At 44.0% G+C, this 57,671-nt stretch carries 51 protein-coding genes; 49 read left to right on the top strand and 2 right to left on the bottom strand.

What is annotated here, in order from left to right; translation table 11 throughout:
* Nucleotides 1-23 precede the first annotated feature (23 nt).
* The 41 genes from AC58VC_RS08945 (at nt 24) to AC58VC_RS08745 (ending at nt 47,804) form a co-directional block, all read left to right on the top strand.
* Nucleotides 24-956 carry a bifunctional riboflavin kinase/FAD synthetase gene (locus AC58VC_RS08945; protein ID WP_497368475.1) on the top strand — a complete coding sequence of 311 codons (933 nt, stop codon included), beginning with the start codon at nt 24-26 and terminating at the stop codon, nt 954-956.
* 169 nt (nt 957-1,125) lie between these two features.
* Nucleotides 1,126-1,395, top strand: coding sequence for a 30S ribosomal protein S15 (gene rpsO / locus AC58VC_RS08940; protein WP_145656385.1), 270 nt, complete (start codon nt 1,126-1,128; stop codon nt 1,393-1,395).
* A 264-nt stretch (nt 1,396-1,659) separates the two neighbouring features.
* On the top strand, nt 1,660-3,762 hold the full coding sequence (pnp, locus tag AC58VC_RS08935; RefSeq protein WP_497368474.1) for a polyribonucleotide nucleotidyltransferase: 2,103 nt from the start codon (nt 1,660-1,662) through the stop codon (nt 3,760-3,762).
* Nucleotides 3,763-3,925: 163 nt separating this feature from the next.
* Complete coding sequence (locus tag AC58VC_RS08930) at nt 3,926-4,978, top strand: polysaccharide deacetylase family protein (RefSeq protein WP_497368473.1); 1,053 nt, start codon at nt 3,926-3,928, stop codon at nt 4,976-4,978.
* 106 nt (nt 4,979-5,084) lie between these two features.
* Nucleotides 5,085-6,341, top strand: a complete 1,257-nt coding sequence (locus AC58VC_RS08925; RefSeq protein ID WP_497368472.1) for a M16 family metallopeptidase — start codon at nt 5,085-5,087, stop codon at nt 6,339-6,341.
* Complete coding sequence (dut, locus tag AC58VC_RS08920) at nt 6,328-6,783, top strand: dUTP diphosphatase (RefSeq protein ID WP_497368471.1); 456 nt, start codon at nt 6,328-6,330, stop codon at nt 6,781-6,783. The genes AC58VC_RS08925 and dut overlap by 14 nt, the downstream gene beginning before the upstream one ends.
* Before the next feature lie 125 nt (nt 6,784-6,908).
* Nucleotides 6,909-7,808: a dipicolinate synthase subunit DpsA gene (gene dpsA, locus AC58VC_RS08915; RefSeq protein WP_497368470.1), complete on the top strand. Its 900-nt coding sequence runs from the start codon at nt 6,909-6,911 to the stop codon at nt 7,806-7,808.
* On the top strand, nt 7,805-8,398 hold the full coding sequence (locus AC58VC_RS08910; protein WP_497368469.1) for a dipicolinate synthase subunit B: 594 nt from the start codon (nt 7,805-7,807) through the stop codon (nt 8,396-8,398). Before dpsA ends, AC58VC_RS08910 begins: the two co-directional genes overlap by 4 nt.
* Nucleotides 8,399-8,434: 36 nt before the next feature.
* A complete protein-coding gene (locus AC58VC_RS08905; RefSeq protein ID WP_497368468.1) occupies nt 8,435-9,472 on the top strand; it encodes an aspartate-semialdehyde dehydrogenase in 1,038 nt (345 codons plus the stop codon).
* 44 nt (nt 9,473-9,516) lie between these two features.
* Nucleotides 9,517-10,734 (top strand): aspartate kinase, encoded by a 1,218-nt coding sequence (dapG, locus tag AC58VC_RS08900; RefSeq protein ID WP_497368467.1) that lies wholly within the window; start codon nt 9,517-9,519, stop codon nt 10,732-10,734.
* A 25-nt stretch (nt 10,735-10,759) separates the two neighbouring features.
* Complete coding sequence (dapA, locus tag AC58VC_RS08895; protein WP_497368466.1) at nt 10,760-11,623, top strand: 4-hydroxy-tetrahydrodipicolinate synthase; 864 nt, start codon at nt 10,760-10,762, stop codon at nt 11,621-11,623.
* A gap of 168 nt (nt 11,624-11,791) precedes the next feature.
* Nucleotides 11,792-13,468: a ribonuclease J gene (locus AC58VC_RS08890; RefSeq protein WP_145656365.1), complete on the top strand. Its 1,677-nt coding sequence runs from the start codon at nt 11,792-11,794 to the stop codon at nt 13,466-13,468.
* Between the two features lie 178 nt (nt 13,469-13,646).
* Nucleotides 13,647-14,387 (top strand): ClpP family protease, encoded by a 741-nt coding sequence (locus tag AC58VC_RS08885; protein ID WP_497369002.1) that lies wholly within the window; start codon nt 13,647-13,649, stop codon nt 14,385-14,387.
* Nucleotides 14,384-14,620 (top strand): YlzJ-like family protein, encoded by a 237-nt coding sequence (locus tag AC58VC_RS08880; protein WP_497368465.1) that lies wholly within the window; start codon nt 14,384-14,386, stop codon nt 14,618-14,620. The genes AC58VC_RS08885 and AC58VC_RS08880 overlap by 4 nt, the downstream gene beginning before the upstream one ends.
* A 64-nt stretch (nt 14,621-14,684) precedes the next feature.
* A complete protein-coding gene (locus AC58VC_RS08875; RefSeq protein ID WP_497368464.1) occupies nt 14,685-17,255 on the top strand; it encodes an FtsK/SpoIIIE family DNA translocase in 2,571 nt (856 codons plus the stop codon).
* A gap of 139 nt (nt 17,256-17,394) precedes the next feature.
* Nucleotides 17,395-18,195 carry a spore cortex-lytic enzyme gene (gene sleB / locus AC58VC_RS08870; RefSeq protein WP_497368463.1) on the top strand — a complete coding sequence of 267 codons (801 nt, stop codon included), beginning with the start codon at nt 17,395-17,397 and terminating at the stop codon, nt 18,193-18,195.
* A gap of 99 nt (nt 18,196-18,294) precedes the next feature.
* Nucleotides 18,295-19,575: an EF-P 5-aminopentanol modification-associated protein YfmF gene (gene yfmF / locus AC58VC_RS08865; protein ID WP_497368462.1), complete on the top strand. Its 1,281-nt coding sequence runs from the start codon at nt 18,295-18,297 to the stop codon at nt 19,573-19,575.
* Between the two features lie 3 nt (nt 19,576-19,578).
* Entirely contained in the window at nt 19,579-20,868 is a 1,290-nt protein-coding gene (yfmH, locus tag AC58VC_RS08860) for an EF-P 5-aminopentanol modification-associated protein YfmH (protein WP_497368461.1), read from the top strand.
* A complete protein-coding gene (ymfI, locus tag AC58VC_RS08855) occupies nt 20,865-21,620 on the top strand; it encodes an elongation factor P 5-aminopentanone reductase (RefSeq protein ID WP_497368460.1) in 756 nt (251 codons plus the stop codon). Before yfmH ends, ymfI begins: the two co-directional genes overlap by 4 nt.
* Before the next feature lie 93 nt (nt 21,621-21,713).
* Complete coding sequence (locus AC58VC_RS08850) at nt 21,714-21,965, top strand: DUF3243 domain-containing protein (protein WP_497368459.1); 252 nt, start codon at nt 21,714-21,716, stop codon at nt 21,963-21,965.
* Nucleotides 21,966-22,056: 91 nt separating this feature from the next.
* A complete protein-coding gene (locus AC58VC_RS08845; protein ID WP_497368458.1) occupies nt 22,057-22,908 on the top strand; it encodes a hypothetical protein in 852 nt (283 codons plus the stop codon).
* A gap of 120 nt (nt 22,909-23,028) precedes the next feature.
* Nucleotides 23,029-23,772, top strand: a complete 744-nt coding sequence (locus tag AC58VC_RS08840) for a DUF3388 domain-containing protein (RefSeq protein ID WP_407945395.1) — start codon at nt 23,029-23,031, stop codon at nt 23,770-23,772.
* Between the two features lie 49 nt (nt 23,773-23,821).
* Complete coding sequence (locus AC58VC_RS08835; RefSeq protein ID WP_497368457.1) at nt 23,822-24,700, top strand: helix-turn-helix domain-containing protein; 879 nt, start codon at nt 23,822-23,824, stop codon at nt 24,698-24,700.
* A gap of 146 nt (nt 24,701-24,846) precedes the next feature.
* A complete protein-coding gene (locus AC58VC_RS08830; RefSeq protein ID WP_145656345.1) occupies nt 24,847-25,338 on the top strand; it encodes a YajQ family cyclic di-GMP-binding protein in 492 nt (163 codons plus the stop codon).
* Between the two features lie 128 nt (nt 25,339-25,466).
* Nucleotides 25,467-26,795: a 30S ribosomal protein S12 methylthiotransferase RimO gene (gene rimO / locus AC58VC_RS08825; RefSeq protein WP_497368456.1), complete on the top strand. Its 1,329-nt coding sequence runs from the start codon at nt 25,467-25,469 to the stop codon at nt 26,793-26,795.
* Nucleotides 26,792-27,379: a CDP-diacylglycerol--glycerol-3-phosphate 3-phosphatidyltransferase gene (pgsA, locus tag AC58VC_RS08820; protein ID WP_145656341.1), complete on the top strand. Its 588-nt coding sequence runs from the start codon at nt 26,792-26,794 to the stop codon at nt 27,377-27,379. The genes rimO and pgsA overlap by 4 nt, the downstream gene beginning before the upstream one ends.
* 41 nt (nt 27,380-27,420) lie before the next feature.
* Nucleotides 27,421-28,671, top strand: coding sequence for a competence/damage-inducible protein A (locus AC58VC_RS08815; protein ID WP_497368455.1), 1,251 nt, complete (start codon nt 27,421-27,423; stop codon nt 28,669-28,671).
* Between the two features lie 171 nt (nt 28,672-28,842).
* Nucleotides 28,843-29,889: a recombinase RecA gene (recA, locus tag AC58VC_RS08810; protein WP_497368454.1), complete on the top strand. Its 1,047-nt coding sequence runs from the start codon at nt 28,843-28,845 to the stop codon at nt 29,887-29,889.
* A 78-nt stretch (nt 29,890-29,967) separates the two neighbouring features.
* The gene (locus tag AC58VC_RS08805; protein WP_497368453.1) at nt 29,968-30,663 is read left to right on the top strand and encodes a regulatory protein RecX; all 696 of its coding nucleotides are present in this window, start codon (nt 29,968-29,970) and stop codon (nt 30,661-30,663) included.
* A 387-nt stretch (nt 30,664-31,050) separates the two neighbouring features.
* Nucleotides 31,051-32,589, top strand: a complete 1,539-nt coding sequence (gene rny, locus AC58VC_RS08800; RefSeq protein WP_161405788.1) for a ribonuclease Y — start codon at nt 31,051-31,053, stop codon at nt 32,587-32,589.
* A 118-nt stretch (nt 32,590-32,707) separates the two neighbouring features.
* A complete protein-coding gene (locus tag AC58VC_RS08795; protein ID WP_161405787.1) occupies nt 32,708-33,502 on the top strand; it encodes a TIGR00282 family metallophosphoesterase in 795 nt (264 codons plus the stop codon).
* Between the two features lie 113 nt (nt 33,503-33,615).
* Nucleotides 33,616-33,876: a stage V sporulation protein S gene (locus tag AC58VC_RS08790; protein WP_028558349.1), complete on the top strand. Its 261-nt coding sequence runs from the start codon at nt 33,616-33,618 to the stop codon at nt 33,874-33,876.
* A 125-nt stretch (nt 33,877-34,001) separates the two neighbouring features.
* Nucleotides 34,002-34,943 carry a dipeptidase gene (locus AC58VC_RS08785; RefSeq protein ID WP_497368452.1) on the top strand — a complete coding sequence of 314 codons (942 nt, stop codon included), beginning with the start codon at nt 34,002-34,004 and terminating at the stop codon, nt 34,941-34,943.
* A gap of 205 nt (nt 34,944-35,148) precedes the next feature.
* Nucleotides 35,149-36,897, top strand: a complete 1,749-nt coding sequence (locus tag AC58VC_RS08780) for a 2-oxoacid:acceptor oxidoreductase subunit alpha (RefSeq protein WP_497368451.1) — start codon at nt 35,149-35,151, stop codon at nt 36,895-36,897.
* Nucleotides 36,885-37,751 (top strand): 2-oxoacid:ferredoxin oxidoreductase subunit beta, encoded by an 867-nt coding sequence (locus tag AC58VC_RS08775; protein ID WP_161405784.1) that lies wholly within the window; start codon nt 36,885-36,887, stop codon nt 37,749-37,751. The genes AC58VC_RS08780 and AC58VC_RS08775 overlap by 13 nt, the downstream gene beginning before the upstream one ends.
* A gap of 94 nt (nt 37,752-37,845) precedes the next feature.
* Complete coding sequence (gene pduL, locus AC58VC_RS08770; RefSeq protein ID WP_497368450.1) at nt 37,846-38,415, top strand: phosphate propanoyltransferase; 570 nt, start codon at nt 37,846-37,848, stop codon at nt 38,413-38,415.
* A gap of 147 nt (nt 38,416-38,562) precedes the next feature.
* Entirely contained in the window at nt 38,563-40,032 is a 1,470-nt protein-coding gene (gene miaB / locus AC58VC_RS08765) for a tRNA (N6-isopentenyl adenosine(37)-C2)-methylthiotransferase MiaB (protein ID WP_497369001.1), read from the top strand.
* A gap of 29 nt (nt 40,033-40,061) precedes the next feature.
* On the top strand, nt 40,062-40,529 hold the full coding sequence (locus AC58VC_RS08760; protein ID WP_161405781.1) for a YlbF/YmcA family competence regulator: 468 nt from the start codon (nt 40,062-40,064) through the stop codon (nt 40,527-40,529).
* 116 nt (nt 40,530-40,645) lie between these two features.
* Nucleotides 40,646-41,380 carry a phosphonate ABC transporter ATP-binding protein gene (locus AC58VC_RS08755; RefSeq protein ID WP_497368449.1) on the top strand — a complete coding sequence of 245 codons (735 nt, stop codon included), beginning with the start codon at nt 40,646-40,648 and terminating at the stop codon, nt 41,378-41,380.
* The gene (locus AC58VC_RS08750) at nt 41,377-41,862 is read left to right on the top strand and encodes a low molecular weight protein-tyrosine-phosphatase (RefSeq protein ID WP_497368448.1); all 486 of its coding nucleotides are present in this window, start codon (nt 41,377-41,379) and stop codon (nt 41,860-41,862) included. Before AC58VC_RS08755 ends, AC58VC_RS08750 begins: the two co-directional genes overlap by 4 nt.
* A gap of 230 nt (nt 41,863-42,092) precedes the next feature.
* Nucleotides 42,093-47,804: a family 43 glycosylhydrolase gene (locus AC58VC_RS08745; RefSeq protein WP_497368447.1), complete on the top strand. Its 5,712-nt coding sequence runs from the start codon at nt 42,093-42,095 to the stop codon at nt 47,802-47,804.
* A gap of 53 nt (nt 47,805-47,857) precedes the next feature.
* Here AC58VC_RS08745 and AC58VC_RS08740 read toward each other — a convergent pair whose 3' ends face one another.
* Together AC58VC_RS08740 and AC58VC_RS08735 are read right to left on the bottom strand one after the other, a co-directional pair.
* Entirely contained in the window at nt 47,858-48,256 is a 399-nt protein-coding gene (locus tag AC58VC_RS08740) for a hypothetical protein (RefSeq protein ID WP_497368446.1), read from the bottom strand.
* A gap of 90 nt (nt 48,257-48,346) precedes the next feature.
* On the bottom strand, nt 48,347-49,546 hold the full coding sequence (locus AC58VC_RS08735) for an ATP-binding protein (protein WP_497368445.1): 1,200 nt from the start codon (nt 49,544-49,546) through the stop codon (nt 48,347-48,349).
* A gap of 273 nt (nt 49,547-49,819) precedes the next feature.
* On the opposite strand from AC58VC_RS08735, the gene AC58VC_RS08730 reads away from it, so the two are divergent.
* The 8 genes from AC58VC_RS08730 to AC58VC_RS08695 all read left to right on the top strand — a co-directional run bounded on the left by AC58VC_RS08730 (nt 49,820) and on the right by AC58VC_RS08695 (nt 57,376).
* On the top strand, nt 49,820-49,999 hold the full coding sequence (locus AC58VC_RS08730; protein ID WP_497368444.1) for a hypothetical protein: 180 nt from the start codon (nt 49,820-49,822) through the stop codon (nt 49,997-49,999).
* Between the two features lie 115 nt (nt 50,000-50,114).
* On the top strand, nt 50,115-51,125 hold the full coding sequence (locus AC58VC_RS08725) for a 2-oxoacid:acceptor oxidoreductase family protein (RefSeq protein ID WP_497368443.1): 1,011 nt from the start codon (nt 50,115-50,117) through the stop codon (nt 51,123-51,125).
* Between the two features lie 35 nt (nt 51,126-51,160).
* Nucleotides 51,161-53,464 (top strand): thiamine pyrophosphate-dependent enzyme, encoded by a 2,304-nt coding sequence (locus tag AC58VC_RS08720; protein ID WP_497368442.1) that lies wholly within the window; start codon nt 51,161-51,163, stop codon nt 53,462-53,464.
* Nucleotides 53,465-53,532: 68 nt separating this feature from the next.
* Nucleotides 53,533-53,826: a hypothetical protein gene (locus AC58VC_RS08715; RefSeq protein WP_497368441.1), complete on the top strand. Its 294-nt coding sequence runs from the start codon at nt 53,533-53,535 to the stop codon at nt 53,824-53,826.
* A gap of 149 nt (nt 53,827-53,975) precedes the next feature.
* Nucleotides 53,976-54,929, top strand: coding sequence for a C40 family peptidase (locus tag AC58VC_RS08710; protein ID WP_497368440.1), 954 nt, complete (start codon nt 53,976-53,978; stop codon nt 54,927-54,929).
* A gap of 108 nt (nt 54,930-55,037) precedes the next feature.
* The gene (locus AC58VC_RS08705; RefSeq protein ID WP_497368439.1) at nt 55,038-55,631 is read left to right on the top strand and encodes a ribonuclease H-like YkuK family protein; all 594 of its coding nucleotides are present in this window, start codon (nt 55,038-55,040) and stop codon (nt 55,629-55,631) included.
* A gap of 173 nt (nt 55,632-55,804) precedes the next feature.
* The gene (locus AC58VC_RS08700; protein ID WP_497368438.1) at nt 55,805-56,311 is read left to right on the top strand and encodes an ADP-heptose synthase; all 507 of its coding nucleotides are present in this window, start codon (nt 55,805-55,807) and stop codon (nt 56,309-56,311) included.
* Between the two features lie 24 nt (nt 56,312-56,335).
* Nucleotides 56,336-57,376 (top strand): phosphotransferase enzyme family protein, encoded by a 1,041-nt coding sequence (locus AC58VC_RS08695; protein WP_497368437.1) that lies wholly within the window; start codon nt 56,336-56,338, stop codon nt 57,374-57,376.
* The last annotated feature ends 295 nt before the right edge of the window (nt 57,377-57,671 follow it).

The following is a 57,671-nucleotide window of genomic DNA, read 5'->3' as shown; positions in this document are numbered from 1 at the left end:
ATGGATAGGTGAATTGAACTTATATGCAAATAATACCAATATCATATCCCATTGATTTTGATACTCCGCGTGTTTTTGTTGGAGAGCAGGTAGTGGCTATAGGTGATTTTGATGGTGTACACTTGGGACACCGAGAGGTCATTGGACGAGCCTTACTTACCGCCCAAAAGCTTGATCTTCCAACGGCTATCATGACCTTCCATCCGCATCCTAGAGCGGTAATGGGGCAGGATAAATATATTGATCTTTTGACACCAATGAGAGAGAAGATGGAGATATTTGCCTCGCTGGGTGTCAATCATACCTACATTGTTACCTTCGATGCTTCGCTAATGCGGCTGTCCCCGGAACTATTCGTGGATCAAGTATTGGATCGGCTTGGTGTGAACAGTGTCATTTGTGGTTTTGATTTTACTTTCGGCTATCAAGGCAAAGGCAACCCGGATTCGCTTTGTGAATTGAGTCACGGGAAATTTTCTGTAGAAGTGGTGAGACCCTTTCAAATGGACGGCGAAAAAGTTAGTTCAACACTCATTCGTGAATCATTGCAACAAGGGGATATTGACACAGTTACTAGACTGCTCGGTCGTCCCTACAGCATTAGCGGTATCGTGGTAGATGGAGAAAAACGGGGAAGACTGTTAGGGTTTCCAACGGCTAATCTTCAATTGGATGAGGCTTATGTCATCCCTACAAATGGCGTGTATGCGATTAAGGCTTCTATCAAAGGGGAAACCTATAAAGGTGTCATGAATATTGGCGTGAAGCCGACTTTCGCTACTGGGGAATTGAAGCCATCGTTTGAAGCTCATTTATTTGATTTCTCTGAGCAAATTTATGGCGAACACATGAAGGTTGAACTCATTGCTTTTCTTCGCCCAGAGCGTAAGTTCTCGTCCATTGACGAACTGGTCGCACAAATCAAGGTCGATGCGGAAGCTGCAAAAAATAAATGATAATTGCCACAGTAGAAACAAACATTTACTTCTACTATGCGATTATGTTATACTGATTAACGTTGCCCAGAGGACAATTCCTTTGGCATGAACCTAAGCTTGGATAGACGCTATCATCGGCGATTTCTAGGCTTACGGGGATACAATAGAATTTAGGAGATGAACAATCATGGCATTAACACAAGAGCGCAAAACACAACTGATTCAAACTCACAAGGTACACGATACCGATACGGGTTCACCTGAGGTACAAGTAGCAATCCTTACAGAGAACATTGTTAACCTTACGAACCACCTTCGTACACACAAGAAAGATCACCACTCCCGTCGTGGTTTGCTTAAAATGGTTGGACAACGCCGTAAGCTTCTAGCATACGTGAAGAACAAAGATGCAAGCCGTTATAGTGCTTTGATCGTGAAGCTTGGTTTGCGTCGATAAAACCGACAATGAGAAGCAACCTGTTGCTCCTTTGCTGGGCTTGATAAAGCTTGCGCAGAGAATGGCAACGAGGTTGCTTTTTCTTGTATTTTTAAAACGGAAAAAGAAGGAAATACTAGACACTACGCAGAAATAGAGGATGACTCAGGTGCTAGGCATTTTGCTCGATACATACGGCGTCTAAAGTTTGAGGTTATTGACCTCTTTTTCTGTGAATGCGCATCAAGACACATAATGAATAAGAAATTTCCTTAGGAGGATTTTATGGAGAAAAGGGTACAAATGGAACTTGGCGGTAAACCGTTCATTCTTGAAACGGGCAGACTTGCCAAACAAGCCAACGCAGCAGTTACCGTTCGCTATGGTGATACGGTTGTGCTAAGTACAGTTACAGCATCCAGCGGACCGAAAGATCTGGATTTTTTCCCGTTGACTGTGAATTATGAAGAAAGACTATATTCCGTAGGTAAGATTCCAGGCGGATTTATTAAGCGTGAAGGTCGCCCAAGTGAAAAGGCTATTCTTGCGAGCCGCTTGACGGATCGTCCGATTCGTCCGCTTTTCCCAGAAGGTTTCCGTAACGACGTCCAAATCGTGTCCATGGTAATGAGCGTGGATCAAGAGTGTCCACCCGAAATCGCGGCAATGATCGGAACTTCTGCAGCGCTTGCAATCTCTGACGTTCCTTTCAACGGTCCTGTTGGCGGTGTTATTGTCGGCCGCGTGGATGGTCAATTCGTTATCAACCCAACGGGTGAGACAGCAGAGAAAAGTGATCTTCATTTAACTGTTGCTGGAACGAAAGACGCAATCATGATGGTTGAAGCAGGCGCCAACGAAGTATCCGAGGACGTTGTGCTCGAAGCTATTATGTACGGACATGATGAAATTCGCAAAATTGTTGCTATTATTGAAGAATTGGTTGAAATCGCAGGCAAGCCAAAAATGGAAGTTAAACTCCATGCGGTTGACGCTGAAGTAAACAAAGCAGTTCGCGACTTCGCGCAGGCTAGACTTGTTGATGCCATCAAAATTTCCGAGAAACATGCGAGACAAGAAGCAATTGATGTTGTGAATGCTGATGCGGTGGAACATTTCACAGCGTTGTATGCTGAAACACCTGGATTGTTAGGCGATGTTAAAGAAACACTTTATGATATCGTTAAAGAAGAAGTTCGTCGTTTGATTACACATGACAAAGTAAGACCAGATGGACGTAAATTGGAAGAAATTCGTGCGATCGACTGCGATATTGACTTGTTGCCGCGTACACACGGTTCTGGTTTGTTCACACGTGGACAAACTCAGGCGCTAAGCATTTGTACATTAGGCGCATTAGGCGATGTTCAGATTCTGGACGGCTTGGATCTTACAGAAACGAAACGCTTCATGCATCACTATAATTTCCCACCATTCTCCGTAGGTGAAGCAAGACCGCTTCGTCCACCAGGTCGTCGTGAAATCGGACATGGTGCACTAGGAGAGAGAGCTTTAGAGCCGATCATTCCTAACGAAATTGACTTCCCTTACACGATTCGTCTTGTATCTGAAGTGTTGGAATCCAACGGATCTACATCCCAAGCAAGTATTTGTGCAAGTACATTAGCGCTTATGGACGCAGGGGTTCCAATTAAAGCACCAGTTGCTGGTATCGCGATGGGTCTGATTAAAGATGGCGATCATTTCTCCATTTTGTCTGATATTCAAGGGATGGAAGATCATCTTGGCGATATGGACTTCAAAGTTGCTGGTACAGCAGAAGGAATTACAGCGCTTCAAATGGATATCAAAATCGATGGTATCGATCGCAGCATTCTTCAACAATCTTTGCAACAAGCTAAAGAAGGTCGTTTGCACATTTTAGGCAAAATGGTTTCACGTATTTCGGAGCCGAAGAAAACTCTTTCCGAATACGCGCCGAAAATTTTGACAATGAACATCAACCCAGATAAAATCCGTGATGTTATCGGAGCTGGCGGTAAAATCATCAACAAAATTATCGAAGAAACTGGCGTGAAAATTGATATCGAGCAAGACGGCCGTGTCTTCATTGCTTCCTCTAATCAAGCAATGAACGAAAAAGCACGTTCCATTATTGAAGGTATTGTGCGTGAAGTTATCGTCGGTGAAACGTATCTTGGTACTGTAAAACGCGTAGAGAAGTTCGGAGCTTTCGTTGAGATTTTGCCAGGTAAAGAAGGACTGGTTCATATTTCTCAAATCTCCACAGAACGCGTAGCGAAAGTGGAAGATGTCGTTAACGTTGGCGATCAAATCACAGTGAAAGTAACAGAAATTGACCAACAAGGCAGAGTAAATCTTTCTCGCAAAGCTACATTAACTTCGCAAGTCCCGGCTCAAACTTAGGGCCGAGTGACTTGTGAAGTCCCTTTTTCATAGGTTGAGTTATGGATAAAGAGTCAGATCAATCTGTCTCTTTTTTGCTATTCAGTTAGACATGGACATGCTCTGTTCTACTCTTGTCCCTTTCTGCATACACTCAGGACATGAGGAGAAGGGGGATCAGTCTATGCGCTACAAGAAATGGCTTCTACTGGGAAGTTTTTTTGCTATGATCATGCTTGCCTTAGATACTATCCCTAATGTAGGTACTTATATTCAGTCCGTGCAAAATGGACAAAGTCCCTATGTATTCGGGACAGATTGGGAGGACGAAGAAGCGCTTCCAGTTTTCGCAATGGAGCCAGTTGGTTCCACCCCATCTAATCCGTCTAAAAGCAATAATTTATTAGATATAATTACACAAGAAGCGGAAAAACGTAAAATTGCTCCTATCAATGCGAAAATAGATTCTGTGTGGAAAGCAATTCCAGGCTATAACGGGCTTGAAGTCGATATTGCGGAAACACTTAAACTTGCTGAACATAAGTTGACACCTGGCAAAATCAATTACGTCATGAAAGAAGTTACTCCTAGTATCCAATTAGATGATCTGGGACCAAACCCAATCTATAAAGGCAATCCCAAAAAGCCCATGGTCTCTTTTATGATCAATGTTGCATGGGGCAATGAGTATTTGCCGAGCATTCTTGAGACACTTCGCAAAGAAAACGTGCACGCCACATTTTTCTTCGATGGCTCGTGGTTGAATAAAAATGTAGAGATGGCAAAAACAATCCAGAGTGCAGGTCATGAATTGTCTAATCATGCTTATTCCCATAAGGATATGAGAAACGTCAGTCGAAGTAAGGCCGTGGAGGAAATCTCCAAAACCGAGCAACTGCTCAAGCAGCAGTTAGGTGTGAACAACACGCTTTTTGCGCCGCCATCGGGTTATTTTAACCAAGAAACTGTGCAAGTAGCTGCTGAGTTTAAACTAAAGACGGTATTATGGACTTTTGATACGATTGATTGGAAAAATCCCGGGGCTGACCGCATTCTGCAGCGGCTATCCACCAGTGTCGAACCAGGCTCGCTCATTTTGATGCATCCTACACCTTCTTCCCGAGATGCACTGCCAGGGATGATCCGAATAATCAAAAATAAGGGGTTAACAATGGGTACGGTAACAGAGTTGCTTTCCTCAAAACGGGTTGCAGAAGCGAACCAAATAGTCAACTGATAGGCGGACAACCTGCAAAGTTGAGTCGCTCGCACATTTTTGTTAGACTGAGGAAGTATAATTTGGAAATGGGAATTTACGGGCTTCATTTTGAGGAGGAAACTTAGTGATCAAATATCGCTTACATAATGGCTTGAGAGTGGTTATGGAACAAATCCCTACTTTTCGATCAGTTACGTTCGGAATTTGGGTGAAGACTGGCTCACGTAATGAGTCTCAAGAACAAAACGGCATTTCGCACTTTATTGAACACATGCTGTTCAAGGGCACGGAACGTCATTCAGCTAAAGATATAGCCGAGATATTTGATGGAATTGGCGGAAATGTCAATGCATTTACCTCCAAAGAGTATACTTGTTATTATGCCAAAGTACTCGATGAGCATTTGCCGCTAGCTATGGATGTACTCTCCGATATGTTCTTTAATTCTTCCTTTGATGAAGGGGAGCTGGAGAAAGAAAAGGGAGTCATATATGAAGAAATTTCTATGTACGAAGATACACCTGATGATTTGGTCCATGACTTATTAGCGAAAGCTTCTTATGGAACTCATCCATTAGGTTATACGATTCTCGGAACAGCTGAGAATTTATCCAAAATGAAGTCCGATGATCTACGTAGTTATATGAAGAAACATTATAATACGGAGAATACGGTACTTAGTATTGCTGGCAATATTGATGACAGTGTTCGCGAGCTGATCGAGAAGCATTTTGGGGGATTCACACAAACAGGTGTGGAAACGAGCTATGATGCTCCGGACTTTGTTGGAGATTTGATTTTCCACGCTAAAAAAACGGAACAAAATCATATTTGTCTCTCACTGCCAGGTCTGTCCCTACAAGAGGAAAACCTGTACCCTATGGTGCTGCTCAATAATGCGATTGGCGGGGGCATGAGTTCCAGACTGTTTCAGGAAATCCGTGAGAAACGCGGCTTAGCTTACTCGGTATATTCGTATCATTCTTCCCATATTGATAGCGGAATGTTTACTATATACACAGGCACAGCTCCTAAACAAACAGAAGAAGTGTTGAAAGTAACGATGGAGCTGCTGCATGATATCGCGGTAAAAGGCATGTTGGAGTCCGAGTTGAAAAAGGGGAAAGAACAGCTGAAAGGCAGCTTAATTCTTAGCCTTGAGAGTACGAGCAGCCGCATGAACCGTTTTGGGAAAAATGAGTTGATGACCGGCAAGCATTACAGTCTGGATGAGATGCTCCAGCGCATTGACAGTGTACAAATGGAGCACATTCAAGCGTTAACCAAAACGCTATTCTCTTCGCCATTCGCTCTTTCTATGGTAGGGAATTCCGATGACGTTATTAGCAGCTTCAGGAGGGATCAGCTTGTCTCTCTCTAAGTTTGACGTCCAAATAAAACGAGTTTCCGGGCAGGAAGATATCCTCTTGCCACAGAAAATGTCTGCAGCCGCAAGTGGCTTTGACCTTCACGCTGCAGTAAGTGAACCTGTTGTTCTTGCTCCAGGAGAGCGTCGGCTTATACCTACTGGTTTTGCACTTAGTATGCCGCCAGAGCTTGAAGCTCAGATCCGGCCACGAAGTGGATTGGCTTTCAAATATGGTATTACGACGCTGAATTCACCAGGAACAATTGATGCTGATTATCGTGGGGAAGTGAAGGTGCTACTGATCAACCTTGGACAGGAAGCGTTCACGATTGGGCGAAATGAGCGCATTGCACAGATGGTGTTTCAGCTCGTACCACAGATTGAGTTAGTTGAAGTTGAAGAGTTGACGGAAACGGAGCGGGGCTCTGGCGGCTTCGGTCACACCGGAAGATAATAAGTAGAACGAAGAACCTCTGTATAGGGGTTCTTTTTTTGTTTCAAAAAGCAGTGGCACCCATCCTTAGGCGAACGCATACTATAACGTATCGAAACGGACCGAGAAAGGGGTGTAAGCAAAGAATGCTTACTGGGATTTCGGTTGCTTTCATGGGTGGAGACGCCCGGCAGCTAGAAGTAATTCAGAAATTTACCGAGCTTGATGCGTCAGTGACATTAATCGGTTTTGACAATCTCGGGAGGCAATTTAGCAGTGTTACGAATGCTAAGCTAGATCCCGTGCTGCTTCAAACGGTTGATGTTCTCATTTTGCCGGCTGTAGGTACGGATGATTCGGGACAAGTGGAATCTATTTTCTCAAGTGAAGAGATGCGATTGACGGACGTTCATATTTCTTCGCTGCCGAAACATGCCAAAGTGTACACGGGAATGGCCAAAAGTTACTTGAAAAATCTTTGTGCCGCACATGGGATCGGAGTTGTGGAGTTATTTGATCGGGACGATGTCGCGATATACAACTCCATTCCGACAGCTGAGGGCGCTCTGATGATGGCGATACAGAACACAGATATTACAATTCATGGTTCTGTATGTATGGTTTTAGGTTTTGGTCGCACGGGTTTCACTATGGCCAAAACACTGCAAGGTTTAGGGGCTACCGTTAAGGTAGGGGTAAGGAAACCAGAGCATTTCGCAAGGGCGTGGGAGATGGGTTTTCAGCCTTTTTATACGAAAGATCTGTATCCGGAAGTGGGGAATATTGACTTGCTTTTTAACACAATTCCGACTATGATAGTCACAGCGCAAGTTATTACCAATATCCCACATCGCGCGCTGATCATCGATTTGGCTTCTAAACCCGGCGGAACGGACTTCCGATTTGCCGAGAAAAGAGGCATCAAAGCGATGCTGGCGCCCGGATTACCTGGCATCGTCGCCCCCAAAACAGCTGGCCGCATCATGGCGAACACATTAAGTCAGCTGATCGAGGAAGACTTCAGAGACAGGAGCGATGTGGAATGAATTGGCAAGGGAAAACAGTCGGTTATGCGTTAACCGGTTCTCACTGTACGCTGGAAGAGGTAATGCCTCAAATTCAGAGATTTGTAGATGCAGGTGCACGCGTCATTCCGATTGTATCTAATACGATCATGACAACGGACACACGCTTCGGTAAATCAGCGGATTGGCAGCAGCAGTTAAAGGACATAACAGGCAACAACATCATTTCGACAATTGTAGATGCAGAACCACTAGGTCCATCCAAGTTGCTTGATGTGATGGTTATTGCGCCGTGCACAGGAAATACAACTAGTAAGCTAGCAAATGCGATGACAGAAAGTCCTGTACTTATGGCAGCCAAAGCGCAAATGCGGAACTTACGTCCGCTAGTTTTAGCTATTTCAACCAATGACGGACTGGGTTTGAATGCGATGAATATCGCTAAGCTTCTGATTACGAAGAACATTTATTTTGTTCCTTTTGGTCAAGATGCACCTGGAGCTAAGCCAAATTCGTTGGTGGCTCGAATGGACTTGATTATGGAAGCTTGTGAATCTGCGTTGGAAGGCAAGCAATTGCAACCCATGATTATTGAGAGATTTCAGTACTAATTTCATATATAAATCTTGAAGGGGAGAGACCAGCTCATGTCCAACCAGAAGCTTTTCAACATCGCCGTCGTCGGAGCAACAGGCGCAGTAGGTGAACAAATAATCCGTCTATTAGAACAACGGAATTTCCCCATCAAGGAATTAAAATTGCTTTCTTCCGCTCGCTCAGCGGGTGTAAAGATCCCTTTCAAAGGTGAAGAGGTAACCGTTCAAGAGGCTACCCCTGATAGCTTTGAGGGTGTGGATATTGCTTTGTTTAGCGCTGGCGGCGACGTTACTAAAGCGTTGGCTCCGCATGCAGTTAAAGCGGGTGCAATATGTATTGATAACACAAGTGCCTACCGGATGGATCCAGACACACCTCTGGTTGTTCCTGAAGTGAATGTTGACAAAATCAACGAGCACAAAGGTATCATTGCAAATCCGAACTGTTCCACGATCCAGATGGTGGCAACACTGAAGCCTTTATACGATCGTTATGGCATTTCTCGTATCATCGTATCGACGTATCAAGCTGTTTCTGGAGCAGGCGCGAAAGCTATTCATGAAATGTTGAGACAATCGAAAGAGGTACTTGCAGGAAACGATGCGAATCCGGATATTTTGCCAGTGGGCTCTTTGCCGGTGAAACACCAAATCGCATTTAATGCAATCCCCCAAATCGACAAATTTCTCGACAACGGATTTACCAATGAAGAAATGAAAATGATTCTTGAAACGAAAAAAATTATGGGTGACGAGTCCCTTGAAGTGACTGCCACTTGTGTGCGTATCCCTGTGGTATATGGACATTCAGAGTCCGTTTACGTGGAATTGAAGGAAGATTTCGACGTAGAAGAAGTGAAAACATTGCTGGCGAATGCTCCTGGTATCGTGTTAGTTGACAACCCTGCTGAGCAGCAATATCCATTAGCGACAGATGCAGCGGGCAAGCTGGAAACTTTTGTTGGACGCGTACGCCGCGATTTGAGCAACCCAAAAGCACTGAATATGTGGATTGTTTCTGACAACCTGCTCAAAGGCGCTGCTTGGAATGCTGTGCAAATTGCTGAATATATTGCTATAGAACAATAATCAGCATTACTGCAATCAAGTTGCAGTGAATATGGGGGAAACTCATGCGAATCCTTGTACAGAAATTCGGAGGTACCTCGCTTTCCACCGCACAAGCTAGAGAACACGTTATTGGACATATTCAAGATGCACTAATCGATGATTACAAACTAGTTGTTGTTGTTTCGGCGATGGGACGTAAAGGGGAACCCTATGCGACTGACACGCTCTTAGACCTTGTTCGTAAGAACGGGGAAGGGCTGCCGGCACGGGAACTCGATTTGCTAATGGGCTGCGGAGAATTAATTTCTGCGGTACATTTGTGCAGCTTATTGCAGTCTAGAGGCATACGCTCGACAGTTTTGACGGGTGGGCAAGCCGGCATTTTAACAAATGACGATCACGGTAATGCTAAGATCGTTGCTATGCAGCCTAACCGCATTTTAGAGTTACTTGAACAAGATATGGTTGTTATTGTTACTGGTTTTCAAGGTAAAACTAGCGAGGATGAGCTGACTACTCTGGGTCGTGGAGGTAGCGATACTTCAGCGACAGCATTAGGAGCGGCAGTGAAAGCCGAGATTGTTGATATTTTCACCGATGTAAATGGGATAATGACAGCGGATCCAAGAATTGTGGAGGACGCTAAACCGCTTATTCGCGTCAGCTTTGCCGAGATTTGCAATATGGCGCATAATGGCGCTAAAGTGATTCATCCGCGTGCCGTAGAAGTCGCTATGCACGCTAATATTCCTATCCGGGTGCGATCCACGTTCACGAAGGAATTAGGCACTTTGGTTACAGCTTCAGACAGCATCCCGCATGATTTGAATCAAGTGAAAGACCGCTTTGTCACGGGGATAGCCCATTTTACGAATATTACGCAAATCTATGTGGCCGCCGTTGAAGGGCAATTTGATCTGCAGCTTCGTGTTTTTAAAACGATGGCGCAGAACCAAATCAGTGTTGATTTTATCAGTGTGAATCCTTCGGCAGTTGTTTATACCGTATTCGACCATGAAGCAGAGCGTGCAGTCAAGCTGCTTAGAAGCCATGGTTATGAACCCCAAGCTTTAAGCGGTTGTGCTAAGGTATCCGTAATTGGCGGGGGCATGAACGGTGTGCCGGGAATTATGGCGCAGATTGTAGAAGCTTTAACGGTAGAAGACATACGGATCCTGCAATCAGCCGATTCGAATACGACGATTTGGGTGCTTGTTCAAGGTGAAGATATGATTAAATCCGTTAAGGCATTACATCATAAATTTGGTTTAAATAAATGAATATGAGATTCAGGAGGTGCAAACGGTGGATTTTGGAAGAGTAATCACAGCCATGGTCACTCCGTTTGACGAGCAATTACAAGTCAACTGGGACCAAGTAGAACCGCTAATCAATTATTTGATCGAAGAGCAGCAGTCTGATAGCCTCGTAATTTGTGGGACCACTGGTGAGGCGCCTACATTAAATGACGAGGAGAAGCTGAAGCTTATCGAGCTATCCGTTCGTTATGCAAGGGGGCGTTGCAAAATCATTGCAGGTACCGGAAGCAATGACACCGCACACACCATCCATTTCTCCAAAAGAGTTGAGAAACTCGGAGTCGATGCTTTGCTCATCGTTGCTCCTTACTATAACCGCCCATCGCAAGAAGGGCTGTACCAGCATTTTAAAGCAGTTGCTGAATCCGTTAAAGTTGGTATCATGCTTTATAATGTACCGGGACGTACTGGTGTCAATTTGGATGCAGAAACAACAATTCGTCTTTCTCACATTTCGAATATTGTGGCAACCAAGGATTGTGCGAACACGGATCAATTAACCCGTATTCTTAACGATGCAGCTCCTGGTTTCCTAGTATACAGCGGGGATGATAGTAATGCCCTTCCAGCAATATCCGTTGGTTGTCATGGAATTATTAGCGTTGCGAGCCATGTGATTGGAAAAGAAATGCAATCTATGGTAAAGTATTATTTAGAAGGTAACATTCAGCAAGCGGCAGAGCTTCATCGTAAGCTGCACCCTGTGTTTATTGGCATTTTCCGTGTTCCGAGTCCTGCACCGATTAAGCATGCTCTTGCACTGAAAGGCATTCAAACAGGGGGCGTGAGACTTCCGTTAGTTCGCGTATCCGAGCAAGAAGGACAATTCATCCAATCACTTTTTGTATGATAACGCCTAATGAATCGGTGCTCCGGCATCGGTTTTCTTTTTTTGGGGAAGCTATTGTAATCGGTATTAACTTGTATTTGTTGTTTTTTTTCATGTATAATGGTTGCAAGTGACTAGTTCGGTTTTTCATTTAAAATTCGTCGTCCAATCTTAGAAGGAGGTATATTCTTGTCCAAAAAAAATATTGATAAACTTTTGATCTTCGCTCTTGGCGGCGTGGGCGAAATCGGAAAAAATATGTATTGCGTTCAGTATGCGAACGATATCATCGTCATTGATAGTGGTTTGAAATTTCCTGAGCAGGACATGCTCGGAATTGATATTGTCATTCCAGATATCGGATACTTAACGGAGAATCGGGATAAAGTACGCGGCATTATCATTACTCACGGCCATGAAGATCATATCGGCGGCTTACCTTACGTGCTTAAGCACCTTAATGTTCCACTGTATGCTACAAAGCTTACAATGGGTCTCATTGAGGCGAAGCTGAAGGAAGCGAACTTGCTCGGTACGACGAACCGGATCCTCATTAACGCGGATACCGTGCTTTCTTTAGGCACTCTTACAGCAACATTCTTCAAAACCAATCATAGTATCCCTGATTCTGTCGGTGTCGCTCTGGATACGCCGGAAGGCGTCGTTGTTCATACAGGGGATTTCAAATTTGATCAAACTCCTGTGAATGATCAATATGCCGATTTGCACCGTATGGCAGAGATCGGGAAGAAAGGCGTTCTAGCCTTGCTTTCTGACAGTACCAACGCAGAACGACCTGGTTACACAGGTTCGGAGCGCAGTGTGGGCGTTGAGATTGAAGAAGTGTTCCGTAAAGCTAAACAGAGAGTTGTCATTGCAACTTTTGCATCCAACATTCATCGTGTACAACAGGTGTTTGATGCAGCGGCTGCTACGAATCGTAAAGTTACCGTTATTGGTCGAAGCATGGTAAATGTGGTATCGATTGCAAGCGAATTAGGTTACTTGAACATTCCGGATGGCATGTTGATTGAGCCAGAAGAAGTGAACAAGCTTGCTGCTGATCGGGTTGTCATTCTTTCCACTGGAAGCCAAGGCGAGCCGATGTCTGCACTTACAAGAATGGCGCGTTCCACCCATCGTAAAGTTGATATTTTACCAGGTGATACGGTCATTATTGCAGCTACGCCGATTCCAGGGAACGAACGTGACGTAGGTCGTACCGTAGATGAATTGTTCCGTATTGGTGCTAATGTTATTTACGGGCCAGGTTCAGTAACCGGTGTACACGTATCAGGTCACGGTAGTCAAGAAGAATTGAAGCTTATGCTCAATTTGATGAAGCCGAAATACTTTATTCCAATTCACGGTGAATATCGCATGCTACGTCAACATGGTCTCCTTGCTGAGTCTGTGGGTATGGCGAAAGAAGATATTTTTATGTGCGATATCGGTGACACGGTAGAAATTCAAAATGGGGTTGCACGCAAAGGATCTAAAGTTCAAAGCGGCAACATTCTGATTGATGGACTGGGCGTCGGGGATGTAGGCAACATTGTGTTGCGTGACCGTAAGTTACTGTCTCAGGACGGTATTCTTGTAGTTGTCGTTACTCTCAGTAAACAAGATGGCAAAATTTTATCCGGACCGGATATCATCTCTCGTGGATTCGTATATGTACGTGAGTCAGAGGGCCTCTTGGAAGAAGCCAATCGTATCGTTACCAACACATTAACGAAGTTAATGAACGAAAATGTAAATGAATGGGCATCTTTAAAAACTAATGTAAAAGATGTTCTCGGACGCTTTTTATATGAACAAACCAGAAGAAGACCAATGATCCTTCCAATTATCATGGAAGTCTAGGCTCGAACAGTCACTTGAACCTATGCAAATAGCAAAGCTCTCTCCATCACTGGAGGGAGCTTTTTTCAGTTGGTTCTTAAGTAGAAAATGATGCATGAAAGGAACCAAGATTATTCATACTATGGGAGATTGTGATCCATGCATGTAAGGATTGTTAGTCAAACATGAAGGGGGACTTATTGTGGCATCATCAACAGAACCGACGAAACAGCAAGAACCAGTAGCAGAGGAGGGGAAGAAAAATCCTGTCCTCGAAAATATTCAGCAACTAGGGCAAACCAATACGATTTCGGGTGAATCGAACATTTTTTGTCTTACCATTATCGGACAAGTGGAAGGCCACATCGTTCTTCCACCGCAGAATAAAACAACGAAATATGAGCATCTCATCCCACAATTGGTCGCAGCGGAGCAGAACCCAAAGATTGAAGGCGTTATGATCATTTTAAATACAGTGGGTGGAGATGTTGAGGCTGGCTTAGCGATAGCAGAGATGGTTGCGACCCTCTCGAAGCCTTCAATCGCGTTAGTTCTTGGGGGTGGGCACAGCATCGGTGTCCCTATAGCGGTTTCAGCAGATTATTCCATTATTGCAGAGACAGCAACGATGACGATTCACCCGATCCGATTAAATGGATTAATTATCGGTGTTCCACAAACTTTTGAGTATCTGGACAAAATGCAAGAACGTGTGGTGCGATTCGTAACGAAACATTCCAATATAACGGAACAAAAGTTTAAAGAGTTGATGTTTAAGACAGGCGAGCTGACAAGGGATATCGGGACAACGGTCATTGGTGAGGACGCTGTGAAATACGGCTTAATCAACCAAGTCGGCGGGATCGGTGATGCTATTCGAGAACTCAATATGCGCATTGAATCGAAGAAGGCAGCTATGGGTGGTGGCATGGTACAATGATTCATTACTCGGTTGTGCCAATGGATGTGATCTTTGAAGGGGCAGATACGTATGAGCCCAAATTCATGGATATTGATCAGGGTGGAATTAAGATGCAGATAGAGCCACTTAGCGGCTTTCAGGCACGCATTGTAAGGCTGTACAGCTGTAACCCACAGGATTATTTAAAAGAGCAATATGCCCCTGGAACGATAATTTCATACAGTCCAATTGTGGAGTCTTCACTCACTTAAAGCGTTGTTCCTGTATCATCCCTCAAGCCAAATATGGTATAATGTGGACTTGGGGGTGACAAGCGTGGCGAAACGCAAGAAGAAAGGTAAGGCTTTAAAAACTAGCTTGTTATTCGAATTGTACGGAATTCTCATTTTGATTTTTTCCGTCATTGCACTTGCTCATCAAGGACATGTCGGGAACTCATTGATTTACCTTTTCCGCTTTTTTGTTGGAACATGGTATTCGTTGGTGCCTCTCATTTTCATATATGTGGCCTTATATGCCATGATCAAACGTGCTTGGCCACAGATGGTGACGCCTAAGAAAGCAGGCATTTTGCTGTTTATTCTTGGACTGCTGATAAAAAATCATATTGATTTATTTGCTCAGTTGTACCCCGATGGTGGATTTACGTCAGGTAAAATCATTTCGTCGACATGGAGCGCCATGCTGGAAGGGCTGCATCCGACGGAAGCAGGAAAGGCTGCGCTTGAACATGGTATTGGCGGCGGGATGATCGGTGCCACGCTGTATAGTATCTTGTACTTTTTATTTGACTATTTGGGTGCAAGATTGATCCAGTACGCCTTATTTGTAATAGGATTTATTCTGGCTACTGGCATTTCTTATGTAGATATCGGGAATGTGATCCGCGGAAGGTTCAGCAATGTCGGACAGAATTTCAAAGACAGAATGAAAGAATGGCTGCAGGATCGAGAAGGGCGACAACCTGCGCAAGTAGCCACTGCTTCGGCCTTTGGCGCTAATGACAAGAAAGTAAAGAGACAGGCTTATGTCCCTGTTGACGATGAGTTCGATGAAGAAGTATTCCAGCCAGTGAAGCGCAAGAAATCACCGCTTATTATGGAGCTCTTGCGACCTATTAAAGAAGGTCGGAAGAAGGCAAATACAGCTGCAAGCGATGAGAATGAAGATGATCTTTTACATAATGCAGAAGCAGCGGAAGCTTCCGAACAAGTGGTTTATAAATCGAATGATGGGCGTACTGCCGGCGATATCTCTTCAGAGGATCAGCCTGTTACACCGATCATTCGCGATTTTCAGGAGCAAGTGTTCCAAGAAGCACAACAATCGGTTAAACCTGCTTCGGCTGCAGCTACAACTACAACTGTGTTGCCTAAGTCAAAACCATCTTCAGCTGGTGATGCAGCTGCTGAAGATGAGCCTGTGACTTTAGAGTTTCAAGATAATGTACCGGTCGTTCAAACTCGGCCTTACGAAATGCCTGCACTCGAACTATTGGCGAAGCCGGCAGTTGGCAAAGGCAGTGAGATGTCTGACTACAAAGCGAATGCCAGAAAGCTCGAAGCCACCTTGGAAAGTTTCGGTGTCCGTGCCAAGGTTCTCGAGGTCGTCAGAGGACCTGCGGTAACGCGGTATGAGATTCAGCCAGATGTCGGGGTGAAGGTGAGTCGAATTGTATCTTTAACCGACGATATTGCATTGGCACTCGCTGCCAAAGATATTCGGATGGAAGCTCCAATTCCGGGTAAATCGGCGATTGGGATTGAGGTTCCAAATCTAGAGGTTTCAATCGTAACGATGCGAGAAGTGATGGAAACGTCAGCTTTTCAAGAATCCAGCTCTCGCTTATCTGTTGTACTTGGGAGGGACATTTCTGGACAACCTATCGTCGGGAATTTGGCTAGAATGCCCCATTTACTAGTAGCTGGTGCCACGGGGTCAGGTAAATCCGTTTGTATCAACGGGATCATTACGAGTATCTTGTACAAAGCTAAGCCGAACGAAGTTAAGTTTTTGATGATCGACCCCAAAATGGTTGAGCTAAATGTTTACAATGGGATACCGCATCTTCTAGCGCCGGTTGTTACAGACCCACGTAGAGCTTCTCTAGCTCTTAAGAAGATCGTTGTCGAGATGGAGAAACGATACGAGCTGTTCTCGAAGAGCGGCACGCGAAATATTGAAGGTTACAATGCTATGCTAACCGAGAGCGGCACTGCAGCTCCACTGCCTTACTATGTTGTCATTGTAGACGAGTTGGCTGATTTGATGATGGTCGCGGCAAATGACGTGGAAGATTCGATCTGCCGATTAGCACAGATGGCTCGTGCAGCAGGTATTCACTTGATTATTGCTACACAACGGCCTTCCGTTGATGTTATCACGGGGGTAATCAAAGCAAATATCCCTTCACGTATTGCGTTCGGTGTTTCCTCACAAGTCGATTCACGGACGATTTTGGATATGGTTGGAGCGGAGAAGCTGTTAGGTCGAGGCGATATGCTTTATCTACCTGTTGGCGCATCCAAGCCGGTACGTATACAAGGAGCTTTTTTATCTGACCAAGAAGTTGAACATGTCGTAACTTTTGTACGCACGCAAGAACAAGCCAATTATCAAGAAGAATTGGTACCGCAAGTTGAAGAAATGCCTGAGCAGCAAAATGAATTCGAGGACGAGCTGTATGATCAAGCCGTTCAAATCGTGCTAGAAGCGAAACAAGCCTCCGTTTCCTTGCTTCAAAGACGCATGAGAGTTGGCTATACGCGCGCAGCAAGGCTTGTGGACGCCATGGAAGCCAAAGGAGTTGTCGGTCCTTATGAGGGAAGTAAACCCCGTGAGGTGCTGATGTCAATTGAACAATACCAGCACAATCGAATTAGTTGATACCGGTCGTAGGATGAATACTTGGACACTCTCTTTCTAGAGAGTGTTTTTGTTTGCATAAACAAAGACCCCCTTTCTCATAATAAGCTAAGAAAAGCAAGAAAAGGCTCTTATTTGAAAAGTGAGGTTGAGAAGGGGAATGAATAAACGATTAATTGTGCTAACCTTTTGTATTGTCTTCGTATTGGTTGTTGCATTCCAATTGAAAGGAAAGTTCAACCCGCCAGCAGAAGAAACGTTCAGCAAAAATGAGATACGTTATGGAGCTACGGGTACAGACGTCAATGAACTACAAGGGCGTTTGAAATTCATCGGTTTTTATGGCGGTAATATAGACGGTGACTATGGGTATAAGACATTAACGGCTGTGAAACGTTTCCAAGGCGAGTTTGGGATGACGGTAGATGGTATTGTAGGAGCAAAAACGAAGCTTAAGCTCTGGGAAGCCACGAAGAATTGGAAACCAACAGCGCCAGCAACAGGAGGAAACACAGGCGGTGGAGGAGGTGGAAGTACCGGTGGTACCGAGACAGGAACTTCCGACCAAAAGCCGGCTAATTTGCTTCCATCTAATAACCTGGGGCTTTCAGAGCAGGATATTAACTTGATGGCTAATGCAGTGAATGGTGAAGCCCGCGGAGAGCCGTACGTTGGACAAGTTGCGGTAGCAGCAGTAATTTTGAACCGCGTCAAGAATCCAAGCTTCCCCAACACGGTTTCGGGCGTTATCTTTCAACCTGGTGCATTCACTGCAGTAGCAGATGGTCAAATTTGGCTCACACCTAGCGAATCGACGAAAAAAGCGGTTAAGGATGCATTAAGCGGTTGGGATCCTACAGGCGGGTGTATCTATTATTTTAACCCAGTAACAGCAACCTCCAAATGGATTTGGAGCAGACCACAGGTTAAGAATATTGGCAAGCATATTTTTTGTAAATAATTTTGACTTGGACAAGGAGAAGGGACCGGCATTGGTTGCTTCTCCTTCTCGTATAGGAATATAATGGAACTATTACGATCTTAGAAGGGAGACAGACCTTTGAAGCATATACAATTTGAGCGCAGTACACTAAATCATATTCGTTTGCATGTGCTGCCGACAGATCGGTTCAAAACGTTTGCTATTTCCGTGTACATAGGCCGTCCCTTAGATGAAGAAATGGTCACGAATACCGCCCTTACTCCTTTTGTATTACGCAGAGGAACTGAATTACGGCCGGAAACGCAGCAATTTCGAGAGTATTTGGATGATCTTTATGGCGCAGGTTTTGGTTTTGATATTTACAAAAGAGGCGATTATCAAATTGTGCAGATGCGAATGGATATTATTAATGACCGTTTCGTAAAATCAGCGCAATCACTCTTGAAACAAGGGCTTGATTTTGTTGGAGAAACACTGACACGTCCTGCTCTAGAGGGTAATCATTTTCGCAGCAAATATGTAGATTCCGAGAAGCAAACGCTCCAGAAGCGTATTGAGTCTGTTATTAACGATAAAATCAGGTATGCTGCTGAGCGCTGTATCGAAGAAATGTGCAGTGACGATCCGTATCGTCTTCACCCATTGGGTAAAATAGCTGATCTTGACCGCATCAATTCCGAACAGCTTTACGAACAGTATAGACAGTGGCTTCAAACACAGCCGATAGACATCTATGTAGTTGGCAACACAACGTTAGCTGAAGTTGAAGGAATTGTAAAAAGTGCATTTAAGATTGAACGTACTCTAGATGTTGGTTACGTAACTACGGCTCCGCGGGGTGCCTCAGGTGAAGTGAAGACTATCGTCGAGCGATTGGACGTTAATCAAGGTAAATTGAACATGGGACTGCGCACGAATATTTCCTATGGTGATGAGCTTTATCCAGTAGCCCTAATGTACAATGGGGTTCTGGGTGGGTATCCGCATTCCAAATTGTTTATCAACGTTCGTGAGAAAGCGAGTCTTGCTTATTATGCTTCTTCTCGATTTGATGGGCACAAAGGTATATTAACGATTCAATCCGGTATCGAAATGGCCAATTATGAGAAAGCGGTTGATATTATTCGCAAGCAGCTAACGGCTATGGAGCAGGGAGATATTAATGATATTGAACTAAGCCAGACCCGAGCTATGATTGCGAATCAGCTTCGCGAAATCCAGGATTCCGCTTTTGAATTAATTTCTTTTGATTTTAATGCGATCTTATCTGGTAAAGAGCGTACAGTAGCGGGCTTAATCGAGTCCGTGGAACAAATCGATATTCCGGCGATTGCCGAAGCTGCTAAGCGGGTTCAACTGGATACGATTTACTTTTTACGGGATCAGAAAGGAGAGTAGGCCATGAAAGTTATTCCTTATCCACACCTGGGTGAAACGATTTATCACGAAGTGCTCGATAATGGGCTTCATGTGTTTGTTCTGCCCAAGGAAGGTTTCCAGAAAACCTATGCGACATTCACGACGCAGTATGGTTCTATAGATAACGATTTTCAAGTTGAAGGTAAAGAAGCTGTTCAAGTTCCCGATGGTATTGCCCATTTCCTTGAGCACAAAATGTTTGAAGAACCAGAAGGCGATATCTTCGCCACTTTTGCTTCAAATGGGGCTTCAGCTAACGCTTTCACCAGCTTTGACCGAACAGCGTATTTGTTCTCGTCTACAGACAATTATTTAACAAATTTGACGACATTAATTAACTTTGTGCAAAATCCTTATTTTACAGATGAAAATGTGGAAAAGGAAAAAGGGATTATTGGTCAAGAAATCAAAATGTACGAAGATAATGCGGATTGGAGAAGCTATTACGGATTAATTGAATCCTTATATGCCAAGCATCCTATTCATATTGATATCGCGGGGACCGTAGCCTCGATTGCCAAAATTACAAAGGAAACTTTGTATGAGTGCTACAACACCTTCTACCACCCGAGCAATATGAGCTTGTTTGTTGTTGGTGGAGTGAATGCTGAAGAGGTAATTGCACTTGTCAAAGAAAACCAAGCCGGCAAAAAGTTCCCGCCGCAAGGCGACATCAAACGGTTCTTCCCAGAAGAGCCAGTAGAAGTGAAGGAAGCGCGCAGAGTTACCTTGCTTCCAGTATCGATGCCGAAATGCTTAATTGGCTTCAAGGAGCAGGCGCCAGCCGTAAAAGGCAAAGATTTGCTAATCAGAGAATTAACGACGAAATTAATGCTGGATGTTCTATTCAGCTCAAGCTCTGATATCTATCAAGCGCTTTATGATGAACAGCTCATTTCTGATAATTTCGGCCATGAATATAATTGCAGCGATGGTTATGCCTTCTCTATCCTTGGTGGTGATACCAAAGATCCTGATCAACTTATTGCCCGTATTCGTGAAGAAGTTGAAAAGCGGAAGAGCTCAGGGCTTGATGAGGTTACATTTGAACGCAGCCGCAAGAAGAAAATCGGTAATTTCCTACGCATGATGAATTCTCCGGAATCTATTGCGAATGAGTTTACGAAGTATCGGTTTAAAGGAATTGATTTGTTTGACATTTTGCCCGTCTATGAGCAAATTACGCTTAATGATGTTAATCAACGATTCAGGGAGCATTTTGATTGGAGTAAGCTTGCTATTTCGATAGTCCAAAGTCGTGAGAAGTCGTGACCTTTTCCAAGCCTTTTAGTGAGCAAACGGTTCTCATCACGGGAGCCAGCCGAGGGATTGGAGCAGCCATTGCTGAGCGTTTCGCCGCGGTAGGGATGAAAGTGGTCATCCACTACCGCGACTCTCATGAAGCGGCGAACGAGGTTGCCAGAACTTGCATGAAGCATGGTGCGAAGGTATTGACCGTGTCTGCGGATGTCAAATCCCGTGCACAAATCATGTTGATGAAGGAAAAGCTGGAGCAGAAAGAAATGATTCCTGATATCATTGTGAATAACGCTGGCATCGCGCATTATGGGCTGTTGTCAGATGTAAGCGAAGAAGAATGGGATAATGTCATGGACGTTAATCTAAAGGGAGCTTTTCTCTGTTCTCAAGCTTTTATGAAGACAATGATTTCCCAAAAATATGGTCGAATTATTAATGTGTCATCTATTTGGGGGATCTCAGGAGCATCCTGTGAAGTTGTATATTCAACGGCCAAAGGTGGATTGAATGCGTTCACTAAGGCATTAGCTAAAGAGCTTGCTCCATCTGGTGTGACGGTGAATGCCGTTGCGCCTGGCGCTGTAGAGACAGAGATGATGTCCGGGTTCCAAAGTGAGGAGCGGGACGCGATTGCCAGCGAAATTCCGGCCGGGCGCTTTGCAATGCCTTATGAAGTGGCTTCGCTCGTTTATTTCTTGGCACTTCCTGAATCCGGCTATATCACGGGTCAAATTATAAGCCCTAATGGTGGATGGCTAACTTGATGTCATTGTAAGGAGCACGCATAATTCTAGCGGGAGAAGCGAATATTACTTATGTAATAACCATCTCTCATAACTCAAAGGAGGCTTCTTACAATGGCTACAGTACTTAAAGTATTTGACAAGTGGAAAGAGTTTCTGGCTGAACGTGTTAGTCAAGCTGGACATGCAGGGATGAGTGAGGAAACCATCTCGAAACTCGCTTTTCAAATTGGTGAATTCCTAGCTGATAAAGTTGATCCGGAAAATGAGCAGGAACGTGTGCTCAAAGAGCTGTGGGATGCAGGGGATGAGCAGGATAAACGTACCCTTGCCCGCCTCATGGTAAAATTAGTGGACAAAGGTTAATAAGCGTTTTACAATTCAATAGGGTACTATGTGAAAGCCTCCTCTTTCGGAGGCTTTTGCACGCTTTCTTAGGTAGAAAGGAATCGAATTTATGATTATCAAACGTTCTATGCTTATGTTTTTGCTCTTATCTTTCATTGTTGCTGGTTGTGGAAATCGAGGAATTCCTGTCATTAAGCAGGAGTTATTGGATAAGAAATTGTCTGTCTTGATGCTTTCGAGCGTTAACTTATCTCCAACCGCTAAGCAGTCCGTAGGGAGTGCGCTCCAAAAGTGGCGAGATGCCAATTTTATTGCTTATGATTGGATTAACGATTTGAGTGCCGTGGATGATCGTGTGCTCACGAAATTGAAAGCAAGCTCGTACGATTACATATATGTTATCGGCAACGATTTGTTCCCATCGGCAAATGGGGTGATTCAGCAAGGCCTTAATCCGGGTAAATGGACATTATTACAGAGTCAGCTGGATGTTAACGGGAGTGCGACATCAGCCATTGATCAAGCATCTTTCCTGCAAATTGATTCTCAGCAGATTGAAAACTTGAAGAACCAATGGATTCAAAATCTTTTAGCTCAGAATGTCACTGTTGAGTGGGTAACGCGAAGTGATCGCCCAATTCCTTCCGCATGGGCACCCTCCGAAGAAGCGGATCATATTGTATTGCTTGATAATAATGAACAATGGTTCCAACAATTAGCCTTTCAAACAAAACAGCATTTTGCTACTTGGATTATTTTCTATTCTCCCGTAACAGAAGCGCAGCTGCAAAGAGCAAAAACGCTAGGCGTATCTGCAATGGATGTCTCTAATTCATTATCTGCTGAGCTTAACTGGCCGCAAATTTTAGATAATCGGCTTCTTACAATGACGAATAAGTCATGGCAGAAAGGTCCCTTGAACTATAATGAAAAAGAGCTTACTGAACTTAAAATGAAATAAATTAATGCCGTTTTATAGAAGGAAATTGGCGAAATTTGTAGAATTTATTTAAAGAGCTAATAAAAGGAACGTTACAGATATTGCGATGAGGTGGAAGGATTGGACGTAAAAGAATGGTACATGGAGTATAAGATTCACAAAAACCGTCCCGGGTTATTAGGGGATATCGCTTCCTTGATGGGGATGTTGGATATTAATATTGTGACCATTAACGGGGTTGAAGATCGTACGCGTGGTATGCTTCTACAAACCAATGATGAAGAAAAAATTGACTTAATGGGTAAAATGCTGAGAAAAGTAGATAATATTACTATTACGGCATTGCGTCCTCCTAAGCTCGTTGATATTTTGGCTGTACGTCATGGTCGTTATATTGAACGGGATTCGGACGATCGCAAAACGTTCCGTTTTACACGTGATGAGCTAGGGTTATTGGTTGATTTCCTCGGTGAGGTTTTCAAGCGAGACGGAAACCATGTGATTGGGCTTCGCGGCATGCCTCGCGTTGGCAAGACGGAGTCGATTATTGCAGGAAGCGTATGTGCCAACAAACGTTGGACATTCGTCTCTTCCACATTACTTAGACAAACGGTTCGCAGCCAATTATCTGAAGATGAGATGACCCCTAATAATGTGTTCATTATTGACGGAATCGTCTCCACGATTCGTTCGAATGAGAAGCATCATAGCCTCTTACAGGATATTATGGCGATGCCTTCGACTAAGGTAATCGAGCATCCGGATATATTTATTCGCGAATCGGAATACACTTATAATCACTTTGATTATATTATTGAGCTTCGTAACAGCCCCGATGAGGAAATCAATTACGACTCATTTACGTACACGTCCGAACCATTTTAAGGTTTGTAACGTCATTAACTAATAAGATTCCCGTGAGGAGGTGACCATTATGTCTGATCTTGGATACATTTTACGCAAGACACGATTGGAAAGAAAGATTTCGCTTGACGATTTGCAAGAAGTTACGAAAATTCGTAAACGTTACCTTGAAGCCATTGAAGAAGGAAACTATAAAGTGTTGCCAGGAAGCTTTTATGTACGAGCTTTTATCAAAAGCTATGCAGAAGCGGTAGGGCTTGATCCAACTGAAGTGCTGAATATGTACCAGACAACGAATCCTTCTCCAGTCGTGGAAAAACCGGTAGTAGAAACAATTCGTAAGAATCGAACAAGTGTTCGTAATACGGAGAAAATGAGCCGCTGGGCTTCAAGCGTCATGTTTATTTGTTTTATTTTGCTCATTTTCGGAATTGTGTACTATTATACATATAAGAATTACAAGGGAACACCGGCAGAGGAAAAGCCTGCTCAAACGCAGTCTCCGAGAATTACGGATACCACGAATCCCGGGGCAGGAACGACTCCGACAACTTCAACGAATGCCTCCAGTGAAGGTAAAGTGGAACCTCTTCCGACCCCAACACCAGCACCAACACCAACGCCACCAGCGGTACAGGTTAAATTTAGCAGCAATGAAAAAGGTGTAGATAACTACATAATTACTGGTACTGCAAATTTGAACATTCAGATGAAAATAAACGGTTCCTGCTGGATTCGAGTTGATGCTCTTACAGATGGGGGCGGCAAGGACATGTTAAGACAAAAGCTTTACAAAGCAGGCGATACGGACGTCTTCGATTTGACAAGTTCCGCCTATCTGAATGTAGGGGCAGCAAGTGCCCTAGAGCTTACTGTGAATGGCACCGTGGTTCCAGTTGGTGATACGCCTAATCCAAAGCGTGTACAGCTGAATTTGCAAAAAAACTAGCATTTTGGCAGTTCCTGCGCTTTCCCGGGTAATGAAATAATTTCCTCAAGAGACATCCTAGGCCGTGGGGCTGCGGGATGTTTCTTTTTATAAAACTTCTTGCTATAATGCTATTGTAATTTGATGGAAAGGGTGTTTGGTCTAAGATGAGTTCAGAAAGTTCGTTTGATATTGTATCCAAGGTGGATATGCAGGAGCTAAATAACGCGATTCAGCAGGCGGAAAAAGAGATTGCAACCCGCTTTGATTTTAAAGGCAGCAAAAGCAGCATTAAGTTAGATAAGGATCAATTAGTCGTTACTTCAGATGACGAGTTTAAGCTTCAGAATGTCCTTGATATTCTACATGCCAAAATGACGAAACGCGGGATCTCGATCAAAAATCTCGATTACAGCAAGGTTGAACCTGCTGCCAGCTCAACTGTAAGACAGAAAATCAGCATGAAACAAGGTGTGGATCAAGAGAATTCGAAAAAAATCAACATCCTGATTCGTGATTCTAAGCTTAAGGTGAAAACGCAAGTACAAGGAGATCAAATTCGGGTAACGGGCAAGAGTCGCGATGATTTGCAGGCAGTTATCGCTCTGCTGCGCAAGGCGGATATTCCTCTTGACTTACAATTTGTAAATTTAAAATAGGCATACATACTATGTTATTGAAAGAGAAGCCCCCCTGTAGCAAGGGGGTTTTTACATTTTGACACCCTATAGGGCTTGTATTATACTTGTATGGAGTGTTTTTAGGACTATTGGAGGTTGTTTCTTTCATGACAGAAAAGGTTAAAGTAGTTACCCTCGGATGCGAGAAGAATATGGTCGATTCCGAGATTATGGCTGGATTAATACATGGGCGTGGTTTTCAGCTTGTAGATAACAAGGAAGATGCCACTGTCATTATCGTGAACACTTGCGGGTTCATTGATGCAGCGAAAGAAGAATCCGTTAATACAATTTTGGATATGGCAGAACTGAAAGAAACAGCAAATCTCAAAGCGCTTATCGTATCAGGTTGCTTAACACAGCGTTACAAAAAGCAATTGCTCGACGAGATGCCAGAGATTGACGGGATCGTGGGAACGGGAGATTTTGATAAAATCAATCATATCGTTGACGAAGCTCTGCGCGGGAAAAGACCGGTTCTTGTTGGGAATCCGGTATTTAACTATGATGCGGACCTGCCGAGGCTTGTTACTACGCCTAGATATACAGCGTACGTAAAAATTGCCGAGGGCTGCGATAATGCCTGTACATTCTGCAGTATTCCGATCATGCGCGGCAATTTCAAGAGCAGAAGCATGGATTCCATTGTTTCGGAAGTAGCTAACCTGGCTTCACAAGGCGTGAAAGAGATTAGTTTAATTGCTCAGGATTCTACGAATTATGGCACGGATTTATATGATAGCTTCATGCTCCCTACACTTTTGAATAAAGTAAGCGAAGTAGAAGGCATTGAGTGGGTTCGCCTGCACTATGCTTACCCTGGCTTCTTTAGTGACGAGTTAATTGAAGTTATGGCGACGAACCCGAAAGTATGTAAATACATTGATATGCCACTACAACACAGCGAAGATTCCATTCTTAAACGTATGCGTAGACCTGGCCGTCAAAAAGATACTCGTGAGTTGGTTCGTAAAATTCGTGAATCGATCCCGGATGTTGCGCTTCGGACCTCGCTTATTGTAGGTTTCCCGGGAGAAACTGAAGAAGATTTCGAGAACTTGAAGCAATTTGTTCGTGATGTTCAGTTCGATCGTCTAGGTGTTTTTGCATATTCCAAAGAAGATGATACACCAGCAGCACGTTTACCGAATCAAGTGCCTGATGAAGTGAAAGAGTATCGTGCGAATGCGATCATGGAAATCCAAAGAGAAATTTCAAATATCCGCGGCGGACGCCGTATCGGTCAAGAAATCGATGTGTTGATTGAACGGTACGATGGTAGAAGTGATGTGTATATTGGTCGTTCTCAATTTGATGCTCCAGAGATTGATGGAGAAGTATTCGTATCGAATGGTAAGCTTACGATCGGTGAACTCGCCAAAGTTCGCATTACCCACTCTTATGAGTTTGACTTATCTGGGGAGGTAATTGCATGAACCTGGCCAACCGCATCACCGTGGCGAGGATTTTACTAGTACCAATCATCATGTTTTTCCTGTTGATTAAGGTAAAATTCCCTCATATACGGATAGAGGAGTTTAGCATTACGTATAATCAAATTATTGCTGCATTGATTTTCATTATTGCAGCGAGTACAGATAGTTTAGATGGTTATATTGCACGAAAACGCAATTTAGTAACCAATTTAGGCAAGCTGCTTGATCCCCTGGCGGATAAGCTGCTTGTTACGGCTGTGCTCGTTTCACTAGTGGAAATGGATAAAGTAGATGCTTGGATTGTCATAGTCATAATCAGTAGAGAATGGGCTGTAACAGGTCTTCGCCAAATTGCTCTGCTGGAGGGCACTGTGATGGCGGCTAGTAAGTGGGGAAAAGCAAAGACGGCAGCTCAGATTACAGCCATCATAGCGCTACTTATCAATAATTTTCCGTTTACGTTTGTGGACTTCCCTTTTGATGTAATAGCAAGTTGGGCAGCGGCCATCATTACGGTCTACTCAGGAATCGAGTATTTTGTGAAAAATAAACATGTCATAGACTTTTCAGAAAAGACACAATAGGGCAACCTATTGGTTTTTTTCTATTCTAGGAGGATGATTGGATGAAAGCAGAAATCGTTGCTGTTGGAACAGAGCTCTTGCTTGGACAAATTGTAAATACGAACGCTCAATTTCTTTCCAGAGAGTGCGCCGCGATTGGCGTGGACATTTATTTCCAGACAGTAGTTGGCGATAATGAACAGAGACTGTTGGAAAGCCTCAAGTTAGCCGCCTCCAGAGCCGACGTCGTCATTTGTACAGGCGGACTGGGTCCTACGCAGGACGACCTAACCAAAGATGTCCTAGCGGCGTATGTAGGCCGTCAGTTGATCATTCATGAGCCGTCGATGAACGCGATTACACAAATGTTTCAATCTCGCGGGATACATATGGTAGAAAGCAACAGGCGCCAAGCGTTAATGCTCGAGGGCAGCGATCCCTTACATAACGAAACAGGGCTAGCAGTAGGCGTAGCATTCACGTTTGAAGGAACTCATTTCATCCTTCTGCCTGGACCGCCAAAAGAAATGAAGCCCATGTTTACCAAATATGCGGTTCCTTGGCTGCACACAATTATGAAAGATGAAGTTCCGCTGTATTCCAAAATGCTCAAGTTTGCCGGCATCGGTGAATCTAATTTAGAGCATCAATTAATTGACTTGATTCAAGCTCAATCGGACCCAACCATAGCTCCATATGCCAAAGAAGGCGAAGTGACGATTCGTTTAACGACTCGTGCACATTCCGCAGAAGAGGGCGAACGCAAATTATTTGCGACTGAGCAAGAAATTAGAAGCCGTTTAGCTCAGCATATTTATGCGGATCAAGACGTTCCGATTGAAACAATTGTTGTGAAAATGCTGGATGAACGCAAGTTATCACTTGCTGTAGCTGAGAGCTGTACAGGTGGTTTGCTCAGCGATTTAATAACTTCAATCCCAGGGAGTTCGAACTCCTTTCTAGGCGGAATTATCTGTTATTCCAATGCGCTGAAACACAAGCTTCTCGGTGTTCCGATGGAGGTACTGGAAGGCGAAGATGCTCCAGGTGCTGTTAGCAGCGAGACAGCGGTTATTTTAGCGGAAAACTTGCTGACGACAACTGGAAGTGATTTCGGCATCTCCGTTACTGGCGTAGCGGGTCCTGGCACGTCTGAAGGGAAGCCTGTTGGGCTTGTTTATATCGGCTTTGCGCAAAAAAACGCAGAAACCCAAGTCATTACGCTGCAGCTTTCCGGTAACCGGGAATCGATTAAACATAGATCCGCGAAGAGCGCACTCTACCATCTTTGGAAACAGTTGAAAGAAAGCTAGAGTTCGCATATAATGAAAGAAGTGTTAACGGAAGAACCGTAACAAAGCGATAACTTTGTTGCGGTTTTTTGTTTGTTCGCGAAAAAGTCGAATGTATGTTCGAAAAAGTACTTGGCAAACACCCCGAAACAAGTTATCATATACCTATAATGATAGAAGGAAGTGAGTGTTTTGACAGACCGTCGCGCAGCACTTGATAATGCATTACGACAAATTGAGAAACAGTTCGGTAAAGGCTCCATCATGAAGCTTGGAGAATCAACGCATATGCAAGTTGAAACGATTTCAAGCGGAGCGTTAGCCCTTGATATTGCTCTTGGAATAGGTGGATTCCCACGTGGAAGAATTATTGAAGTATACGGACCTGAATCCTCAGGTAAAACAACAGTAGCTTTACATGCTATCGCTGAAGTTCAAAAGGTTGGCGGACAAGCTGCATTTATCGATGCAGAGCACGCCTTGGATCCTTCTTATGCAAGTAAGCTGGGCATTAACATAGATGAGCTGTTGCTTTCTCAACCAGATACAGGTGAGCAAGCACTTGAGATCGCTGAAGCGCTTGTAAGAAGCGGCGCAGTAGATATTATCGTTATTGACTCTGTAGCGGCATTAGTACCTAAAGCGGAAATCGAAGGCGAGATGGGAGATTCTCACGTGGGTCTACAAGCACGTTTGATGTCTCAAGCACTTCGTAAGCTTTCAGGTGCGATCAATAAATCGAAGGTTATTGCGATTTTCATCAACCAATTGCGTGAGAAAGTCGGCGTCATGTTTGGAAACCCGGAGACAACTCCTGGTGGCCGTGCACTGAAGTTCTATTCCTCTGTTCGACTCGATGTTCGTCGTATAGAAACTATCAAGCAAGGTAATGACATGGTTGGTAACCGTACGAGAATTAAGGTTGTTAAGAATAAAGTAGCGCCTCCGTTCAAACAGGCGGAAGTGGATATTATGTACGGTGAGGGAATTTCACGCGAAGGCAGTATCATTGATATCGGGACAGAGATGGATATCGTGAACAAAAGCGGAGCTTGGTATTCCTATGAAGGCGAGCGCTTAGGCCAAGGTCGTGAAAATGCCAAGCAATTCTTGAAAGATAACAAAGCCATTGCGGAAACGATCGAACAAAGAATCCGTGGGAACAGTAATTTGATTGTTGCTGTTGGACCAAATCTTGACGACGAGGAAGACGATGAATTAGAAGCGGCTTTCGAGTAAGATTCGAATATATCATATCGTGAAAGCACCTTAACCCTTAGGTTAGGGTGCTTTCGTGCATGAAAGGGGCTGGAAAGCTTGGAGCAGGAACAGGAAGAGCAACAGATTTCCATTATCACATTAGTAGAGAAGCAGAAGCGGGGGAAGCACCGCTATAATATATTTTTGAATGAAGAGTACGCTTTTTCAGTACATGAAGACATTCTAATTAAACATCGGTTAGTCAAAGGAGAGAGCGTACACTTACAAGAGTTAGAGAAGATTATTCAAGATGAAGAACAGAATAATGCCTATATAAAGGCTATACGCGTTATTGGCCGGCGACCGCATTCATCGAGTGAATTGAAACGCAAGCTCAAAGAATCAGGTTATGAACCATCCATTATTGACTGGGTAATTGATAAATTAGCTTCGCAAAATTACCTTAATGATGAAGAATTTGCCAAAATGTGGACGGACAGTCGGATCATTTCTCAAAAGAAAGGTCGTAACCTCGTTCGTCAAGAGCTACAGCAAAAAGGCATCGACAAAGAGTTCGTTAAACATGCCATGGAGAACATCAATCCTGAGGATGAAATTGCTGGAGCTATGAAAATTGCTCAAACGAAATGGAAGCAAACTTCAGGCGAAACTTTTGACAAGAAAAGAAAGACGGCCGCATTTCTAATGCGTAGAGGTTTCACAGGAGCTGTAGTGACTAAGGTATTAGGACAGCTAAGCAGCGGGTCGAGAGATGAAGACTTTGAGATTCTTGAGGATTCTTTCGATGATTAATATTGTTAAATATTGACTGTAATTCGTTAATATCATTAAGGAATAAAGGAGTAAGGAGTTGGGCAAGATGATCTTCTCGTGGACTATCGCTTGACAAGCTTCTTCGACAAAAGATAAAATAACAGTGTATATTTTCATAATGTATTCAAAATCATACTTATTTCATTGATTTTGAGAGGACAGATGTAAAAACCGCCAATTTTTACACTGTTGATTATGGATTATTAGCACTATAGTGCCTCTAACGCACAGTGCGCATTCATTTAAAAGCCATACTCTTTTTATTTTGGGGTATGTATGACTAGTCAAACAATTAAAAATCGGATTAAAAAACCGAACGGAATCCCAGGCTAACACCTTGGAGAAACCAACGAGGAGGTGAACAAGATGACTTTCATCTGGATCGCGATCATTCTCATTGTTGGAGCTGCATGCTTAGGGATTGGTTATTTTATCCGTAAATCTCTTGCAGAAGCGAAAATTTCCAGTGCTGAAACAGCCGCTGAGCAGATTAGAGAAGCTGCTAAGAAAGAAGCCGAAGCACTGAAAAAGGAAACGGTTCTGGAAGCGAAGGACGAAGTACACAAACTTAGGTCCGAAGCTGAAAAAGACATTCGTGAGCGTCGGAATGAAATTCAACGACAAGAAAGACGATTGTTGCAAAAAGAGGAATCGCTGGATAAAAAATTAGAATCTCTCGAGCGTAAAGAAGAGCAAGTTGCCAACAAAGAGAAGCGGATCGAGGATACACAAAATCAAATTGATCAGCTTTATAAAAGCCAGGTTTCGGAGTTAGAGCGTATCTCAGGACTTACAATGGAAGAAGCGAAAAGTATTATTCTTACCAATGTGGAGCAGGAAGTACGACACGAAACTGCACAGCTTATTAAAGAAATCGAACAACAGGCCAAAGAAGACGGCGATAAGAAAGCCCGTGAAATCATCACGCTCGCCATTCAACGTTGTGCCGCAGATCATGTTGCTGAAACGACAGTTTCAGTTGTTTCATTGCCAAATGAAGAAATGAAAGGCCGGATTATCGGTCGTGAGGGACGTAATATCCGTGCACTGGAAACATTAACGGGTATTGACCTTATTATTGATGACACGCCAGAAGCAGTTATTTTATCTGGATTTGATCCAATTCGTCGCGAAATTGCTCGTACATCCCTAGAGAAGCTTGTTGCCGATGGTCGTATTCATCCAGCACGTATTGAAGAGATGGTTGAGAAATCCCGTAAAGAAGTGGATGAACGTATCCGCGAATATGGGGAGCAAGCCACGTTTGAAGTTGGAGTTCACGGATTGCATCCTGACTTGATCAAAATTTTAGGTCGACTGAAATTTAGAACAAGTTATGGTCAAAACGTGTTGAAGCATTCCATGGAAGTAGCTTATCTGGCTGGTCTGATGGCCGGGGAGCTCGGGGTAGACGTAACTTTGGCGAAACGTGCCGGGCTGCTTCATGACATCGGTAAGGCGCTTGACCACGAGGTTGAAGGATCTCATGTCGAAATCGGTGTTGAGATTGGTAAGAAGTACAAGGAGCATCCAGTCGTTATTAACAGTATTGCTTCACATCATGGCGATGTAGAAGCAACGTCAGTTATAGCGATGTTAGTCGGAGCAGCAGATGCCTTATCCGCGGCGAGACCTGGAGCACGCAGGGAAACGCTCGAAACATATATTAAGCGTCTAGAGAAACTCGAAGAAATCTCGGAATCTTTTGAAGGTGTTGAGAAATCATACGCCATTCAAGCCGGCCGTGAAGTACGTGTTATGGTTCAACCTGAGAAAGTGGATGATACCGAAGCGTTCCGCCTAGCCCGCGATATTACCAAGAAAATCGAGGGTGAACTCGATTATCCAGGACATATTAAGGTTACGGTCATTCGTGAAACACGAGCTGTTGAATACGCTAAATAAGAGTAACCAATGCGAAAAGTGGCTGATACAGCCACTTTTCCTTATTTTATAGGCGGATCAATAGGTTGTATCCTAACCCTCCGCGCATCTACGTTAATAAAGGAGCTATAAATTTGTTATGAAAATTGTATTTATTGGAGATATTGTTGGATCTGTTGGACGTAAAGCACTTAAAAATGTCATGCCTCGATTAAAACAAGCGCACCCTCATGCCGTGTTCATTGCCAACGGAGAGAACGCCGCAGCGGGGAAGGGGATTACCTCAGCAATAGCGAAAGAAATCTACGAGATGGGCATTCAGGCCCTTACAATGGGCAATCATACATGGGATCAAAAAGAAATCTTCGATTTTATTGATCGGGACGAGAAAATGGTTCGTCCAGCCAACTTTCCACCTGGTACGCCAGGCAGGGGACATACGGTCATAAAAGTGAAAGATCAGGAGCTGCTGATCATCAATTTACAAGGGCGCACGTTCTTGCCGCCTATTGATTGTCCGTTCCGCAAAGTCGATGAGATCCTTGAAGCAGATAAGAAAAAGCACAAATTTATATTTGTAGATTTTCATGCTGAAGCGACTTCTGAGAAAATTGCGATGGGTTGGCATTTGGACGGGAAAGTATCAGCTGTCGTCGGCACGCATACCCATGTGCAAACGAATGATAACCGCGTATTGCCGCAAGGTACAGCTTATGTGACAGATGTAGGGATGGTTGGCCCGCGTGATGGCATTCTAGGTGTGGAACGAAATGCGGTGCTTCAGAAATTCAAAACGCAGCTGCCAGTAAGATTCGTTACAGACGAAGGGAAATGGCACTTCCATGCTGTTGTTATAGAATTGAATGATCAAACAGGCCAAGCGAAAGCCATACAGCTTATCCGTTACGATGAGGATCAAGTTTTCATGGATTAATTGTTATTTCAGAAAATTTAGAGAATTTAGATGAAATAGAAAGTCATGTTTGTGCTACCTCGAGAATATGATGATTAATGGAACTATCCATCATTCCCGAGGAGGTACTATTCATGGATGTATTAAAAGTTTCAGCAAAATCCAACCCAAACTCCGTTGCAGGTGCTTTGGCAGGTGTGTTGCGTGAGCGCGGGGCAGCTGAGCTCCAAGCTATCGGTGCAGGCGCCTTGAACCAAGCCATCAAAGCAGTAGCGATCGCAAGAGGATTTGTGGCGCCCAGCGGAGTTGACTTAATTTGTGTACCAGCCTTCACAGATATCGTGATTGACGGGGAAGATCGGACGGCCATTAAATTAATCGTTGAGCCGAGGTAATGAACGGAACCATACATATTAACCCACGTAGCCTGTTTACCTTGTAGACAGGTTTTTTATTCTACCCCAAAACCTCTGATAAGAGGTTTTTGTCTTGTTTAGCGACAGATAAGGAGGCTGCATGGATGAAGATCATGGATGGTCATTGCGATGCGTTAACGAAACTGTATGTGAATCCAAAGCTCGAATTTGGCAAGGAAGATCAGGAACTGGATGTCAGTTATCCGAGATTAAAGCAAGCGGGCGTTAAGGTGCAGTGTTTTGCCATTTATTTATCAGACTCTATTCAGCAACCTACATTTGATCATATTTTGCAGATGGTTGATATTTTTCAGCGGAAAATTGTAAGTCATTCAGGCATGCGGTTTATTCAAAATGTGAGGGACTGGTACGAAGTAGAAGCTGGAGATCAAATTGGCGCAATTCTGACACTTGAAGGTGTGGACGCTTTATCGGGCAACTTGACCCATCTAAGAATTCTATATCACCTAGGTGTACGAAGTGTAGGAATAACTTGGAACTACGCGAATTGGGCCGCAGACGGCGTCATGGAGCCAAGAAAAGGCGGTTTCACAAGAAAAGGCAAACTCATGTTAAGAGAATTAGAAACAATGGGTATAATAGCAGATGTGTCACACTTATCGACTGCAGCATTTTGGGAAATGGTTGAGGTTTATAGCAAACCTTTTATTGCTTCCCACTCCAATGCTCAGAAAATTTGTCCCCATCCAAGAAATTTATCAGACGATCAAATCAAAGCTATCATTCAATGTCAGGGACAAATTGGCCTTACGTTTGTTCCCTATTTCGTTGATAGTATGAATCTGGCTGTTCCTATCGCTGGTTTGCTTAATCATATTGATCACGTCTGCTCGTTGGGGGGAGAGAGACAAATTGGTTTCGGATCGGATTTTGATGGCATTGAGCAGTGGATCAAAGGGTTAAGGCATGCGGGTCAATACGAAAATTTAATAGAGGCGCTATGCAAAAACTATAAGGAAACACAAGTAGAGGCATTTTTGTTTGGAAATTGGCGCAATTTCATGCTCGCGAACCTTCCGAAATGAAAATTGAAAATCGATCTAATATTGATATGGATTCGATCTAAAAACTCTATCTTTTAGAATCGTTGGTACCCCTTGCATTTTGCTTCATAAAGGCATAGAATTTGGTTGACAAGTGAAAGATTTTTTTTATTGCATTATCTATTTTACTAAACAATTGAGCTTTTAATGTCTTCGAGCAGCTACAATCAAAAGGAGTGGACGTACGGTGATTAGTCAGTTATCTTGGAAAATCGGAGGTCAACAGGGTGAAGGGGTCGAAAGTACTGACCGTATCTTCTCTACTGCATTGAACCGTCTCGGTTACTATTTGTATGGGTACCGTCATTTCTCTTCACGGATTAAGGGGGGACATACAAATAACAAGATTCGCATCAGCACCAAGCCGATTCGCGCAATTTCAGATGATTTGGATATTCTGGTTGCATTTGACCAGGAAAGTATCGATTTCAACGCTCACGAGCTTCGTGACAATGGTGTAATCGTTGCAGATGCCAAATTTAACCCTGTTTTACCTGAAGGAATTAAAGCACGTCTGTTTCCAGTTCCCATTACTGCAATTGCAGAAGAACTAGGAACATCCCTATTTAAGAACATGGCCGCATCAGGAGCCTCTTGGGCATTGCTCGGTTTGCCGCTTGATGTGTTTAATAAAGCTGTTGAAGAAGAGTTCGGTCGTAAAGGTGCAGCTGTCGTTGAGAAAAACATCGAGGCTGTTCGCAAAGGTGCTGAATCCGTACTTGAATTGGCTGGTGGCCCAATCGCTGACTTCCAATTAGAGCCGGCTGACGGCATGCAAAAATTGTTCATGATAGGTAACGATGCAATCGCTCTGGGAGCTGTTGCTGCTGGCTGCCGTTTCATGCCTGCATATCCGATTACACCTGCTTCCGAGGTAATGGAATACTTGATTAAAGCACTTCCTAAATTCGGTGGTACAGTTATCCAAACAGAAGATGAGATCGCAGCTTGCACAATGGCAATCGGCGCTAACTATGCTGGTGCGCGTGCACTGACAGCTTCTGCTGGTCCTGGTCTGTCCTTGATGATGGAAGCAATTGGTTTGGCTGGTATGACGGAAACTCCGGTTGTTATCGTTGATACACAACGCGGCGGACCAAGTACAGGTCTTCCAACGAAACAAGAACAATCCGATTTGAATGCAATGGTATATGGTACGCACGGTGAGATCCCGAAAATCGTATTGTCCCCAAGCACGATTGAAGAGTGCTTCTACGATACAATTGAAGCTTTCAACTTGGCTGAGAAATACCAATGCCCAGTTATTCTGATGACTGATCTTCAGCTTTCCTTGGGTAAACAATCCGCTGAAATGCTGGACTACAACCGTATCGTCATCGATCGCGGTGCTCTGGTAACAGAAGCTCCTGAGCTAGAAGCAAATCAGTTGTTCAAACGTTATGAGTTCACAGAGAATGGCGTTTCTCCACGTGTCATCCCAGGCGTTAAACATGGTCTTCACCATGTAACTGGGGTAGAGCATGATCAAACAGGTCGTCCTTCAGAGAGCACAGAGAATCGTCAAAGAATGATGGATAAACGTCTTGAGAAGTTGAAACACATTCAAGTAACAGATGCAATCAAAGCTGATGCTCCTCATGAGAACCCAGATCTTTTAATTATCGGTATGGGATCCACTGGCGGTACGATTGATGAAGCAAGACGCCGCGTTGAACTAGAAGGCATCAAAACAAATCACGCGACTGTACGCTTGATTCATCCGTTCCCAGCTGAACAGCTGAGACCGCTTGTTGAGAAAGCAAAAACAGTTATCGTCGTTGAAAACAACGCTACTGGTCAATTAGCTGATCAAATTAAACTGCATGTTGGTCATGCAGATAAAATCAAAAACGTTCTGAAGTACAACGGTAATCCGTTCCTTCCAGCAGAAATCGAACAAAAATGTAAGGAGTTGACTTTAGCATGGCAACATTAAAAGACTTTCGTAACAATGTAAAGCCAAACTGGTGTCCAGGATGCGGAGACTTCTCCGTACAAGCAGCTATTCAACGTGCAGCGGCTAATGTTGGTTTAGAGCCTGAAGGCTTAGCAATCGTATCCGGTATCGGTTGTTCCGGACGTATCTCCGGTTACATCAATGCTTATGGTTTCCACGGTATTCATGGTAGATCTTTACCAATCGCACAAGGTGTGAAAATGGCTAACCGCGACCTTACAGTTATTGCTTCCGGTGGTGACGGAGACGGCTTCGCAATCGGTATGGGACACACGGTACACGCGATTCGTCGTAACATCGATGTTACTTATATCGTTATGGATAACCAAATCTACGGTTTGACAAAAGGTCAAGCATCTCCACGTAGTGCTGAAGGTTTCAAAACGAAAAGTACACCGCTTGGTACAATCGAGTCTGCTATTTCTCCGTTAGAAGTAGCTATGGCCGCTGGTGCAACATTCGTAGCTCAATCTTTCTCCAGTAACTTGAAACAGTTAACAGCTGTAATCGAAGCTGGTTTGAACCACAAAGGGTTCTCCTTAATCAACGTTTTCAGCCCATGCGTAACTTTCAATAAAGTTAACACGTATGATTGGTTCAAAGAGAACATTGTTGATTTGGATGAAATTCCTGATTATGACTACACAAATCGCGTAATGGCAATGACCAAAATCATGGAAACAAACTCCATGTTGACAGGTATCATTTACCAAAACAAAGATAAAAAGAGCTATGAAAATTCAATCCCTAGTTTCGCTAAAGAAGGACTATCGAAACAAGATCTTCAACTTTCAGAAGCAGACTTCAACAAAATGCTCACTGAATTCAAATAATGGGTTGACCTTGAGGGCATATGGAGATAATCCGTATGCCCTTTTTGCTGAGCGGCAATACTGACAACTATACTAATTCAAAGGATGATATCGCATGAAAACAGTTCCCGTTGGAGTATCAGCTAGACATATTCACCTATCTGAGGCGCATATTGCCATTTTGTTCGGAGAAGGGTATGAACTGAAAGAGTTTAAAGAGCTCTCACAGCCTGGGCAATTTGCAGCCCAGGAAACAGTGTCGATAGTTGGGCCTAAAAACAAGATGGAAAAAGTGAGAATTCTCGGTCCAGCACGTCCATTTACCCAAATTGAAATTTCACGTACGGATGCTTTTTCATTAGGTATTAACCCGCCGGTACGTGAATCAGGCCATATCGACCAGACACCTGGTCTCCTGGTAGTTGGTCCAGTAGGGGAAGTAGAGCTTGATCAAGGTGTAATTGTAGCAGCTAGACATATCCATTTTCACACGTCAGACGCAGATAAATGGGGCATTCAAGATAAACAATTGCTGCGCGTCAAGGTAAATGGCGAAAGACCGTTGATTTTTGAAAATGTAATTGCTCGTGTATCCGAACAATTTGCTTTGGACATGCATATAGACACGGATGAGGGGAATGCAGCGGGTGTAAAAACAGGGGATATAGCAGAAATTCTTGACTAGTTCAAAGAGAGCTGTTTTCACTGTTATACCAATTTCCTTTTGTACTAAATAGGCATGTAATGTTATAATAAAAGTTGCGTAATTATTTGTGAATTACGTAAGTTTTACCAACGCAAACTCGTAGGAGGAACGAAAGTGGCTAACCAAGTGAAATCCGATAAGGATTATTCTCAATATTTTCAGCCTCCTTCACTGTCAGATGCTAAGAAGCGCGGAAAAGAAGAAATCGCCGTTCACTATGATTTCCATATCCCTGAGGACATGCAGGAGTTCGGCAAAGATAAATATTATTTGATTCGCACTTACGGATGTCAGATGAATGAGCATGATACAGAAGTAATGAGGGGCTTGCTTGAACAAATGGGTTATCAGACGACGGAAGACAAGTACCAAGCAGATGTCATTCTGTTGAATACTTGTGCGATCCGTGAAAATGCGGAGGATAAAGTGTTCGGTGAACTTGGACACTTGAAGGCTCTCAAAGCACAGAAGCCAGGACTTGTTCTTGGTGTTTGTGGTTGTATGTCGCAAGAAGAAGCTGTTGTAAATCGGATTATGCAGAAGCATGCCTTTGTTGATTTGATTTTTGGAACACACAACATTCATCGTTTGCCTGGCCTATTGAAGGATGCATTCTATAACAAAGAAATGGTTGTTGAAGTGTGGTCCAAAGAAGGCGACATTGTTGAGAATTTACCGAAGAAGCGGGAAGGAATCCGTGCTTGGGTCAACATCATGTTCGGCTGCGACAAATTCTGTACATACTGCATCGTCCCATATACGCGCGGCAAAGAGAGAAGCCGCAGACCGCAGGATGTACTTGCTGAAGTAAGAGATCTAGCACGTCAAGGATTTCAAGAAATTACGCTGCTTGGACAAAACGTCAATGCTTATGGCAAAGACTTTGAAGATATTACTTACTCCTTCGCTAATCTGATGGATGACATTCGTAAAATTGACGTTCCGAGGATTCGATTTACAACCTCGCATCCAAGGGATTTTGATGACGACTTGATTGAAGTTTTAGGCAAACGCGGCAATCTAGTCGAACATATTCATCTGCCAGTTCAAGCGGGGAATACCGAAGTACTGAAACGGATGAGCAGAAAGTATTCCAGAGAGCATTATTTGCAGCTTGCCCGCAAAATTAAAGCCACGATGCCGGATGTCGTTCTAACTACGGATATTATCGTTGGTTTCCCTGGGGAGACCGATGAGCAGTTCGATGAAACGATGTCTTTATACGAAGAAGTAGGATTTGATTTCGCGTTTACATTCATTTATTCGCCGCGCGAAGGTACGCCTGCTGCTGGAATGGAAGATAATGTTCCGATGGAAGTGAAGAAACAGCGTTTGTATCGTTTGAATGAGCTTGTGAATGCTCACAGTAAAGCGAGTAACGAGAAATTGCTGGGACAAACGGTCGAAGTACTCGTTGAAGGCGAAAGTAAGAATAACGCAGATGTACTTGCCGGACGCACACGGACGAATAAGTTGATTCATTTTACCGGCTCCAAAGAGCTAATCGGGCAAATGATCGACGTACAAGTAACGCATGCGCAAACATGGATTTTGAAGGGTGAAATTGTTCAGAAGCCCTTGAAATTATCCATATAATTCGTTTGTTAATATAGATAGGAGTGTGAATGAAAGTGTCCCAATGTGATCACCAACATGATAACCAGCCTCATGCTTTTAAAGTTGAGGAATTTACGAATACGGAAATGATCGTTCGCGAAGATATTTTGGACAAAGCCAAAGAATTGGCTACTTTGTTGACTACTTCGAATGAAGTTCAGTTCTACCAAAAGGCTGAGAAGCAAATTGCTACAAACCCGGATATTCAAGTTCTAATTGGCTCCATTAAAAAGAAGCAAAAAGAAATTGTGGCCTTCCAAACATTTAAGAACGAGAAAATGGTTCAAAAGATTGAGAATGAAATTGAAGTTCTGCAAGATGAATTAGATGGAATTCCAATTGTAAGTGAGTTCAAACAAACTCAAGATGATATTAATTATTTACTGCAGCTGGTCATGTCGGTCATTCGTGATACGATTTCCGATAAAATCAATGTAGAAGCAGGAACTTCAGAAGCACCGACATCTTGTGACTAAGATGAAAGATGACTTCCCGTGGGTTAGCGAGAATCGCCCTCTATTCAGGCCTTAGCTTGATGTGAGTGGCGATTTTTTCCAAAGGGACCAATAGGAAACATGAAGGAGAGATTGTCATGCTTACCGTACGTAATCTAAGTAAAGTATATCCGCCAGACAATCAAGTGCTTTCTCAAGTTAGCTTTCAAGTGGATCAAGGCGAATTTATTGCTGTCATTGGAAGTAGCGGAAGTGGCAAAACAACATTACTGCGCTGTATCAGTCATCAAGAAAAGTGGACAAGCGGCCAGTTAATTTATAACTCCAATGATATCTCCAAACCCGGGCCATGGGAGCGCTTTAAATTAGGCAAGGATTTCGCTTTCTTAGAAGAGAAACCTGCGCTGAATCGAAATAAAAGCGCTGTCAAAAATGTGATGATGGGCAGAGTGTTTCAAGCGCCATTACGAGTTATTACAGGCATGACATCCAGGGATGAGCATGTAGATAGCATGGATTATTTGGAAAAGGTTGGCTTGCTTGATAAAGGGGAAAAGAAAGTTGGTCAGCTTAGCGGTGGTGAGCAGCAGCGTGTGGCAATCGCCAAAGCTTTAATCCTTGGACCTAAAGTGCTTGTTGCTGATGAGCCTGTTTCTGGACTCGATCCGAAATCCACGGAGTACATACTTCAGGATTTGAAGTCATTATGCAAAGATAGGAATATGAGTGTAATTGCTACACTGCATAAGGTAGAATTAGCAGAGCGATTCGCAACACGTATTTGGGGCATCGCAGAAGGTAAAATTGTGCTCGACATCCCTGCTAGATCGTTAACGATGCGTGAGAAAAAGCTCATATTTGGTGAAGTATGATCCAGGTCTTATTCGTTTGTTTGGGAAATATTTGTCGTTCTCCCATGGCAGAGGCTGTTTTTCGTCACCAGGTGAAACAGGCTGAACTAGAACATGTCATTGCCATTGATTCAGCTGGCACAGGTGATTGGCATATCGGTCATCCGCCGCACCAAGGAACAAGGGATATTTTAGATAAAAATCATATTGATTACAAAGGCATGCAAGCTAGACAGGTAAAATCAGATGATTTCGTGCAATTTACATACATCATCGCCATGGATGAGAGTAATGTCCAGAATCTAGCTGCGTTCGCTCCTGAACCAGTAGATGCTGAGAAGCGTGCTTCAATTCACAAATTATTGGATTTTGCACCCGGGCGGAAGGATAAAAATGTGCCTGATCCGTATTATACGGGGAATTTCCAAGAAGTTTTCGAAATGGTTGAAGAGAGCTGCGCAAGTTTACTTACGTATATTATGGATAAGGAACAACTTACATAAATGCAGTAAAAACAAAGGTGAGATGGATTTGTACTCCACTTTTGTGTGATAGGCCAGAATTACTTAGAAAACGGAGCCCGCAAACCTGCGAGGCTCCTTTTTTGTTGTTTCACTCGAAAAAATGGTAAAAACAAACAAAAAGACGGGAAAACGCAAATACAATTCCGAATTTTTGCTACATAATGTATCTTGTGATGGAAGAAATATATGTAGTGACTGGAGGAAGAAGCTTGAAAAAAAGGTTAAATTGCATATCCAACAATTTTCAAAAGATTGTATCTTCTGCCTTGATTGCCAGCATGGTTTTAACATTCACAGCCCCTATGGAACCCGTTGTAGCCGCAGGAGAGGAATCAATCTTATTCCAAGATGATTTCAATGATCTCAATGCGGATGGGTGGACGACATATGGGGGATCCTGGAATGCTTCAGATGGAGCCTACCATACCAACAAGGGGGCTGGATTCAAGGCTGTTGCAAACGGAACAACTTTTAGCAATTTTGTATATGAATCCGATATTGCCTTCAAAGATGGCATTAATTCGGATAATGCTGGACTCATTTTCAGAGTCAATAACCCAAGCGTCGGGGCAGATAATTTGCAAGGCTATTATGCGGGCATTACAGCGAATAATCTCGTTCAACTGGGTAAAATGGATAACAATTGGAAAGAACTGGCCTCCAGCCCTTTTGCCGTTCAACAAAACAAAGTCTACCGTATGAAGGTGGAAGCCAAAGGAAGCAATATTGATATCTATATCGATGGCAACCGCGTACTCAGTGCTGTAGATTCCACGTTTACTCAGGGGGCTATTGGAGTCAGGTCCTTTTGGACGAATGCGACCTATGACAATTTGAAGGTAACGGAACTCGGCGAAAAGGCTGTAGAGTCCATCTCCCTGAAGCAGAGTGCCATCTCATTAAAGGTTGACGAGAAGGAGACCCTTATTCCTGAATTTAAACCAGTTGATGCAAGTAACCAGGAAGTATCCTGGCTATCTAACAACCCTGATGTAGCAACAGTGGACAGCAATGGCGTTGTAACGGGGATAAACTCAGGTTTTGCAACAATTACAGCAACTGCTAAGGACGGCGGAGCTACGGCATCTGCTGAAGTGACGGTTCAAGCCAGTGCATATTTTAAAAATCCTATCGTTCCTGTTTCCAACAGCAGCGGCGGTTCGGCAGATCCGAGCATTGTATTTAAAGATGGTTATTATTACTATGTGAAGTCTAACAGAGATGCGTCCATATCGATTTCGAAGGCAAAAAGATTGCAGGATATCGGCTCAGTCCCGAGAGTAACAGTCTATTCGCCTCCAACCGGTCAACCCTATTCAAAAGAACTGTGGGCGCCAGAGCTACAATATCTGGATGGTAAATGGTACATCTACTTTGCTGCAGATGATGGTGCAAACGAAAATCACAGGATGTATGTACTGGAAGGTAACTCCCAAGATCCGCAAGGGACATATACATTAAAAGGGAAAATCTCGGATAGCACGAACAAATGGGCTATTGACGGAACTGTTCTTGTCAAAGAAGATAATTCCAAATATTTCGTATGGTCAGGCTGGGAAGGCGATGTCAATGTGAAGCAGAGCATTTATATCGCTCCAATGAGCAATCCTTGGACGATCAGTGGCCCGAGAGTTCAAATCTCTACACCAGATCAACCCTGGGAGCGTATCGGTACACCGTATATCAACGAAGGGCCGGAGATCTTGAAAAAAGACGGCAAAATATTTATCGTATATTCCGCCAGCGGAAGTTGGACGGATGATTATACACTCGGCATGCTAAGCAATACGGATGGGAATGTATTGAACCCTGCATCTTGGAGCAAGTCTGGCCCTGTCTTCAGTAAAGTGCCGACAGCGTACGGTCCTGGTCACAACACGTTCACCACTTCACCTGACGGCAAAGAGGATTGGCTCGTGTATCACGCCGATCAATTCTCTGGCGGAAGTTGGGGAAATCGCAGTGTCCGGGCGCAAAAGTTTACATGGAAGGAAGACGGTACTCCGAATTTCGGAACTCCTGCCCCTTATGGCGCTTCCATGGAAGAGCCATCTGGCACTCCGAATGTAATCAGATATAAATATGAAGCTGAACATGCACTCCTCGGCGGCTCGGCGGTCCTTACTTCTTCTGATAATGCATCAGGGGATAAAGTTGTCGGTCATTTGGATCAGCCTGGGAAAGATTATGTAGAGTTCACGGTTGATGTCAAGGAAGCAGGAGATTATTCGCTCATTGTCATAGCTGACAATGGAACTGCCGGAGGAGCTTCTGCGCAGCATGAGGTTTCCGTTAATGGCGGTATTGGCCAGACGTTAACTTATAAAAACTTTGGCTGGAAGGGTTTTAATCCAGTATCTATGGATGTTAGTCTGCAAGCGGGGATTAACAAGATCCGTTTAACCAGCAAACTGAATTTTGCCCAACTGGATTACATCGTTCTTGAGCCTCTGGAGAAGAGCGGTGTTTCAGCGCCTGTAGAAAGTATTCTACTTGATAATCAAGCCATGACGTTGGGTACTGGAGAATCTGCTTCCTTAACTGCATCTGTCAGACCGCTGATCGGATCGAACAAGAACGTCGTGGTGACTTCAACGGCACCTGATGTGGTGACGGTTACGCAGGACAGTAAGGATACAGCTACAGGAAGCACCATGCTGACAGTGAAGGGACTGAAAGCGGGTACCGCAACAATTCGAGTTATAAGTGCCGATAATGGTGCAGTCCTTAGTGAATGTAACGTTACTGTCCGTCAAACGCCTGGAGAACCGGATTTATCGAAGTTTACGATTGATTCCTTTGATAGCGAGGTGCTCGACCCAGCATGGTCGATATTCCAGGAAAGCAAAGGTAATTGGAGTTTGACTCAAACGCCGGGTTCAATGACTATTCATACGACGCCTACGGACGTCTATCAGGATAACAATAGTCAAAACAATGTATTCCTGAGAGATGTGCCGGCCAATGGCGATTTTGAAATCGTTACGAAAGTTACGGCACCTATTGCCATAAATCATCAGCAGGGCGGTCTCTTCGTCTGGCAGGATGCAGATAATTTCGTAAAGCTTGCTCATGTCTATGCGAATGGGAAAATTATTGAAACCGCTTATGAGCTTGGCGGCAGTTACAAGAAACCAGGCAGTGAAGTGGCTCACCCCGGCGGAGATACCATGACGCTCAAAATTAAGAAAATGGGGAATGTCTATACGACCTATTATTGGGATGGATATGACTGGATTCAGGCATCCAATCCTGTCACCGCGAATTTAAAAAATATCAAAATCGGATTATTCGCAAACAATATTGTTGCGACAAACAATCGGATTGATGCTCGATTTGATTATTTCGCTGTCAGATCCATTCAGGGCGGGGTTGATCTTGATCAGAAGAAGCTGACCCTTGAATCAGGGAAGACATCCCAGCTTCACAACATGGGAGCAAGCGGCGAAGAAGTGACTTGGACATCGAGCAATCCGGAGATCGCTACTGTCAGCAGCAGTGGATTAGTAACGGCATTATCGCCAGGCAGAGCGGTCATTGAAGCGGTCTCAACAAGCGGTGACTTCCGCTCGCAAGCTGCAGTAACCGTGCCGAACTCCGAACCTGTACCGGAGATCCTATACATGAACGATTTTAGCGGATCAACGGTTGAAGGATGGTCTACGTACGAAGGTGATTGGAGCGTCTCTAATGGACAGTATGCGGTAAACAGCGGACCTGGCTATAAAGCTGTGCTTAACAGCAAAAGCTTTACAGATTTCGTATTCGAGGGCGATGTGCAAATTACGAGCGGCAACGAAGCAGGGTTGATTTTCAGAGCATCGAACGTTGCAAATGGCGCGGATCACTTAGACGGATATTATCTAGGCATTAATGCTTCCACACAAACAGCCGTACTCGGAGAAATGTCGAAAGGCAATTGGCAGGAACTTGCTTCCAAGAAGATGCCAATCCTTGCAAACGAGTGGTACCACCTTAAGGTCGTTGCGAATGAAGATCACATTCAGGTTTATGTGAATGACAATCCGCTTAACGTCAATGGGTATCCGAAATTTGATTTGTTGGATGCATCGCATCGGGCTACGGCTAAAATCGGACTGCGCACATGGCAAGCAGATGCCAGATTTGACAACATCAAAGTATCTTCGTACCAGGAATCAATAACTGGGCCAACGTATACCAACTCCGTGTTGCCGAATATTGCTGACCCCTTCGTGTTGCAGCATGACGGCAAGTATTATTTATATGGGACGAATACCTCAACTGCGGCTAATAAGCCAAAGGGATTCAAAGTATACACCTCAACGGATCTGGTCAATTGGTCGGAGCAGGATGAATTGGCGTTAAAGCAGTCTGATTCTTGGGGGACCAGCGGCTTCTGGGCACCTGAGGTCGTGGAAAAGGACGGGACCTTCTACATGTACTATGTAGTTAATGAAAGGCTGGCTGTAGCCACAAGCAGCTCTCCTTTAGGGCCGTTCGTCCAAGACATCAAACAGCCGATGCATCTGAACACGCCGGAGATCGATGCGCATATTTACACAGACGATAACGGTAAAAAGTACATCTACTTCGTCAGGTTCAATCAAGGTAATGAAATTTGGATGGCCGAACTGAGTGAAGATATGAAAAGCATGAAGGAAGATACTGTACAATTCGTGTTCCGAGCTACCCAAGATTGGGAGCGCAGTCAACAGCAGCCGGTTGCAAGTATTAACGAGGGACCGTTTATGATCAAGCATAATGGAACCTACTATTTGACATATTCCGGCAACCATTTCGAAAGCCCGGATTATGGCGTTGGTTATGCAACCGCTCCGACTCCGATGGGACCATGGACGAAATATACGTATAATCCGATTATGAAATCCAACACGATTGTACCGGGAGCGGGACATCATTCCTTAATCTCTTCACCAGATGGTACAGAATTATTCATGGTGTACCATACACATTACAAAGCTGGTACAACTGAACCGCGTAAACTTGCAATTGATCGTGTTCATTTTGTACCGCAAGCTAGCGGTATTGATGCGATGGAAGTGTGGGGACCGACGATTACTCCTCAGCTTAAGCCTTCCGATGAGCAGTCGACAGAGGAACCGATGACTACGTTAAAAGGAGCAAGCAGCGTGCAAGCTGGACAGTCCTTCGAACTCATGTACGGTCTCAGCCATCTGAGTGTCACACAAAGTATTTATGCGCAGGACATCACGGTCACATTCGATCCAACACAAGTAGAGTTTGTTGATGCAGGGCTTGCTCGGCAAAGATTAACCATCGCGGGTAAAAACGAAACATCCGGTCGTGTGCGTATCCTGCTGGCAAGTATAGGAGCTGACAATGCCATTCACGCCAACGGTGATCAGCTGAAGCTCCACTTTAAGGCGAAATCTTCTTCTCAACCAGCCGTAATCGGGTTAACCAATGTTGTTATCTCCAATGGCCTAGGGGAGGAAACCACACTCGGCAATGTATTCATGCGTGTAGACATTCAAGCAAGCGATCGAGCAGCGCTGAGCGCCGCTATAGCATCGGCGCAAGCTAAGTTTGATGCCGCTGTGGAAGGAAACGAAGTGAATCAATATCCTTTGGGATCCAAAGCTGTATTGCTGTCAGCGATCGAGAAAGCAAAATCGGTTCTGAACAATCCGAATGCTTCCCAACAGCAGATCGATCAAGCAGCAGCAGAGCTTAACATCGCGTTTCTAGCCTTCATCGATTCGGTCAATACAACTCATCCTAGTGATGTTAACAACGATGGACACGTTGCGATTGGTGATCTAGGCATCGTGGCTGCTGCCTATGGAAAAACTTCCAATGATCCAAATTGGAGTGAATACAGAAAGGCAGATATTAACGGTGACGGGAAAGTAGATATTGAAGACTTGGCAGAGGTAGCCCGAATGATATTGAATTAACGAAAAAAGGCGTGCAAATTGATTGTCAATTTGACACGCCTTTTTTCTATTGTTTATAAAGAGATTAGCCCTGTACGCGTGAGGCATTCTGAGATAGCGTCAAGCATGACTGGATAAATTGGAATAACAATATTAATAGGGCCAAGTTCAAACAATCCGCTTCTGTTATGGACGGTTGCTCCTTGAACATAAATACGGAAGTGATCGGAACCCGAAGATAAATGGGTGGTCTCTTGGTTACCCGATCGGGCATTTACGAAAGACATGGCTTTGAGTGAAGCATTCTCATAGGGAACAATACTGATGATGTTCTCCAGTTTAAAATAATAATTAATATGAGGCTTATGAAGAATCAGTTCTTTGGTCGTGATGGTCAAACCATAATCCTTTTTCTTATGAGACATTTTCAAGTCGCCGTCTAGCGATTTAATCTGAATGAAATCCGAACTCATGGCAAAGCCCTCCTTCACGAGTCATGATGATCGCTTGTCTTAACAGAATAACATAGATCATCATCCTTGTTAAATGGATGGACTTGGTTGTTATTTTTGCTGAAAAAGGATCGAGCATTGTGTGCCCTGGTTTATCCTACTACTGAAGGAGATTTTCCCGTTCATCATTTTGATGATGCTCATAACGACGACAAGCCCGAGACCGGTTCCTTGTTCTTTGGTTGTATAAAACGGCATGCCTAGTGAATCTAATTGTGACTTGCTCATCCCAACCCCCGTATCGGTGATAGAAATTTGAACGCCGCTCGGCAGCTTACAAGTGCGTAGTAGAATGTGGCCGCCATCAGGCATGGACTCAATCGCATTTTTAACCAAATTTATTAAGCATTGCCGAAGTTTCTTGGATTCCCCTAAGATGAATAGAGGATCGTTAGTCTCGTGAACGATTTCTATCGCAACCTGATGATCAGTAGCAAGTGGAGTGATGAATCGAAGCGTAGCTTCCAATTCCTCCTTAATGTCCAACTGTTCCTGCAATCCGTTAGATGGTTTGGCATAGTTCAAATAATCATTGATGATGGTATTCGCCTGATCTACACCGGATAGCGCTAGCTCAATGTACCTCTTCTGATCATGAAGTGGCAGCTCCTTCTGATCCATCAGCTGCAGGAACCCGCGAATGGAGGTTAACGGATTGCGAATTTCATGTGAAATCGTAGCTGCTAATTGACCAATCATACGGTCTTTTTCAATAGCGATAATGCGCTGTCTATGAAATTCATGTTTCTTCACATGGAAAACTAAAAAAATGATGAACAAAAGGGAAATAAAAGTAAGCAAAATGGTGTATAAAACATACAGAGAGAAGTAAGATCGTATGTAGGTCGCAAGCATGGCATACAATACTTCGTACACGGCAAGTAAGCCTATTGCATATGTTATTTTGAGCTTAAGGTTTAGTTGATTAACTTTATTTCTAATGTAATAACTACCGAGTAAGATAAAAGCACTGCTTAGCAATGCCGGTTCCCAGTAATAATTAAGGATAAACATACAGCCAATATTGAAACAGATCCAAGTCATTGCAGCAGGAATAAATCCAGCGAAAATAATGATGGTTGTCAAACTTAAAGGAAGAAAGTGGAGCGAATAGATGAAGGGATCAATATCTTCAAAATTCCAATAAAAGATAAGTAGAATGATGAGCAGAATACCAAATAGTAGATTGCGCTGCTGCTCTTTGTAGATGAATAGAGGTGCGAGAACCTGATGGATTAATGTAGCACTCATGAGGTAGAAGAGACCATGCAGTTCATGGGAAATGATTGAATGGAGCAAACGATTGCCATCCTTTCCATATGTACGACATTATCTTGGTTATTTCTACATTATCTCACATAATCAGACCTTATCAAGAGAAAGGGTCTATTTTGAATGCTAAAGATTTACTAAAGATTTGCTAAAGACTTATGGTGTTAACGCTATTAACCGCTGTATAATAGGAGGTAACATCAATGCAAGCGTTTACAAATTCATGGGATTTGAAAACGAGGAGAGATGAGGATGAGGGCGTGCTCACAGGTTTGCGGTGTTGTCTTTAATCCGATTGACGAAGATTATGTGAACGTTTGTGACGAGTGTGAGCATGTCGGGAACCATGAAATTGAAACAGAGCACGAGAGGGTAGAGGGAACCAGTTATTATTTGGGAAAATGCGGACTCATTATTGATTATTTGCTCTAAAGAGTCTTTGTCTAAAAAAAGGTTGATTACCAGCAATTTCTTGTTACAATGAAAGTAGATTTACTATTCATACTATTTATTCTTAATGCTGTTCATTTTTGAAAGGAGACCTTGCATGGTAACTTTACCTAAATTGAACGATCTCGGATTTTTCGAGATAAGACTGGAATCCATCGGCGGTCTCGGCGCTAATCTGGCAGGTAAGATGCTGGCGGAAGCGGGAGTTGTTGGGGTGGGATTGAACGGGGTTAGTTTTTCTTCCTATGGTTCTGAGAAGAAAGGATCAGCAGTGAAAGCGCACATTAGGTTTTGTGACATGGATACGAGAATACGGGATACTTCGCCTGTAGAACGACCGCATGTTGTAGGTGTTTTTCACGAATCGCTTTCCAAAACTGTAAACGTTATCAGTGGCATCTATGAAGATAGTACAGTCTTAGTAAACTCAACGAAAACACCTGATGAGCTCAAGGAAAAGATGAAGTTAAGAGGCGGCACCATTGCCGTTATTGATGCCATCGGCATTTCGCTGGAGGAGAAAAATCGTGTAAACATGGCAATGCTTGGCGCCTTGTTCCGGTTATGTGATTTCCTTGATCCGGATGTTATGAGAGGCGTTATTCGTAAATCGTTAGAAAAGAAGTACCCGCTGGCTGTGGCGCCCGCTTTACGAACGTTTGACCGTGGATACAATGAGGTCAAGTTCCAAACGTATGCGCTTCCAGAAGGGGAGACCATGCCTGATTTCGTGCGCTTTGACACGCCAGTTCTTGGTTACGAAACGCAGTCGATCGGCGGAGTTATTTCGAATCCTGGAAATAGTATTCTAAAGGATTTAAGTATTTCACGTGCGGGGATGATGCCGCATTTCCATGAAGATAAATGCATTCACTGCGCTTCTTGCGATAATGTTTGCCCGGATTTCTGCTTTGTTTGGGATGAGCTCCCTGACAAAAAAGGGCGTCCGCAGATGTTTCTGCAGGGCATTGACTATCAATACTGTAAAGGTTGCCTCAAATGTGTACAGGCTTGTCCGACCGAAGCGCTCACTGATGAGCGGGAAGAAGACGGTTATGCCGATATTCACCGTATGCCACATCGCTTCAATCTAGCTATAAACTCTTAGAGAGTATTTATGGGAGAAGGGTGGAACTACTCGTTATGTCCATTGATATTAAGAAGGAATTAGGGCAGGCCAAGGTTGAACAGCGCATTGTATATGAGTCAGGCAACGAGATGGCGGCTTATGCAGCTCATCAGATTAATTATCACGTCATGGGATATTTCCCGATTTCTCCATCGACAGAAGTAGCCCAATTCCTAGATCTAATGAAGTCCAACGGACAACATGATATTGTGCTCATTCCCGCAGACGGAGAGCATGGATCTGCAGGTATATGTTATGGAGCCTCAACTGCTGGCGGCCGCGTATTTAACGCGACAAGCGCCAACGGTTATTTGTACATGTTGGAACAAATGCCAGTGCAGTCAGGCACACGCTTCCCTATGGTGATGAACTTGGTATGTCGGTCTGTCTCCGGTCCACTCAACATCCACGGTGATCACTCGGATCTGTATTATGCTTTAAACACAGGATGGCCGATCGTGATGTGCCGTGATCCGCAAGCGGTCTACGATATGAATATTCTCGCATTGAAATTGGCTGAAGACCCGGCGGTACGCTTGCCGGTATTGGTGGCCTCAGACGGATATTTCACATCCCACCAGAAACGCAGAGTTCAAACGTTTGCAAATCGTGAAGATGTGCAGGCGTTCATCGGCGAGAAGCCGCAAGGCTTCCCTGATACGTTAGATCGGAATAATCCGATCACGGTTGGGCCTTATATGAATGAGCCGGATTACATTAATAACTGCTATCAGCAGTCTATGGCGATGTACAATGCCGAAGAGGTGTATGACCGCATTCGGCAGGAATATGCCGAACTAACTGGCCGTGACTATCCGATACTCGAACTGTATCGGATGGAGGACGCGGAAGTCGCGGTATTCCTGATGAATTCGGCTTCCGAAATCATCAAAGACGTCGTCGACCAGCTCCGCGAAAAGGGCATTAAAGCCGGATCGATCGCGCCGAATATGATCCGTCCTTTCCCTGCCAAGCAGATTGCAGAAGCGTTGCAGCATGTGAAGGCGATCACCGTCGGCGATCGCGCGGATTCCTATGGCGGCCATGGCGGCAATATGGTCAACGAAATTAAAGCGGCGCTGTTCACACACGGGAACAGGGATACGCTTGTCATAAGCCGCATATACGGCTTAGGTGGCAAGGACTTTTATGCCGAAGATGGGCATAACCTGTTCCAATTTGCCATTGATGCTGTGCAAAACGGCAAGGTGGAAGTTCCCTTCGATTACTACGGCCATACGCCAGGTGATCCAGCCAAAGCGCCGAAGCGGGTACTGACACCGATGAAATACGAGGATTTGAAGACGGGACTCATCACCGTAACACCGGATGAGGCATCGGGCAAGCTGAATGTTCGGATCCCGCCACTACGCGCACTAACGAAGAAGCCTAAGCGTATTGCTCCTGGCCATGGCGCATGCCCGGGCTGCGGCATTTTCTCGGGCTTAGAGTTGTTCTTCAAGGGCATCGAAGGCGATATTGTTTCGATCTTCCACACAGGCTGTGCGATGGTCGTAACGACAGGTTATCCCTACTCGGCGCATAAGGCGACGTATATTCATAACCTGTTCCAGAACGGCGCTGCAACGCTGTCAGGGGTTGTCGAGATGTTCTGGGAGCGCAAGCGTCGTGGAGAACTCGATCATCTAGGTTTGAAGGACGATTTCACCTTCGTCATGATTACGGGCGATGGCGGGATGGATATCGGCATGGGGCCTGCCATTGGTGCTGCTCTGCGCAATCATAAAATGATTATCCTCGAGTACGATAACGAGGGTTACATGAATACAGGCGCCCAGCTGTCCTATTCAACACCGATGGGTCATCGCACATCGACGTCGAACGTTGGGAAGCATCAAGGCGGGAAGGTGTTTCACCATAAGGATACGGCGCAAATTATGGCGGCTACGCACATTCCTTATGTCTTCACGGGATCAGAAGCCTATCCGCAGGATCTCGTGAAAAAGGCAGCGAAAGCACAGTGGTACGCGCAGCACGAGGGTTTAGTGTATGGGAAGATTCTCATTGCTTGCCCGCTCAACTGGCTCTCTGATGACCAAGAAGGATCAAACATTGTAGGTGCAGCAGTTGATTCCTGTTTCTTCCCGCTATATGAAGTGGAACACGGAATTACGAGTCTCACCTATAACCCCGAAGATAAGAACAAAAAGATTCCTTTATCTGATTGGCTTAAGACGATGGGGAAAACGAAGCATATGACGAAGCCGGAATATGAGGGCTCGCTCAAATCTTTCGAAGTCGAAGTTGAACGCCGTTGGAATCGCTTGAAGGCCAAACACGAGAACGCTTATTTATAATAGCAATCATAGGAACTAGGCACGTTCACCCTGTGCGGTGAATGTGCCTTTTTAATGGAGGAAACCAAATGCCTTATGTCCTGCAAAATAAAAACACAGATCAACTCTTTACCTGCACGTTGGTCAACCATTATGGACTTGCTTATTATGGTGTGAAATATTGGTCGGAGCAGGCGGAGGCGGATGAGCATTCACAAGATTTCCTCCTCGCCATCGAGGGAGCAGTGCCTGAAGATTGGCACATTATTGAGCTTGAAGAAGGGGAAATGAAGCTCTGTAATGTGAAGCTGAAAAATGACCCTAGCCTCTCCGTGTGTTGGCTTCCAACAAGGAAACCTGAGGTTCGAAAACTGGAAAAATAAACCTTGTCGTCAATAGGCATGCAGCCATGCGGTCCTTACTAATTAACGACAAAAATCGCATCTTTTCGCCTATATTCGCTCTTCACGCCATGAATCTATAATAAGGATATGTAAGTAAAATATGACATCATGGGAGCGAGGTTGAGGCGATGAAAAAATGGACGATGGTTATTAGCTTACTTGTTTTCGCCCTTACTTTTGTTTTACCAGCGGCTACTTCAGCAAATGTAGAAGCTTCGACCCAAGCACAGATCGTTTCGGGGGTAAGCTTCCGAGATCAACCGAACACGTCAAGCCATGTCATCCGTTTGTTGAAAACGAATGAAGTCGTCACTGTAACGGATTATGTGACAACCAATTGGTACAAAGTCAAGGATGCTCAAGGTGTGAGCGGCTATGTATCTACGAACAGCAAGTACATAAAAATTATCAGCAATGCAGAAGTCATTTATGGCGTTAACTTTCGTACGCTTCCGTCATCAGAAAGTGGATCCAAAGTAATTCGTATGCTTAATAAAGGCGAAGAAGTTCTTATTACAGATAAGGTCAATGACAGCTGGTACAAAATTCTGGACGCAAACGGTACAAGCGGTTATGTAAGTACTGGCAGCAAATACATGATCACTGATTTCTCCGTAGTTGTCCCTAACATGCCACTTGCGGATGAGATCGAAGCGGTAATTTCAGCTGGAAATGTCTACTTAGGCACACCTTACGAGTTTGGCTCCGTACGTAACGATCCGACGACTTTTGACTGTTCAGATTTCGTACAAACGATGTTCTGGGATGCACTTCGTCTCTCGGTTCCAAGCGATTCCTCGGCCCAAGGCACCTTCGTGCGATCTTTAGGACCTGTTCGTACAGATTGGACGAAATTAAAGCGTGGGGATTTAATGTTTTTCAGTTCCTATAAAGGAAGCAAACCTTCAGATTATGATAATGTCGATGCTTTCAAAGAACCAATTACCCATGTAGGGCTGTATCTGGGGAATGGAAATATCCTGCATACCTACTCGGTTGAATCCGGCGGTGTTCGTGTCGATACGATCGATGGCAAGCAATGGGAAAATCGCTTTTTATACGGAGGAAGCGTTTTACAATAAGTGATGGTTCGATCATTGGAATTTTGCTATATACTATAGATAGGGGCGGATGCATCTGGCCAGCATCCGCTTCTTCCTGATTCTAAGGAGAAAGGAAGAACCTTATCTTTGAAACCTTTGAGAGCAAATCACCCACTGGAGTTTCGGAACACGACGGAAAGAGGACTAAACTTGGATACGGTTCATGAAAGAATCCTGCATTTCATGCGTCTTGATCCGGCAGGTACCTACAAGTTTATCATTGGAACGGATTGTCAGGTGCACTCAGGCCACACCAAATTCATAACAGGTGTAGTGATTCAGCGGCTTGGAAAAGGAGCGTGGGCATGCTATCGTCAAGTGATTGTCCATCGAGCTTTACATTCGATTAAGGAAAAGCTTTCGATGGAAACAGCACTCAGTGAAGAGATTGCGACGTACTTTGACGAGGCTAAACGAGAGGATATGGAGAATATTGTTCTTCCTCATCTGTACCAAGGCGCCACTTTCGATATGTACATTCATATTGATGCAGGTGATGATGAGAATAAGAACAGGACGGCCAAATATGTGCAAGAGATGGTAACGCGAGTAGAATCTGTCGGCATGGTTCCTGTCATCAAACCGGATTGTTACGTGGCATCGGCCTATGCGAACAGGTTTTCAAAGAAACCTTATCTCCCCTTGTACGAAGATCGTGAGGTAAAGGATGGCAGTTTATAAGAGAAGATTGAGGATTGAACCGTTAGTCTACATGATCATTGCGATCATAAGAGCTGACGGTTTTTTGTTATTACTTCATCTCCCAGCCAAAATGTCCTGTGAAAAAAGGATTTCTAACACTTTTTAGCGAAATAAATGCTTAGACAGCCTTAGAGAGAGGAGAACGAATAAACATGAGTAGAACATTTATTATAGAGGCAGTTATGCTCGCTGTGCATGGTCAGTTAATGCTGCCAGGCCAGCCGGTTACCTATATAATCCCTTATACGAGTATTCAAGAGTTATATGAATTGCAAGCCGGAAGCGAGCCGATCATGTTAGAGGAAGAAGATGATGGTTTCGTCAAACAAATGATTGGCGAGCTGATCGAATTCTTCGAGGAATCTTTTAATAAGAAAAAAATTGAAAAAGCACTTGCTGCACCATGGCGGAAAAGTCCTCCGCTACCTATCAATGAGCATGTAACCTTAATGGTCGTGTTGGCCATTGATACAGAGGTATATGGCGAGCAATTTGACCCTATTGAAACGGAGTTAATCCTCACTTCAATGAAGGAGCAAGCGCCAATATTAACGGATCAGTTCGATTTCATCGAGCGGTTGATTCAAGCGGAAATTCCTGTTCAAGCGTTTGATGTGGAGGACTTCGAATTCGCGGTGGAAGGTGACAATCAAGTTTAGTGAAAGGAGCTGGTGAGTACAATTATGCGAGTTAAAGATCTTGAGGAGCAATTGGCCTTATTGCCTGCATACTGGTTTCCTGGTCAAGCTTGGACGATCCGTATAGGTGCGGGTGGCATGAATAATACAACAAGATTCGTTGATGTGGCGGGCACCTCCTATGTGCTTCGGCTGTACGAAACTCATCGTGATATCGATAAAATCATTTTTGAACATCGCATTCTGCTTGCTTTAAATAAACGAAAAAATCAATTGCCTTATCGCATTCCAGCGCCAATTGAACTGCCAGACGGTGGAACGGTTGTACAGCTGGATGATAACCAAGGAAAGCTCGCGGCATTATTTACATTTACGGACGGGATGAATCCAACGTGGGTGAATGCTCAGCAATTACTGCATTATGGAGAGGCTGTTGGTCAGTTATCTGCTGTTTTGGGGACGATTGCTGTCGATTTGAAACCCGTGTACCCACCTTACTATGAGATTGAAAATATTCATCCTCGCTGCACGCCGGATGCGATTCGCGAGTTCTGTATGCATCCACCGGAACCGTTTTCCGTGCAGCGCGAGGAGCTCCTATATATCTTTGAACGATTTTCTGCGTTATATCAAGCGATTCCCTCATTGCGTAAACTGCCGCATCAGCTTGTGCATGGCGATATTAATGGTTCAAATATGCTGGTGAATGAGCAAGGTCAAATTACCTCCGTACTGGACTTTGAATTTATTACGCGAGATCTTCGGGTTATGGAAATTGCGGTCTGCTTGTCGGACTTGATTGATCCTGCGCTGCCAAAAGCGGAGCTGAAACGAAATTGTGCGGCTTTCTATGAAGGTTACAAACATTTCGCCCAGTTAAAAGAAGCTGAGATTCAGATGCTGCCTTTATTGATTGAGCTGCGAAGACTAGATGTATTTATTCACTTCCTGGGACGATATGCAGATGGTGTGGATCCACAAGGTGTGCTGATTGATATCATACAGAATAGCTTTGAAAAGACAAAATGGCTGCAGGAACATAGTAATGGGCTTGTCCTTTCTATACAAAATAAGCAATTAGACTAGGAACTGTACAACCGTAAGCATCACCACGGGAATACCCTATAAGTACCAAAAGAAAAGGTGGTGCTGGTGGTATGCCAAAAGGTGCTTATCTGGGAAATGTACGTGCAATACCAAATTGCGGCCGTTATTGTACGAATGTATGTACACGTTTGTTTGTAGTTGGTCGGAATCAATGTATCGTGGACTGTTTACGCTGTGCGGGAATCCGTGGAACTGCAAAGTCAAAAGCGTTGCTTACGAACAAAGAGATCTATAAACCAAAAGGCAAAGGTAAATGCGGTTGTGGCTGCGGTAA

Source organism: Paenibacillus sp. J22R67 (assembly GCF_059692175.1).
This window is presented reverse-complemented; position numbering and strand designations above follow the sequence as displayed.

Coding starts and splice junctions, on each gene's coding strand:
- AC58VC_RS08790 (WP_028558349.1), top strand. CDS start 33,616: ATGGATGTATTAAAAGTTTCAGCAAAATCCAACCCAAACTCCGTTGCA.
- AC58VC_RS08785 (WP_497368452.1), top strand. CDS start 34,002: ATGAAGATCATGGATGGTCATTGCGATGCGTTAACGAAACTGTATGTG.
- AC58VC_RS08835 (WP_497368457.1), top strand. CDS start 23,822: ATGTCTGATCTTGGATACATTTTACGCAAGACACGATTGGAAAGAAAG.
- AC58VC_RS08695 (WP_497368437.1), top strand. CDS start 56,336: ATGCGAGTTAAAGATCTTGAGGAGCAATTGGCCTTATTGCCTGCATAC.
- AC58VC_RS08840 (WP_407945395.1), top strand. CDS start 23,029: ATGGAGTATAAGATTCACAAAAACCGTCCCGGGTTATTAGGGGATATC.
- AC58VC_RS08735 (WP_497368445.1), bottom strand. CDS start 49,546: ATGAGTGCTACATTAATCCATCAGGTTCTCGCACCTCTATTCATCTAC.
- AC58VC_RS08730 (WP_497368444.1), top strand. CDS start 49,820: ATGAGGGCGTGCTCACAGGTTTGCGGTGTTGTCTTTAATCCGATTGAC.
- AC58VC_RS08815 (WP_497368455.1), top strand. CDS start 27,421: ATGAAAGCAGAAATCGTTGCTGTTGGAACAGAGCTCTTGCTTGGACAA.
- rimO (WP_497368456.1), top strand. CDS start 25,467: ATGACAGAAAAGGTTAAAGTAGTTACCCTCGGATGCGAGAAGAATATG.
- dpsA (WP_497368470.1), top strand. CDS start 6,909: ATGCTTACTGGGATTTCGGTTGCTTTCATGGGTGGAGACGCCCGGCAG.
- sleB (WP_497368463.1), top strand. CDS start 17,395: ATGAATAAACGATTAATTGTGCTAACCTTTTGTATTGTCTTCGTATTG.
- AC58VC_RS08850 (WP_497368459.1), top strand. CDS start 21,714: ATGGCTACAGTACTTAAAGTATTTGACAAGTGGAAAGAGTTTCTGGCT.
- yfmH (WP_497368461.1), top strand. CDS start 19,579: ATGAAAGTTATTCCTTATCCACACCTGGGTGAAACGATTTATCACGAA.
- rpsO (WP_145656385.1), top strand. CDS start 1,126: ATGGCATTAACACAAGAGCGCAAAACACAACTGATTCAAACTCACAAG.
- pgsA (WP_145656341.1), top strand. CDS start 26,792: ATGAACCTGGCCAACCGCATCACCGTGGCGAGGATTTTACTAGTACCA.
- pduL (WP_497368450.1), top strand. CDS start 37,846: ATGAAAACAGTTCCCGTTGGAGTATCAGCTAGACATATTCACCTATCT.
- AC58VC_RS08760 (WP_161405781.1), top strand. CDS start 40,062: ATGAAAGTGTCCCAATGTGATCACCAACATGATAACCAGCCTCATGCT.
- AC58VC_RS08880 (WP_497368465.1), top strand. CDS start 14,384: ATGATTCATTACTCGGTTGTGCCAATGGATGTGATCTTTGAAGGGGCA.
- AC58VC_RS08830 (WP_145656345.1), top strand. CDS start 24,847: ATGAGTTCAGAAAGTTCGTTTGATATTGTATCCAAGGTGGATATGCAG.
- AC58VC_RS08755 (WP_497368449.1), top strand. CDS start 40,646: ATGCTTACCGTACGTAATCTAAGTAAAGTATATCCGCCAGACAATCAA.
- AC58VC_RS08775 (WP_161405784.1), top strand. CDS start 36,885: ATGGCAACATTAAAAGACTTTCGTAACAATGTAAAGCCAAACTGGTGT.
- AC58VC_RS08720 (WP_497368442.1), top strand. CDS start 51,161: ATGTCCATTGATATTAAGAAGGAATTAGGGCAGGCCAAGGTTGAACAG.
- AC58VC_RS08910 (WP_497368469.1), top strand. CDS start 7,805: ATGAATTGGCAAGGGAAAACAGTCGGTTATGCGTTAACCGGTTCTCAC.
- rny (WP_161405788.1), top strand. CDS start 31,051: ATGACTTTCATCTGGATCGCGATCATTCTCATTGTTGGAGCTGCATGC.
- AC58VC_RS08750 (WP_497368448.1), top strand. CDS start 41,377: ATGATCCAGGTCTTATTCGTTTGTTTGGGAAATATTTGTCGTTCTCCC.
- AC58VC_RS08795 (WP_161405787.1), top strand. CDS start 32,708: ATGAAAATTGTATTTATTGGAGATATTGTTGGATCTGTTGGACGTAAA.
- AC58VC_RS08700 (WP_497368438.1), top strand. CDS start 55,805: ATGAGTAGAACATTTATTATAGAGGCAGTTATGCTCGCTGTGCATGGT.
- AC58VC_RS08905 (WP_497368468.1), top strand. CDS start 8,435: ATGTCCAACCAGAAGCTTTTCAACATCGCCGTCGTCGGAGCAACAGGC.
- AC58VC_RS08725 (WP_497368443.1), top strand. CDS start 50,115: ATGGTAACTTTACCTAAATTGAACGATCTCGGATTTTTCGAGATAAGA.
- AC58VC_RS08845 (WP_497368458.1), top strand. CDS start 22,057: ATGATTATCAAACGTTCTATGCTTATGTTTTTGCTCTTATCTTTCATT.
- AC58VC_RS08715 (WP_497368441.1), top strand. CDS start 53,533: ATGCCTTATGTCCTGCAAAATAAAAACACAGATCAACTCTTTACCTGC.
- AC58VC_RS08930 (WP_497368473.1), top strand. CDS start 3,926: ATGCGCTACAAGAAATGGCTTCTACTGGGAAGTTTTTTTGCTATGATC.
- pnp (WP_497368474.1), top strand. CDS start 1,660: ATGGAGAAAAGGGTACAAATGGAACTTGGCGGTAAACCGTTCATTCTT.
- AC58VC_RS08710 (WP_497368440.1), top strand. CDS start 53,976: ATGAAAAAATGGACGATGGTTATTAGCTTACTTGTTTTCGCCCTTACT.
- AC58VC_RS08945 (WP_497368475.1), top strand. CDS start 24: ATGCAAATAATACCAATATCATATCCCATTGATTTTGATACTCCGCGT.
- AC58VC_RS08740 (WP_497368446.1), bottom strand. CDS start 48,256: ATGAGTTCGGATTTCATTCAGATTAAATCGCTAGACGGCGACTTGAAA.
- dapG (WP_497368467.1), top strand. CDS start 9,517: ATGCGAATCCTTGTACAGAAATTCGGAGGTACCTCGCTTTCCACCGCA.